Genomic DNA, 56,024 nt, shown 5'->3' on the forward strand with positions numbered 1-56,024 from the left:
ACAGTGTGGCACCGGGGTACGACAACAAACCAGCCACCGGGAAGCACCTGGTCCCGAAAGCCATGCAAGACCATCGCGTTCAGGGCACGCTCGGCCCTGACGGGCCCCGTGTGGGCCTTCACCACCGCCCTGAAGCGCGGCACACTGGCCCACACCCGGTAGCTCCCGCGACTGGTCTGTTCGTGGGCGTGGGGACCCGGAGCAGGCCCGCGATCAGCATTTCGTACGTTCGGCGCGGTCCGTGCTGGTCGTCGGCGTGCGCGTGCCGGTGATTGTCGTACCCCGGTGCCAGACTCTGGCAGGTGCGATGGGCGATAGCGGAGACGGGCGAGGGCGGCGCTCGGTTGTGTCCGCTCGATCAGGACGGGCATCCGGCGGGACCGGTGCTCGACGAGCCCTCGCTCGTCGAGGCGGTGCGCGCCCGCCCCGAGGTCGAGCGGTGGGTATGGCGATCCACGGCCGAGATCTACCGTGCGTTGTCGGCGGCGGGTGTGTGGGTCGAACGTTGCTACGACGTGCAGGCGGCGGAGTCTCTGCTGATCGGGTACGAGGAAGGGCAGTCGGGGCAGGCGCGCTCGCTGGCGGCGGGCTGGGCACGGCTACACAACCTGGCCGTCCCGCCGGATGCTCCGGTGCGGGCCGCCGAGACGCAGCCGTCGCTGTTCGAGTCGGCCCCGGTGCCGCTGCCGCCAGGGATCGACGAGTTCACCGCCTTGCTCGCGGTCTATGCCGGGCAGGTCGCCCGCACTGCTCGGACCGAGCATCCCGAGCGCATGCGACTGCTGCTCGCCGCCGAATCGGCAGGCATGCTCGTCGCGGTCGAGATGGGCCAGCTCGGCATCCCGTGGCGCGCCGATGTGCACCGCGAACTCTTGGATTCGATGCTGGGCGAGCGCTTTCCGGGTGGATCGGAACCGCGGCGGATGGCGGAGTTGGCCGAGCAGGTGTCGCGGGCGTTCGGAACAGGGGTGCGGGTCCGGCCCGACCTGCCCGCCGACATCGTCAAAGCCTTCGGCCGCGCCGGAATCCTGCTGTCCTCCACCAGGAAATGGGAGCTCCAGCAGATCGACCACCCCGCCGTCGCCCCGCTGCTGGCCTACAAATCGCTGTACCGCCTCTACACGGCGCATGGTTGGTCCTGGCTCGAACAGTGGGTGCACGGCGGCCGCTTCCGTCCCGAATACCTACCGGGCGGCACAGTGTCTGGGCGCTGGACCACCAACGGTGGTGGCGCACTACAGATTCCGAAGATCATCCGGCAAGCGATCCGGGCCGACCCCGGATGGTCGCTGGTGGTCGCCGACGCCGACCAGATGGAGCCGAGGGTCCTCGCGGCGATCTCGCGTGACCCGGGACTGATGGACGTGGCAGGTCGTGGCGAAGACCTCTACGCGGACCTGGCCGCCCGCGGATTCGGCGGCGATCGCGATCAGGCCAAGATCGCGCTGCTCGGCGCCATCTACGGCCAGACCTCCGGCGACGCCCTCACCCACCTCGCCGGCCTGCGTCGGCGCTATCCGGCTGCCGTGGCCTACGTCGACGACGCGGCGCACGCCGGCGAGGAAGGCCGCCTCGTGCGCACCTGGTTGGGGCGCACCTGCACGCCGTTGTCGGTCGCGCTCGACGACACGGACGCGCCCCAGGACACGCGCACCGAGTTCGGCGCCAATTCCGCCGCCCGTGCCCGCGGCCGCTTCACCCGGAACTTCGTGGTGCAGGGCAGCGCCGCCGACTGGGCCCTGTTGGTGCTGGCCGGCATCCGGCACGCGATCCGCGACCTGCGCGCGGAACTGGTCTTCTTCCAGCACGACGAAGTGATCGTGCACTGCCCGACCGAGGAAGCCCCAGCGGTGGCCGCGGCGATCGCCACCGCCGCCGACACCGCGGGCCGGATCGCCTTCGGTCAGACCCCGGTCCGGTTCCCGTTCACCACCGCGGTGGTCGGGTGCTACGGCGACGCCAAGTAGGACAGCCACCCTCGGCGGCCCCGCGCGCGTAGACCACCTAGGCGGGAGCGTTTCGCATGTGAAATGTCCTGGTCACAGTGCGTCGGCGAGCGGCCGCGTCCGCATGAGCGTTTCGGTCGGCCGCGGAGCGTGCCAGATGCGCTAGTTGTCGGTGGGTGTCGGTAGCGTCTTGTCTGTGGAAACAGGGGAACGCATCCAAGAACTCGCCGCCCGGATGGTCGCGCTGCGCGACGCCTACTACCAGGGAGAGCCGCTGGTCGCGGACGCGGAATTCGACGCGATCGAAGACGAGCTGCGCGCGCTGATCACCGCGCATCCCGACCTCGCGCCGGACCCGAATCCGCTCGATCAGGTCGGTGCGCCCGCGGTGCTACACGCCCCGGTACGGCATTCGCGGCCGATGCTGTCGCTGGAGAAGGCGACCAAGCCGGAGCAGGTCGAGGCGTTCTTCGGTCGTTTCCCCGGTCAGTCGGTAGTCGTGATGCCCAAGCTCGACGGCTTGTCGCTGGCACTCGTCTTCGAGAACGGAAGACTGGCGCGTGCTGTGACACGCGGTGACGGCACCACCGGTGACGATGTGACCCCGCTGGTCCGTGCCCTCGTCGACGGGGTTCCCGAGCGGATCGACATTCCCGGCCGCGTCGAGGTGCGTGGCGAGGCGGTGATGTTGCGATCGACCTTCCTCGCCTACAACGCCGCGCACCCGGACAAGCCGCTGATCAATCCGCGCAACGCCGCGGCGGGCACCCTGCGGGCGAAGGACCCGGCCACTGTGTCCGAGCGGCGCCTACAGTTCTTCGGCTTCGACTTGGATACTCCCGCCGACGATGCCGCGCACGACCTGGGGGAAGGGCTGCGTGCGCTCGGAGTCGCGGGCGCGCAGATGCGGTTGTGTGCCGATGCCGCGCAGGCGCAGGCGGCGATCACCGAGATCGAGCAGGGCCGCAACGATCTGGACTACGACATCGACGGTGCCGTCCTACGGCTGGCCGACCGTGATGCCTACGCGGCGGCCGGAACCCGGTCCAACTCCCCGCGGGGTGCGCTGGCGTTCAAGTTCGCCGCCGAGGAGAAGACCACACTGCTGCGCGAGGTGATCTGGGACGTCGGCAAGACGGGCAAGATCGTCCCCGTCGCGTGGCTGGAGCCGGTGTTCGTCGGCGGCACCACGGTCACGAAGGCGACCCTGGCGAACCAAGAGGTGATCCGCGCCCGCGACATCAAAATCGGTGACACGGTGCTGGTGCGCCGCGCGGGTGATGTGATCCCGTTCGTGGCAGGCGTGCTCGATGCCGCCAAGCGCACCGGCGAGGAAATCGACATCGTGTCACCCACCGTCTGCCCCTCGTGCGGGCAGCCGGTCACCGAGCAGGGCAACAGTCGAGAACTGTTCTGCACCAACGTTTCCTGTCCGGCGCAGACCGTGCGCAGGCTGATCCACTGGGCCTCGCGCGCGGCCGCCGACATCGACGCCATCGGGGGCGTGTGGATCGAACGCCTCGCCGAGGCAGGCATTCTCGAAAGCCCGTCGGACTTCTACACCCTTACCAAGGAGCGACTGCTCGAATTCGACCGCGTCGGCGAGATTTCCGCCGCGCGCATGATCGATTCGATCGACGCCAGCCGCCAGGTCGGCCTACGCCGCGCCCTGATCGGCCTTGCCATCCCGATGGCCTCCGACGGCACCGCCGCTCGGCTGGCCCGCGCGGGATTCGGCTCCCTGGAAGAAGTCGCCGACGCGGGTGAGGAACGACTCGTCGCGGTGGAAGACATCGGACCGAAGGTCGCCGCCTCCTTGGTCGCACACCTGACACGACTGCGTCCTGAACTGGACCGCCTCCGCGAGCTCGGCGTCAGTCTGGACGTGCGTGAGGAAGACCTGCCGCCCGTCATCGCGGCAGGTGCGCCCCTCGAGGGAAAAACGGTCGTGATCACCGGCGCGATCAGCGACCCACGCTCCGGCGAGAAGGTGGCCCGCCCGACGTTCCAGCGCCTGTGTGAGCAGGCGGGGGCGACGGCGGCCTCCTCCGTCTCGGCGAACACCGACATGCTCATCACCGGCGCGGGAGTCGGTGACAGCAAGCTGGCCAAGGCGGGCAAGCTCGGCGTCGAGGTCGTCGACCAGGGCGAGATCTGGAAGCTGCTGATCGACGCCAAGGTCATCTGACATCGGCGCGATACGCCTCTCTCAATCAGTCCGATGGTCGGGGGAGCGGCCTGCGACGTAGTCCTTGGCCCAGCGGTAGTCGGGTTTGCCGCTGGGTGACCGGGAGATGGTCTCGGCGATCCAGATCTGTTTGGGCACTTTGTAACCGGCGAGATGGGGGCGCAGGTGGGTGCGGACGGCATCGAAGTCCAGGGTGCGGTCGGGGGCGATCGAGATGATCGCGGCGACCTGCTGGCCCCACCGTTCGTGGTCGACGCCGATGACGACCGCGTCGTAGATCGCCTCGTGGGATTTCACCACCGACTCGACCTCCTCGGGGAATACCTTCTCCCCACCGGTGTTGATCACCATGTTGCCGCGCCCGATCAGGGTGATGGAGCCGTCGGGCTCGGCGCGGGCCCGGTCGTCGGTGACCACGATGCGGGCTCCGTCGACCGTCTTGAACAGCCGGGCGGTGCGGTCGGGATCGTTGTAATAGCCGATCGGTACCGCGCCGGTCTTGGCCAGCCAGCCCTCCTCGCCGGGGTCGACGGGCCGTCCGTCTTCGCCGACCACCACCGCGCCGCGCCCGGTCTGCACCCGTGGCCCGCGCGCCGGATCGTCGTCCTTCTGCGCGAAACCGATACCGCCGAAACCGGTTTCGGACGACCCGATCGAGTCCGACACCATCGTCGTCGGAAACTTCTCCAGCAGCGCGTTCTTCACCGGTTGGGACAGCAGCGCGGCCCCCGAAGCGATGACCAGCAGCGACGAGGCGTCCACCGGTTCCTCGTCGAAGGCATCGATGAGCGGGCGTGCCATCGCGTCACCGGTGATGACCATGACGTGCGGATGATGCGTGGCAACCGACTGCCACACCTGCGCCGGATCGAAGCGCGGCTCGAACAGCACGGAATTGCCCGACCAGAGCGCGTTGAACGTCGGCATCATCGCCGCGGCGTGGATCAGCGGCGGGAGCACGAACCAGATGCTCGGCACCGCCTGCACACCGTTCGCGGACTGCTGATATTCGTCGCGCACCGGTTCGCCGCTGTAGAAGTCGACGCCGCCGCCGAGCACGCGCCACATGTCCTCCTGCCGCCACATGACGCCCTTCGGCATGCCGGTTGTCCCACCGGTGTACATCATGAACAGGTCGTCCGCGGTGCGGGTTACCTTGGGGCGGAACGGTTTTCCCGCCTCGATGAGCTGCTCGTAGAGGAGCGAGCCCGCACCGGGCACCCCGATATCGCGGTCGTCGTCGACGCAGATCGACTGACGCACAGTCGGCGTGAGCTCGAGGGCCGCGCGGACGGTGTCGCCGTAACAGGCGTGGTACACCAGCACTTCGAGGTCGGCGTTGCCGTAGACGTAGGCCAGCTCGGTCGGGCCGTACCGGTAGTTGATATTGATCGGGACGGCGGCCAGCTTGAAGCAGGCGATCAACGTCTCCATGGTTTCGATGCTGTTGTGCATCTGGAAGCCCACGTGCGTGCCGTGACCGACGCCCGACTCGGCCAACTGGTCGGCGAGCCGGTTGGCACGAATATCGAGCTCCCGGAAGGTCACTCGACGATCGCGCTGAATGAGGGCGATCCGATCGGGCATGGCGTCGACGGAATGTTCGAACAGGTCGGCGAAGTTGTTGGCCATCTCAGTCCATCTCTTGACGATCTCTCACACGACGGTGAGTGGCAGGGGTTTTCCGCGGTCGGTGAAGGCGAAACCCGCACCGGTGCTGAATCGGGTCACCGCGACCTCGGAAGCTTCTCGGAACGGTTGCTCGGCCAGGTCGATGTCGACGGTCCAGCCGTGCTGGTCCGTCCCGGCGACACGGGCGACGAAGCGCGGGTTGACCCCGCGGACAAGGGCATCGAGGGGCCGCAGATCTTCGGGAGACAGCATCGAAGACCAGGCCCCGTCGGTTCGAGCCCCACTGGCGTGCGGAAAACGCAGGCGCACACCGGATGGCAGCATCGAGATATCGATATCGGTGTAGCTTGCCGGGTTCAGCGCCGGATGTAGGCGAAGGACCGTGGCGAGCGCGTGCGGGTCGTCATCGAGGGCCAGGCATTTGCGGATGCGCTCGGAGGTCAGTCCGGCGATCCCGGCGAACTGTTTGCGCCCGATCCCGAGGGCGGTCGCCGCATCGGTGCGTTCCCTGATGGCGACCATGAACCCGAGGGTCAGTAGATGCTGCTGCAGGCAGATCTCATCGGCCATCCGCCGCAATGCCGCGTGCGAGAAATCGGCGAACCGCAGATCGCTCAGCAGCGGCCCGGTGTAGTCGGCCAGACCTTCCGCACGCGAATCGATCTCCGCCAATTCCAGCCCCGCGGCAACGGAATTCGCGACGAGCGCCGCGTTGCGTGGCACGGCGGGCGGGACGTGCGCGGGATCGATGACGACCGTCCACGCGCACACCGGGGTCCGGTCGGCGGGCCGGCGCGGCGGACGGTGCACCGGTCGGACCTGGGCGTGCGGGTTGGTGGCGAGGGCCGTCGCGTCGAAGGTCGGGTCCTCGATGTCGTGGCACATCGCCACCACGAACTCCTCGCCCATCGGCTCGACATCGGCCAGCGCACCGCAGTGATCGAGCCAGAACTCACCGTGATCGTGGTCGTCGACCCGGAACCGGAAGTCCATGAACTGCGGTGGCGCGCCGATATCGAGTTGCAGCCCTTTGAAGATGGTCTCGACGCTGTCCCCGGCGAACCCGAGTGCTCGCTGCATGCGGCGGGTGTAGATCGGGCTGGCCAGCTGCCACTCCTCGATCGCCACCGCTGTCATTCCCTCGCGACCGAAAGCGGCGATGGTGTGCGCCATCCCGGACCGGTCGATGAGGTGACCACACAGCAGCAACTCGGGGACCAGCGCGGCCAGCTGGTCCCTGGACAGCATGGTGAAGCCGCTCATCGGTGTCACCACAGGGAGGCGGGTGATTCGCCGACGCGGAACCAGCCGGGCAGTGGATCACGCGATACCGAGCGCTCGATGCGCTTGTGCATACCCGGCGACAACGCGTTGTCGGTGATCATGTCGAGGAACATCGCCGAGACATTGCCGAAGTCGAAGAAGTCGCGCTGCCAGGACCATTGGAAGTTACCGCCGTAGCGGAACCAGCTGCCGCCGATGCCCTCGGGAGAGTAGTGGCGGCCGTCGGCGCGCTTGCCCTCGTTGATCTGCTTCCAGAAGCCGATCACGGTGCCGCTGCGCTCGTCGATGACGAACTCCTGATACGGATAGGTCCAGCCTTCGAGGCCGAGCATCTCCTGACCGAGAGCGTAGTCGCGGATCTCCTCGCGGCCGACCGACATGAACTCCTGCTTGGGGCCGTAGTTCCAGCCGTAGGTCGCATCCACCGTGTACATCTCGGCGAGGGGCTTCCAGTCGCCCTTCTCCTCGCACCGCTGGTTCTCCACGACCCAGCGCCGAACCATCTCGTCGAGTTCGGACCGCTCGAAACTTGCCATCAGACTGTGCCTTTCGCAGAGGAGTCGGATTCGCCACCGGCGGCGATCGACAGAGCTTGGGTGGGGCAGTAGCGGATCGCGGCCTCGACGGCCTTGCGTTCCGCATCGCCCGGGGTGGCGTTCACGATCTCGACCAGGCCGCGTTTGGGCACGGTGAAGACGGCGGGCGCCTCGTCCTGGCAGACTCCGTGTCCCTGACACAGGTCCAGATCGACCACGATTCTCATCACGCGCCCCCGTCCGGCACCGGCCGCAGCGGCGCCTCGGGCTGCACCTCGACCAGCACCATGTGGGCGCCGCGAGGGACGGAGACCACCGTCGCGACCGCATCGGCGAGGTGTTCGGGACGCAACATGTAGGGGTGGCGGGCCATGCCCCAGTCCTTCCAGTCCTGCAGCACCGGTCCGACGATCTCGGGGGTCGTGTCCATCCCCATCCCGGTCAGTGTCGGGCCCGGCCGGACCAGTGAGGCGCGAATGCCGCTGCCTTCCAGCTCCATGCGCAACTGGCCGACCATCGCTTCGAGGCCGTTCTTCGCGGCACTGTAGGCGCCCGAGCGCGGCCGTGGGTTGTCGGCGCAGTCGGAGCTGATCACGACGAGATCGCCGCGTCGCCGCGCTGTCATCCCCGGTAGTACCCGGTGGATGAGGCGTTGCGCGCCGACGAGGTGGACCTGCACCTGGAACAGGAATCGCTCCGGGTCCATCTCGCCGACCAGCGAGAATTCGATGTCGCCCGCACCGGAGACGAGAATCTCGGTCGGGCCGAGCGTGCGCTCGGCGGCCGTCACGAACTCGTCGACGGAGGCGGCATCGGTGACGTCGAGCCGGTGGGCGTAGGCCTCGCCGCCGCCGGCGCGGATCTTGGCGGCGAGCTCCTCGCACAGCTCGACCCGGCGCGCGCCCAGCGTCACCGGATGGCCGAGCTGGGCCAGGGCGACGGCGGTCGCGGCGCCGATGCCGGAGGAGGCACCTGCCACCAGCACGGGCCTGCGGTCGGGATGGGGTTCGAATCGGGGCACTAGCTGACCTCTACTGTGATGGGGAGTTTGGCGAAGCCACGGACGTTCGTGGAGTGCACCCGGGCGATGCCGTCGGCGGCCACCTCGAAAGTCGCGACCCGCGAGGCGAATTCGCCGAGCACGATGGTGGCCTCCAGCCGGGCCAGGTGCGCGCCGAGGCAGAAGTGCACGCCCGCACCGAAACTGGCGAGCGCCGAGCTGCTACTGCGATCGATGACGTAGCTGTCACCGTCGTCGAAGGCCGCCGGATCGCGGTTGGCCGAGCCGATCAGCAACAGCACCTTCGCGCCCGCCGGGATGGTGCCGCCGTGATAGTCGAGGTCGACCGCCGCGGTGCGGGCCACGATCTGGCTGGAGGTGTCGTAGCGCAGGGTCTCCTCCACCCAGTCGCTGACCAGCTCCGGCTCGGCGACGACCTTGGCGTACTCCGCGGGGTTGGCGCCGGCCCAGTACAGCGCGTTGCCCAAAAGCTTTGTGGTGGTCTCGTTTCCGGCGACAACCATCAGGAACATGAAGCCGATGATCTCCTCGTCGGTGAGGGTGTCGTCATCGATCTCGGCATCGAGCAGCGCCGAGGTGAGATCGTCGGCGGGCGCGGCGCGGCGCTGGGCGACCATGTCGGCGTAGTAGCCGAACAGTCGGATCGAGGCGTCGATCGCGTCGACAGGTACGTCGAGCACGCCCTCTTCGCGGTGCACCACCAGGTCGGCCAAGCGGCGGATCTCGGCGCGATCGGGCTCGGGCACGCCCATCAGTTCGGAGATGACGTCCATCGGCAGCTTGCCCGCGACCTCGTCGATCCAGTCGAAGCTGCCGCGCGCGAGCGCCGGCTCGAGATGCTCCAGGGTGATCTCCCGGATCCGGACTTCCATCTCGGCGACACGTTTCGGTGTGAAACCCTTGAAAACGAGTCTGCGCATGCGCATATGCCGCGGATCGTCCATCGCCAGGAATGACATCACCCGATGTGCGTGCGGACCCCAGGCCGCCGGATCGAGGGAGACACCATTCGCGCTCGATAGCCGATTGCTGTCCCGAAATGCCGCGACCACATCGGAATGCCGGGAAAGCGCCCAGAAATCGAGCTCCGGATTGTGGTAAAGCGGCGCCTCGGTGCGCAATCGGTGGTAAGTCGGGTATGGGTCTTCATGGAATCCGTAGTCGTACGGGTCGAAAGTCACGGGTTCCACAGTGGCGCTGGTCATCGCGAATACCCCGGTTTCGATAGGTCGTCCCCTTCGGTGGCGGGGGCCGATAACCCCGAAGGAGACACGTAGCTGGACATGTGTCTGGACGGTACCACCGACACCAGTTCAGCACAACGGTTTCGGCGTCCCGCGAAGGTCTTCCGGCCGGTGAGGGCCGGGTTTTGGATCGGTCAGAGAAATGGACCAGTGTCTAGAATGTGGTCCAAATCATATGGTACGGTCGCCGACATGGCACGGGGAGACGGCGGAGTTGCACCGGCTGACGGTGGTGTGACGGGCGCTGGTAACCCGGCATCGCCGGAGGGGGAACAGGTCAGCGCTGGACAGATAGTTCGTCGGAACTTCTCCGACACGGTCCTTTCGAGTGTGGCAACTTTGGGCCGCGCATTGCGTATCGGTGCCGCGGCGATCTACATCGGTACGATCGACGCCATTCGAGGGCGATTCCAGGTGCACGAAACCCTCACGCAAGCCTGGTTTCTGATCAGAGTCACCGCGGTGCCGAGCATTTTGATGGCCATTCCGTTCGGTGTCATCGTTTCCGCGCAAGTCGGCAATATCGTGTCCGAACTCGGCGCCGATTCGATGATCGGTGCGGCAGGCGGACTCGGCGTCATCAAACAGGGTGCGCCGATGGCCACCGCGATGCTGCTCGGCGGAGCGGGCGCCGCCGCCATCGCGGCCGACCTGGGTGCGAGGACCGTCCGCGAAGAGGTCGACGCACTGCGGGTGATGGGCATCGACCCGGTGCAACGCCTGGTCGTGCCGCGCATCGCGGCCATGATGCTGGTCGCGCCGCTGCTCAATGTCCTGATCATCTTCATCGGGGTCGGTTCGGGCTTCGTGGTCGCGGTGGCGGCGTTGAACGTCACCCCGGGCAGCTACTGGCAGTCCTTCGGCGCCTTCACCACCTCGATCGACGTGTGGGTCTCGCTGGTCAAGGCGCTGATCTTCGGTTTCCTGGTCGTCGTCATCGCCTGTCAACGCGGGTTGGAGGCCAAGGGCGGACCGCGCGGTGTCGCCGACGGGGTCAATGCGGCCGTGGTGATGTCGATCGCCGCGGCCGTCGTCCTGAACACCGTGATCACCCAGGTCGTCACCATGTTCTTCCCGGTGAGGATGGCCTGATGAGCGCTCCCTACTATCCCGCCGCGCTGCGGTGGGTGGGCTGGCTACGCCGCCGTGGCATTCGTCCGTTCGGCCCGATCGAGTCGATCGGGTTCGTGCTCGGCTTCTGCTGGCAGGTGCTGTCGTCGGTGCCCTACACGCTCGTGCGCTACCGCCGTCAGACGATCACGATGGTGACGGACATGACCTGGGGTCGCGGTTCGGTGATCATCGGCGGCGGCGTGGTGCCGCTGATGCTGTTGCTCGGTGCCGCGATGGGCGCGTCCATCGGCATCGAGGCGTTCAGCGCGCTCGACCTGTTGTCGCTGGGGCAACTCAGCGGTCTCATCTCGGCCTTCGGCGTGACCCGCGAACTCGCGCCCATCGCGGCCGGGATCGGATTCGCGGCGCAAGCCGGGTGCCGGATGACCGCGGAGATCGGCTCCATGCGCATCTCCGAGGAGATCGACGCACTCGAGTCGCTCGGCATCCGGTCGGTGCCGTTCGTCGTGACGACCCGGGTGATCGCCGGGATCTTCGCCGTCGCACCGGCATTCGTGGTCGCGTTGATCCTGAGCTATTTCTCCTGTGCCTTCATCGTCACGACCATCCACGGGACACCGACCGGAACCTACAACCACTACTTCGATCAGTTCGTCGTCGGCTGGGATGTCTTCGCCGCGACCGTCAAGGTGATGGTGTTCGCGGTCGCTGTCGTGCTGATCCATTGCTATCAGGGCTATTTCGCCACGGGCGGTCCCGAGGGCGTCGGCATCGGTTCCGGGCGCGCCATTCGGGCGAGCCTGGTGGCGATCATCGCGCTCGACATGGTCGCCACCATTCTGCTGTGGGGATTCCAATCTCCCGTCACGTTCACCGGGTGATGCCATGCCTGCTTATGCCCTGCCGGGAACCGAAGTCGGGCCACTGCGCGCCCGCGTACTCGGCACCATCGCTGTCGTGCTCACGCTGCTCGGCGTGCTCGTCTGGCGAGTGGTGCCCGACAGTGAGCCCGCCGACCAGATCCAGGTCGCGCTGCTGGTCGGCGAGGTCGGCGAGGGCGTCGGGGAGGGGACCGACGTCCGGCTCGACGGCGTGCGCGTCGGCTCGGTCGCCGCGATCGACTTCGCGGGCCGGAGCAAGCAGCGAATCGAGCTGACGCTGAGCGGGTCTCAGCTGTTCGGCCTGACGAACGCGCTGACCGTCGACTACGCGCCGGGAAACCTCTTCGGCATCAGCGCCATCGAGCTGCACTCGACGGCGGGCGGCGCCGAACTGGTCGACGGTTCGACCGTCGACCTGACCGATCGCGAAGCCGATCGAGTCCACGACGCCACACTCTCGGCCCTGCTGAAATCGACGGGACAGCTCACCGACGAGGTGCTGACACCGAAACTCGTCGAACTGCTCAGTACGATCTCGCGCGACCTCACGGCCTTCACCCCACTGATGCAGGCGATCGGCACGACCGCCCGCTCCTATGCCGAGACCAGAGTGCTGCCGCCGTCGATGCTGTTCGAACAGTTCGGTTCGGCGCTGACCGGGTTGCCGCCGATGCTCACCGGCGGGCTGACGCTGCTGCACGCGGAGTACGCGAACAAGTACCTGGCGGTGCCCGACCAGCTCCAGCGCTTCGGCCAGATGTTCGACGGCATCCAGTACCAACTGCTGCCGACGGTCACCCAACTGCTCGGCACATCCCAACAGTATTTCGGTGGAATCCTGCCCATGATCAGCCTTGTCCTCGACCGCCTTTCCGCGTCGGTCAGCACCCCGGAACGCTCGGCGCAGCAGCTGAGCGAACTGCTCGCTCGCCTCGACACCGCCTTCCGTGACACACCCAACGGTCCGGTGCTCACCGCCGGGGTCGAACTGGATGTGGTGCCCGGCCTGGCGGCACCCCTGTCGTCGATACTCGGGGGCGTCCGCTGATGACGACACGTTCCCTGCTGCTGCGCGTCGCCACTGCGGTCCTGCTGATGGGTGTGATCCTGGTGGGCGTCCTGCGCGTGATCGAGCGACCCGTCGACGGCGAAACAGACACCTACACAGCGCTGTTCACCGACGCGAACGGCCTGCGTGATGGCGACGACGTGCGCCTCTACGGCGTTCAGGTCGGCAAGGTGCGTGCGGTCGAACTCGACGGCGCACTCGCCCGCGTGACTTTCACCGTCAGCCGGGATCGGGCGCTGTTCACCAACAGTGTCATCGCCATTCGATACCAGAACCTCACCGGTTTCCGGTATCTGGACATCGAGCAGCCCGAACAGCCTGCGGGCCGACGTGATCCGAAATCGGTCTTCGGCACCGCGGAAACGGTGCCCGACTTCGACATCACCCGACTGTTCAAAGGCTTGCAGCCGGTGCTGGCCGAACTCTCGCCCGATGATCTCAATCAATTCGCGACCAGCATTCTCGCGGTGATCCAGGGGGACGGAACGGGTCTCGGGCAGGCGCTGGGCGCGATCGACAAGCTCAGCCGCTACGCCTCCGATCGGCAGGCGGTGCTGGCGACCCTGGCGGGCAACCTCGCCCAGGTGGCCGATCATCTCGGCGGAAAGTCGGGCAACGCGATGACCCTGCTCACCAATCTGACCAACCTGTTCATCACCATCACCGAGAAACTGCCCGGACTCGTCGACTTCTCGAACGGGATTCCCGGTGTACTGCAACCACTTCGGAGCATGCTCACCGTCATCGGGGCCACCGGCGAACCCGGCGGAGACCTCGAGGTAGCGCTGCGAAGGGCATTCCCCGACCCGTACGACGCGGTGGCCGCGTTCGAGAGCCTGCCCGGTCTCATTCAGGCGATGACACAGGCGATTCCACCCACCGGACCCGACCTCACTTGCTCGCACGGGGATGCCACGGCGCCCCAACCTCTGCAAGTGCTCATCGCCGGACAGGGGATCGTGCTGTGTCACCGATAGGGCGCGGACGCGCCGCCGATCCGCGGGCAGGCGAATTGCGGTGGGGGATAGCGGGAATGTGTGCGGCTGTCCTGTTGCTGGTCGCGATCGGCGCGGTCTATGTCACCGGAACAACCGCGGAGCGTACGTATTCCGCCGAGATGACCCAGGCGGGCTCGGTTCGCACGGGCGACGACGTGCGGCTGGCGGGGATACCCGTCGGGAAGGTGACCTCGCTGACCCTGCTGCCCGATCGGGTCAGGATGGAATTCACCGTCACCGAGGACGCGTTCCTCGGTGATCAGACCACCCTCGACATCCGGATGCTGACCTTCGTCGGTGGCTACTACGTGGCTGTCCTGCCCGCCGGGACGAAACCGCTCGGCGCCGCGGTGATCCCCGTGGAGCGAGTCATCGTGCCCTACAACCTGACCAAGGCGTTCCAGGACGCGGTGGAGCCGGTGCGCCGGATCGACGGGAATGTCTTCCGGCAAGACCTCGCCGCACTGTCCACCGCGATCGACAAGAGCCCGGATGCCGTGCGGTCGACGGTGCGCGCGGCCGGCGACGTGGTCGCGATCCTGGACGAGCAGAACGCCGACATCTCCCGCGCCCTGTCCATCGCCGACGAATACCTGACCGCACTCAACGCGAACGCCGATGTGCTGGCGGATCTACTCATCACCCTCGGCACGCTCGAACAGATCATCCAGACCAACAAGGTGCAGGTCGCCGAATCCCTGCGTGACCTCGCGGTAATCCTGCAAGACCTGACTCCGCTCGGTCGGGCGTGGGACGCGTCGATCAGGCAGCGCGCCCAGCCGCTCGCCGATGCCATCCCCGCGCTGGAGGAGCTCGGCGGGCGTCTGGGCACCCTGCTCGATTCCGTGCGGGCACTCGGGCAACGGTTGCTGCCGTTGATGCCGGCGGGCGGTGGGGTGAGTGTCGACCAGTCCGGCGCGACGATCCAGCTGCCCGCCGTGTGCGTGCCACTGCCGGGAGGGGGCTGTTGATGCTGCAGAAGATCCTGGGATCGCGCGGGCTGATGTCGGCCGTGGTCGTCGTGACGCTCGTCCTCGCCGGTGCGATCGGCCTGCGGCTGAGCTCGCCGAATCCGCCGATGCGTAGCTACTGCGCCGAAATGCCGGACAGCATCGGACTTTACGAGGGCAGCGCGGTCACGGTGATGGGGGTGCAGGTCGGGCGGGTCACCGAGATCAGCATCGCCGGTGCGGTGGCGCGCGTCGAATTCGCCATCCGGGCCGACCGCAAGCTGCCGACCGACGTCGGGGCGGTGACCGTCAGCGACACCTTGATCGCCGACCGGCGGCTGGCCCTGATCGGCGCCGAACCCGCTGGGCCAGGCTGGAATTCGAGCGAGTGCATCACCAAGACGCTGACCCCCAAGAGCCTGACGCAGACCTTCGACGCCCTGGCCGGGCTCGCCGACCAGCTCAACGGTGCGCGAGATGCCGTGCAGCGCACCGCTATCGGGGCCGGAGTCGATGCGCTCGATCGCGCGACGGCGGGGACAGGCGATCAGATCAACGACATCATCGCCGCGCTGAGCCGGGCACTGGCCGCACCCGACGCCGCGATCGGCCACATCGGGCAACTGCTCGACGCGCTCACCGAACTCGCGCACCGGGCCCGCGGCGGCTGGTCCCAGGTGGAGACCACGGTGAGCGGGCTGCCGCAGACGTTCAACGACATCGTCACCATCGCGTTCCCGCCGGTTATCGAGCTCGTCGCCGCGCTCGCCGACCTGCTGCCCCAGCTCAACGACGTGATCGTGATGTTCGGGTCGCCCGCGCTGCGAGCGTTGGATTCCGTACCGGATCTTTCGCGCATGATCGCGGCGGGCGTCGGCTCGCTCGCCGACATCATCGCCATGGCGCCGGCCGTCGCTAGCGGCTTCGCCGGTGCCGTCGACCCGGTCAGCGGAGCGCTGAACATCGGCTACGCACCACCGAAACTCGTACTCGCCCAGCACGACACGGCCCAGGTCTGTGCGGCCGTGCAGATCATCACCGGGCAGCTCTGCCCGACGGCCGAAAGCGGTGCGATGACGATTCCTGCCCTGCCCGTCCTGCTCGGGGCGGTGAGCGCACGATGAGACGCGCCGCGCTGCTGCTGTTCACGGTGCTGCTCGCCGCCACCGGCTGCGGTTTCCAGCCCGCTGACCTACCGGTACCGGGATCGGGCGTCGACGGTCCCACGTATCAGCTGCGCATCGAGTTCGCCGATGTGCTCAATCTCCCGCAGGGCGCCAAAGTGATCGCGGCGGGCGTCCGGGTCGGCATGCTCACCGGCGTCACCCTCGTCGATCCTGTCGCCGCCACACCGGACCGGGCGGCCGAACCCGGCTATGCCGTCGCCGATGTCGCCATCGGGCAGTCGGTCCGGCTCTCGGTCGGCACCACCGCCGAACTTCGCCAGGAGACCCCGCTCGGCGACGTCCACATCGCGCTGAGCGAACCGGTGGAAGCGACGGCGGGCGAGCTGACACCGGGCGCGACCATCCCGCTCGCGGACACCACCCAGTCGCCCCCGATCGAGGACATCCTGGCCGGTCTGTCCACCTTCATCGGCAGTGGCGCGGTGACCGATTTCCAGAGCATCGTCCGCACGATGAACGGTGTGTTCCCCGACGATCCGCGCGACACCGCCCGCCTCGCGGACATTCTCGGCGCCGACATCACCGACCTCGGCGACCACCTGCATTCGGTCGACGCCCTGCTCGACGGGTTGGAGGCCACGGTCGAAGAGGGCATGCAGCAGAACCTGCCGATTCTCGACGTACTGCTCACGCCCTACGGCGTCCAACACACCACCGATGCGGTGAACGCGCAGATCCGGGTCATCTTCGTGCTCACTGCGCTCGGCCCGGTCGCGCCGAGCGCGCAGTGGCTCGGCCCGCTGCTGTCCTCCCTGGACGACACCACGCGCGCCCTGGTCCCCATGCTGCTGGGCAGCCGCCCGCTCGACGCCGATTCACCGTCGAACATGAAGGCGCTCATCGACCTGATCAATACCGATCTCGTCCCGTTCGCCACCCACGGCCCGAAGGTCGACCTGGTCGACGTCACCCTCGGGCCATCGAACCCTGGTATCACGCAGGACGAGCACACCGCCCGCATCGTCGACACCCTGCGAATGATCGGACTCGTGCGATGAATCTCCGTGCGGCAGTATCGCTTTCCGCGATCGCGGCGGTCCTGGTCTTCGGTGTCGGGTACATGTCGCTCGGCGTGCTGCGGCTGGACCCGCGATTGAGCTACATCACCGCCGACATGCGCCTCGACAACTCGGGCGGACTCGCCCCGAATTCGCCTGTCCTGCTCGCCGGTGTCCAGGTCGGCCGCACCGAGTCGGTGCGCAAGCAGGCGGGCGGGGTGCTCGTTCGGCTGCGGATCGACAGCCGCTACCGAATCCCGGTGTCCAGCGATGTCCGGATCGAGCAGCTGTCGGCCCTCGGCGAGCCCTACATCGCCTTCGCGCCGGAATCCGGTGCCGGCCCGTATCTCGAGGACGGCCAGGTCGTCGCGGCGGACCGGATCCACCTGCCGATGACCATCACGGCACTGTCGGCCCGACTGGTCGAGTTGCTCGACCAGATCCATCCCGAGGCGATCGCGAACCTGGTCGATACCTTCGACCGCGCGCTGGCCGGAACGGACACGGCGATGCAGACCCTGCAGCGGTCGTCGACCCTGCTCGCGGCCACCTTGCTCAGCCGCACCGAAGCCGTTCGGCAACTGTTCGCCGACATGCAAGCTCTCGGCGGCGACATGGCCTGGCTCGGGCCATCACTCGGTACGGCGGGCCCGCTGTTCGGCGAGTTCGGCGTGACGCTGAACGCGATCGTCGAGTCGGGATCCGAGCTCGTCGAGGCCCGTCCGGTGCCCGCCTACTTCACCGGTGACGGCCTCGTGCCGTTCCTGGCCGACCTGACCACCCTGATCGACGAGATCGGGCCGAGCATCGCCCCGCTGGGACAGATTCTCGGTCCGGTCGTCACCGATGCGGTGAACCGGACACCCGCCATCGACATCAGCACCCTGATCGACCAAGCCCTACAGAGCGTGGACGCCGACGGCACAGTGCACTTCCGGATCGGCGTCAAATAGCGGACAAAGGACAGCCCATGAGTACAGCGACCGAAGAAGCCACCACCACCGAGGCAGGCGAACAGTCGCCGCGCACCGTGTCCCTCCGACTGTCGACCGTGCTGGCCACCGCCACGATCGGCGTCCTCGTCGCCGCGGTCGTCACCTTCGCGGCGCTGTACTTCTCGGCCGAGGCGACGATCGCCGACCGGGACGCACGCGACGCCGACGCCCGGCACGTCGAACAGATCGCGTCGGACTACGGGGTCGGCGCGTCCACTATCGACTACCGCGACGTGCAGGCGTGGTTCACCCGGTTGCGGACCGGCACTACCCCGCAACTCGCCGCGAAATTCGACGCCACCGCACCGCAATTGGAGCAGATCCTGCTCCCACTGCAGTGGACGTCGAAGGCGACGCCGCTCTCGGCGACCGTGACCTCGGAAAGCGGTGGCATCTACAAGGTCAACGCCTACCTCGACGTGGTCTCCACCAGCGCCCAGACGCCAGAGGGCACCCGGACCACCGTCACCTATTCGCTCACCGTCGATCGCAATGCCGACTGGCAGATCACCGAGGTGGGTGGCCTGCAGAACGCGCTGCCGACCAAATAGCCGACTCAGTAGGCGATGAAGAGGATCTCGTCGGGGGTGTAGTCGTGTCCGGGGTGGTTCTCGGCCAGGTGCGCCTGGGTCTGCTTGATCAGGTCGTCTTCGTCGGTGCCCCGAATGCTGACGCCGCAGGGGCAGTTCAGTCGAGTCTTCATCGGTGATCTCCTTTGGTTCCGACTATCCGAGCAGGTTTCCGGACAGTAGTCCGGATTGTATTCCAGTTCGTATGTTAGCGTGGCCCGCATGGGAGCTGTAGACGAAATCTCCGCCGGTACCAGCGACCTGTTCGCACTCGCCGAACAGACCATCGGATTCATGCCGCCGGACGAGGGACACGCACTCTACGCTGCCGCTCGCGCGTACGCGGGCGACGGAACCATCATGGAGATCGGCACCTACTGCGGCAAGTCGACGGTCTATCTGGGCGCCGCCGCCCGCGAAACCGGCGCTGCTGTTTTCACCGTCGACCACCACCGTGGTTCCGAGGAACACCAGCCGGGCTGGGAGTACCACGACACCACGCTGGTCGACCCGGAGACCGGCGTCTTCGACACCGTGACCACGTTCCGGCGCACCATGATTCGCGCGGGCCTCACCGACACGGTGACCGCGATCATCGGCTCTTCCACCGCCGCCGCACACATCTGGCGGGTCCCGCTGCGCATGCTGTTCATCGACGGCGGCCACACCGAGGAAGCCGCCCAGCGCGACTACGACAACTGGGTGCACTGGGTGGCAGGCGGCGGGCTGCTCGCCATCCACGATGTCTTCCCCGACCCCGCCGATGGTGGCCGCGCACCGTTCAACATCTACCGCCGCGCACTCGACAGCGGCAAGTTCACCGAGCTCTCGGTCACCGGTTCGCTGCGCATCCTGCAGCGCACCGCCGCGTGCGGCTGAGCCCCACCGCCGCGTGCGGGTGAGCCACACCATCGCGTCCGGGTGCGGAGCACCGCTGTCTGCGGCTGAGGCGACTCAGCGGGGGAGCGCGTCGCGGAAGATGCCATTGCCCGCGGTGGTGCGGGTGAGGGCGTCGGCGGCGAGCACGACGGCCGCCGCGGTCCAGGTGGTGCGTTCTTCCGGCCAGCGCTTGCCGTCGGTGAAAACCAGTCCGGTCCAATAGGAACCGTCGAGTTCGCGCAGATGCTGCATATTGCCGAACAGCGTGGTGGCGGCCGCGGTGTCGCCGATGGCGTCCAGCGCGAGCACCAGTTCACAGGTCTCGGCGCCGGTGACCCACGGTGCGTCGGAGACGCAGCGGATACCGAGGTCGGCGACCACGAATTCGTCCCAGCGCCGAGCTATCAGCTCCGTGGCCGCCGCGCCGCGCACCGCACCGCCGAGGACGGGGTAGTACCAGTCCATGGAGTAGCGGCTCTTGTCCAGGAAGGCTTCCGGATGGTGGCGCAGCGCGTTGCCGAGCCGGTCGCGGGCCGCCGCCCAGTCCGGGCGTGGATCGCCCACCCGCTCGGCGAGCGTCACCGCGCAGCCGAGGCTGTGGAAGATGCTGGAACAGCCGGTCAGCAGCGCTTCCCCGGAGGACCCGGATTCGTTTGCCGACCAGTGGATCTCGCCGTTGACACCCAGTTGGAGGCCGAGGACGAAGTCGATGCCCGCGCGGACCGTCGGCCACAGCTCGGCGGCGAAGCCGGTATCGCCGGTGATCGAAAGGGCGTGCAGGACACCGGTGGCCAGGTAGGCGCAGAAGTTGGTGTCCGCGTCGTGGTTCTCGATTGCGCCCCGGCGCAGCTGCATCGGCCACGAGCCGTCGTCGCGCTGCGACTTCGCCGACCAGATGTAGGCCTCGCGGGCCTCGTCCCACAGGCCTGCCACGGTCAGTGCCATCGCGGACTCGATGTGGTCCCACGGATCGGTGTGCCCGCCGGTGAACCACGGGATCGCGCCATCGGGTTCCTGTGCGGCGGCGATGGATTCGGCGGTCAGCCGAATGTCACGCGCGGAGACGACCCCGGGAACAGCCGGTAGCTCAACGGGCATCGCCGCGCACCGCCGGCTTCGTGAAGTAGAGCGCGACGGACTTGCCGACCAACGGGTTCAACACGCGTTCGGCCGTGCGCGTCACCGCGGGCGCCGACATCATGTCCCACACCAGCATGCGGTGATAGGCACTCACCAGCGGGTGCTTGTCATTGCGCACGCCGACAGCGCATTTCAGCCACCAGAAGGGTGCGTGCAGTGCGTGGGCGAAGTCCTGGTGGTGGTAGCGCAGACCGCGTGCGGTGATCTTGTCGCGCAGCTCGTCGGCGCGATAGATGCGGACGTGACCGCCCTCGTTGGCGTGGTACTCGTCCGAGAGCGCCCAGCAGATACGTTCGGGTAGCCAGCGCGGCACCGTGACCGCCAACGCGCCACCGGGTTTGACCACCCGCGCCAGTTCGGCGATCGCCTGTGTGTCCTGCGGGACGTGTTCGAGAATCTCCGAGGCGATGACCACGTCGAATTCGTCGTTGCCGTAGGGCAGATCGAGCGCGTCGCCGCGCACGGTCTCGGCCTTGGCGTATTCCGGCGCCTCGCCCGCCGCCGCCATGGCCTCGAACATGACGTCGACGTCGGCCAGGTCGGCGGCGTTCTGGTCGAAGGCGACGACGTCGGCTCCGCGGCGGTAGGCCTCGAAGGCGTGTCTGCCCGCGCCGCAGCCGATGTCGATCACCCGTGACCCGGGGCCGACGCCCAAGCGGTCGAAATCGACGGTCAACATGGGGCCTCCTGGCAAGGATCGGAAGGGGTCGTCATCGGGCGGTGCCCGGCGGGGTGGAGCAGCGGCGGGCGATCGCCTGGTCATAGATCGCGACCGTCTGCGCGGCGACGGCCGACCAGCTGAACAGCTCGAGAACGCGAACACGGCCCGCCGCGCCCATGCTCTCGCGTCGGCCGGGGTCGTCGAGCAGTTCGCCGAGCACCCGGGTCAGCGCGTCCACGTCGCCCGGCTCGACCAGCTCGGCGCACTCGCCGACGACCTCGGGCAGCGCGCCTGCCCGGCTGGCGACCAGCGGTGTCCCGCTGGCCATCGCCTCGACGGCGGGCAGCGAAAACCCTTCGTACATCGAGGGAATGCAGGCGATCTCGGCCGAGGCGAGCAGCTCGGCCAACTGCTCGTCGCTCACTCCGCTGACCGGGGTGACGATATCGGCGATGCCGAGTTCGGCGATCAGCTTCTCGGTGGGGCCGTTCGGCTCCAGCTTCGCGACGAGCCGGAGCTCGACATCGCAGGTATGCCGCAGCCGCGCAACCGCTTTCAGCAGGTGCGCGATGCCCTTGAGCGGTTTGTCGGCGCTGGCGACCGCGACGATCCGCCCACGCACCCGCGGTGTCTCGCGCGGCCGGAACAGTTCGGTGTCCACGCCGAGGGGAACGGTACGCAACTGTCCCGGCGTCACTCCGAAGTCCGCCGCGATATCCGCGGCCGAAGAAGACGACACCGTGATGAGGTCCGGAATCCGCTGTGCGACTCGCTGTTGCATGCCGAGAAAGCCGTACCAGCGCCGCACGAACAGCTTGCGCCGCCACGGCGTCGCGGCCAGATCGACCGCGCGGTCGCGCGTGATCGGATGGTGGACCGTCGCCACCAGCGGCAGCTGCTCGGCGATGTCGAGCAGGCCGTAGCCGAGGCACTGATTATCGTGCACCACATCGAAATCCCCTGCGCGCGAAGCCAACAGCTTGGCCGCGCGCAGGCTGAACGTGCGCGGTTCGGGGAACCCGGCCGTCCACATGGTGGCGAGCTCGAGCAAGTCGACGCGATCGCGGATCTCGCGGGGATGTGGTGTGCGAAAGGGATCTTCGTCGCGGTAGAGGTCCAGACTCGGTACCTCGGTGAGCCGCACCCGCGGATCGAGATCCTCGGGATAGGGCTGGCCCGAGAACACCTCGACCTCGTGGCCGAGCTCGACGAGCCCCTGACTCAGATACCGGACATATACACCCTGCCCGCCACAGTGCGGCTTGCTCCGGTAGGACAACAGCGCGATCCGCATCAGTCCCGTGCTCCTGACTCGTAGCTGACCTGCCAGTGTTTGATCCCGTTGATCCACCCCGACCGTAGCCGCTGTGGCTGCGACACCTCGGACAGGTCGGGCAGCACATCGGCGATGGCGTTGAAGATCAGATCGATTTCGAGCCGGGCCAGGTTGGCCCCGACACAGAAGTGCGTGCCGGTGCCGCCGAAGGCCAGGTGCGGATTGGGGTCGCGCAGGATGTCGAAGCTGAACGGGCGTTCGAAGGCATCCTCATCGAAATTGGCCGAGCTGTAGAACAATCCGAGGCGCTCACCCGCACGGATGCGTTGTCCGCCGAGCTCCGTGTCGGCGGTCGCGGTGCGCTGGAACACCGTCACCGGGGTCGCCCAGCGCACGATCTCGTCGGTCGCGGTGCGGGGGCGCTGCTGTTTGAAGAGCTCCCACTGTTCCGGATTGTCGATGAACGCCTTCATTCCGTGGGTGATCGCATTGCGGGTGGTCTCGTTGCCCGCCACCGCGAGCAGGATCACGAAGAACCCGAACTCGTCGGAGCCCAGCGCCTCCCCGTCGAGATCGGCGTGCACCAGCGTGCTGACGATGTCGTCGGCCGGTTCGGTACGCCGCTGTTCGGCCATGTTCCAGGCGTAGCCGAGGATCTCCATCGCCGCGGTCGAGGAGGCGTCGGTAGTGGTGGCGTCGCCGTATTCCGGGTCGTCGTAGTTGAGCATCTGGTTCGACCAGTCGAACAGCTTGCGGCGGTCCTGCTGGGGGACGCCGACGAGTTCGGCAATGGCTTGCAGCGGAAGTTCGCTCGCCACCTGCTCGACGAAATCGCCGCCGCCCGCCGCCCGTGCCGCGTGCACGATCGCGGTGGCCCGTTCGGCCAACGCCGCGCGCAACCCCTCGACTGCGCGCGGCGTGAACCCTTTGGAGATGATCCGCCGGATCTTGGTGTGCTTGGGCGGATCCATGTTCAACAACAGGGCGCCGGTGAGTTCGATCTGCTCGGGTGTCACCTCGCCGGGTAGGCGGATGACCGAACCCTTCTGCTGGGAAGAGAACAGCTCAGGATTGCGCGAGATCTCCTTGATGTCAGCATGTGTGGAGATCACCCAGTAGCCGCCATCGCGGAAGCCACCCGACTGCGCGTCGGTCTGGGCGTTCCACCAGACCGGGGCGGTCCGGCGCAACTGGGCGAATTCCTGGACGGGGTTACGGGATTCCCACAGTGCCGGATCGGTGAAATCGAATCCGCTGGGGAGCGACGACGCTGTCACAGTGACCTCCGCCCGCGCTCAGCGCTGCCTGCGGCGGTAACGCACGCGGCAGGGTTGCTCGAGCTGCACCACCATCTTCGAATGATCGTTGCGGTAGGTGTCGGACGGCTGCGCGAGTTCGAACTCCCAGTCCCGCAGCAGAATCGAGAAGATCGCCTTGAGCTGCATGAGCGCGAACGGAGCTCCGACGCAGCGATGCTTGCCCGCGCCGAACGGAATCCAGTTCCAGCGGTTGAGGATGTCCTCCTGGCGCGGATCGAGGTAGCGGCCGGGATCGAAGGCGTCCGGGTCGGGGAAGTCCTCCGGAATCCGGTTGGAGACGGCGGGCGTGGCCGCGACCATGTCGCCCGGCGCGATCTGATGTCCGCACACCTCGAACTCCGCGCGCGCCACCCGCATGAGCACGATCAGTGGCGGATGCAACCGCAGCGTCTCTTTGAGCGAGGCCTCCAGATTCGGAATCTGGCGCAGCGCATGGTGGCTGACGTCGGCGCCGTCCGCGTAGAGCTCGTCGAGCTCGGTGACGACACCTGCCATCGTCTCGGGGTGACGCAGCAGCTCGATGATCGTCCAGGCCGCGGTGCCCGAGGTGGTGTGATGACCTGCGAACATCATCGAGATGAAGATGCCGGTGATCTCGCTGGCCGAGAACCGCAGCGCCCCGTTCTCGTCCTTCACCGAGATGAGGACATCGAGCATGTCGCGGTCTTCTTTGCCCGCGGGCGGATTCGCCTCCCGTTGATCCATGATCGCCTGCACCAGCTCGACCAGGGCGACCCGAGCGGCGTCGCGGCGGGCGAAGCTCTCGATCGGCGCGTACGGATCGACGTAGGCCAGGGCGTCGGTGCCCTGTTCGAGCTCGTGATAGAGGTGCGCGAAGCGCCCGTCGAGCTGATTGCGGAACTTCACCCCGATCAGACAGGCCGATGAGGTGTAGATGGTCAGCTCGGCGAAGAACTCGAGCAGGTCGATCTCGCCCTCGTCGTCCCACTGGGCGACCATCTGATCCACTTCGTGGGCGATGGTGCCCGCGTGCCCGCGCATATGGTCCGCGCGCAGCGCCGAATTGTGCAGCATCTCTTTGCGGCGCTCGGGTGGTGCGTCGAAGACGACGCCCTCGCCGAAGATCGGCTTCATGAACGGATAGGCCGCGCCCTGGTCGAGATCCTCGTCGCCGGCGCGGAAGAAGAATTCATTGGCCTCGGCGCCGGAAAGCAGGACGACGTCGCGTCCCGCGAGTTCGAAGGTACCGACATCGCCGCACTCGGCGCGAACACGCCGCATCAGTGCGATCGGATCGGTGCGGAACTCGGCCAGGTGCCCGTGTTCGTCTTCGCCTCCGGATACGCGCTGCGGTTTGACCAGCGTCATTGGAAAGTCCTTCCCGGAATAATGTCCAGACACTATATGGACATGTGTCTGGACAGTACTACGGTTTCCTGATGCGCAACAGGGTTCAGTCCGAATCCAGTGGTCGAGCGCGCTAGTCGGTGGTGGGCTCGACCATCAACCGGCGCGCGCACATTTCGAGCAGATCGGCGACCTGTGCGTACGACAGCAGGCCCATGCCACCCTGGAGGAGCGCGCCGGCGTACAGCAGTTCGAGGGCGGCCAGGCGTTCGGGATCTTTCGTGCCGAGAGCTTCGCCGAGTCGATGGCGGATCTGCATGCCGATGCGCACCCGCAGGTGCTGTACGTCGGGATCGTCGCCGAGCAGCGCGCTGCTGACCGCGCCCGCCAACGCGGGTTCGTCGGCCACCAGCATCGAGACCTGGCGCAGGACGGCGACCACGCGGGTGGTCGCGTCGGCATCGCCAACCTCCAGTGGGGGCATGGCGACCAGTCGTCGCCAGAACACCTCGGAGATCAGGTGCTCCTTGGAGGAGAAGTACGTGTAGGCGGTGGCCGTTCCGACACCTGCCGACGCGGCGACGAGCCGAATCGTCGTCCCCGAGTAGCCCTCTCGCGACAGCACCTCGACGGCGGCGACCGTCAGGCGGTCCACGGTATCGGCCTGCTTTTCGGTCAAGCGTCGTCGAGTTGCTTCGATGCCGGTAGGCGCGGTTTCGGACATGTGTCTGGATACTACTACAGTCGGGTGTACGGGCCAATCGGCTCGTATGGTCTTGCGTCCGATCGATAAACCGAACTATATTCCGTACACCTGTCCAGACACGTATCGGAGCCTCGCTATGAACGGCCTCGTCCCCGCCGAAGGCACACCACTGTTGATCGGCGGCAAGTTGATCCCGGGTGGCTCCGGTGTCTTCGCGACCATCAATCCCGCCACCGAGGAGGTGCTCGGATACGCCGCCGACGCCTCGGGTGCCGACATGGACGCGGCCATCGCCGCGGCGCGCACCGCCTTCGACGAGACGCAGTGGTCGCGCGATCCGGCGTTCCGCGCGCACTGCCTGCGCCAATTACGTGACGTGCTCGGCGAACACCTCGAGGAACTGCGGGCGATTACGATCGCCGAGGTCGGCGCACCGGTCATGCTGACCAGCGGACCGCAGCTGGAAGGGCCGATCGCCGATTTGTCCTTCGCCGCCGACCTGGCCGAGAATTACACCTGGGAAACCGATCTCGGCACCAGGGACCTGATGGGCATCGCCAGCCGCCGGGTGATCCGCCGCGAGGCCGTCGGTGTCGTCGGCGCGATCACGCCGTGGAACTTCCCGCACCAGATCAACCTGGCCAAGCTCGGGCCCGCACTGGCCGCGGGCAACACCGTGGTGCTCAAGCCCGCCCCCGATACTCCCTGGTGTGCCGCGATCCTCGGCCCGCTCATCGCCGAGCACACCGATTTCCCCGCGGGCGTGATCAATATCGTCACCTCCTCCGATCACGGACTCGGCGCCCAGCTGGTCCTCGATCCGCGGGTCGACATGATCACCTTCACCGGCTCGACCCAGACCGGGCGCTCGGTGATGGTCGGCGCGTCGGCCACGCTCAAGCGGACCTTCCTCGAACTGGGCGGCAAGTCCGCCGCCATCGTGCTCGACGACGCCGACATCGCCACGGCGGCCAGCTACACCGCGTTCACGGTCGCCGTGCACGCCGGCCAGGGCTGCGCACTCACCACCCGGCTGCTGGTGCCGCGCGAATCCTACGACGCGGCGGTCACCGCGGCGGCCGGTGCCCTGCGCGGGCTCGCGGCCGGTGATCCGACGAATCCCGGAACCGTCTGCGGGCCACTGATTTCCGAGCGGCAGCGGGCGCGGGTCGAACGTTATCTCCAGATCGCGCGCGACGAGGGCGGGCGCATCGAGGTCGGTGGCGGCAGGCCCGCGGACTCCGAGCGCGGGTACTTCATCGAGCCGACCCTGATCAGCGGGCTCGACAACACCGCGACCGTCGCGCAGGAGGAGATCTTCGGGCCGGTGCTCGTCGTGATCGCCCACGACGGCGACGACGACGCGATCCGGCTGGCCAACGAATCGCCCTATGGTCTGTCGGGTTCGGTCTGGGGCACCGATCCCGATCGGATCGAGCGAGTGGTCTCGGGGGTGCGGACCGGGACCCTCAGCGTCAACGGCGGGCTCTGGTACCACGCCGACGCGCCGTTCGGTGGCTACAAGCAGTCCGGCATCGGCCGTGAGATGGGCGTCGCCGGTTTCGAGGAATACCTCGAGACCAAGTTGATCGCCACCCCCGCCTGACCTCACCGACATCGACCACACCCAGGAGCTGAACACCATGGCACGTTTTACCGGTCGCACCGCGATCGTCACCGGCGCCGCGCAGGGCATCGGCGCGGTCTACGCCGCCGCGCTGGCCGCCGAAGGCGCCAATGTCGTTGTCGCCGATCTCAATGTCGAGCGCGGCGAGGAGGTGGTCAAGCAGATTGTCGCCGACGGCGGATCGGCGGCCTTCCGGCGCGTCGACGTCGCCGATCCCGACTCCGCTGCCGCACTGGCGGAATTCACCGTCGCCGAGTTCGGCGCGATCAATCACCTGGTCAACAACGCGGCCATCTACGGCGAGATGAAGCTCGACCTGCTGCTCACCGTGCCGTGGGACTACTACAAGAAGTTCATGGGCGTGAACTTCGACGGCGCGCTCAATGTGACGCGTGCGGTCTGGCAGCCGATGATCGCGGCGGGCGGCGGCTCGATCGTCAACCAGTCCTCCACCGCCGCGTGGCTGTACTCGGGGTTCTACGGGCTGGCCAAGGTCGGCATCAACGGACTCACCCAGCAGCTCGCCACCGAACTCGGTGGTTCCCGGATCAGGGTGAACGCCATCGCGCCGGGCCCGATCGACACCGAGGCCACCCAGACCGTCACGCCGGGAAACATGGTCAAGGACATGGTGAAGCGCATTCCGATCAAGCGGATGGGCACCCCGCAGGATCTGGTCGGCGCCTGCCTGTACCTGCTCTCCGACGAGGCGAGCTGGGTCACCGGCCAGATCCTCAATGTCGACGGCGGGCAGATCATCCGATGACCACCGAATCCGCGAGCGCCCCGGTCGGATTCATCGGACTGGGCAATATGGGCGCGCCGATCGCGCGACGGCTGCTGGAATGGCCGGGCGGGCTGACGGTCTGTGATGTGCGCGCCGAGGTCACCGAACCGTTCGTCGCGGCGGGCGCGCGTTCGGTCGCCGATCCGGCGCAGGTCGCGGCGCACGCGCGGATCATCTGCGTGACCGTCATCGACGACGCGCAGGTGACCGAGGTCCTCACCGGCCCGGCGGGCATTCTCAGCACCGCGGCACCGGGCACGGTCGTCGCGGTGCACTCCACCATCAGTGACCGGACCGCGCAGGAGTTGGCCACCCGCTGCGCCGAGCACGAGGTCGAATTCGTCGACGCGCCCGTCAGCGGCGGCGCGCCCGGCGCCACCCAGGGCAGGCTGGCGGTGATGGTCGGCGGCAGTGCCGAGGCGGTGGACCAGATCAGGGCGCCGTTCGGGTGCTTCGCCGACCTCATCGTGCACGCCGGTCCGGTGGGTGCGGGCACGCGAATGAAGCTGGCGCGCAACCTGCTCCACTTCATCTCGTTCACCGCCGCCACCGAGGCGCAGCGGCTCGCCGACGCCGCCGGACTCAGTCTCACCGCGCTCGGCAAGGTGGTCCGGCACTCCGACGCGGTAACCGGCGGGCCGGGCGCGATCATGCTGCGCGACACCACCGCGCCGATCGAGGAGGACGACTTCTGGTTCCCCATCCTCGGTCACGTCCGCGATCTCGGCGAGAAGGACCTGTCCCTCGCGCTCGAACTCGGTGATCGGCTCGAGGTCGACCTGCCCCTGGCACAACTCGCCTTCGCGCGCCTGGCCGAGGGGCTCGGCGTCGCCCACCCTGTGCTCGACAAGGAGACATCATGACCACCAACGGAGAAACTCCCGCCGACGTACGGCAGCGCGGCCTGGCCAAGATGAGCGAGGTCTACGGCTGGGAATTCGCCGACGGCCCCGGCGAGCATTTCGCCGTCACCGCCGACCACCTGTTCGCCGACATCTGGTCGCGTCCCGAGCTGACGGTCCGGGAGCGCCGCCTGTTGCTGATCGGTGCGCTCACCGCGCAGGGCAATCTCGACGTCGCCGAGATCCAGATCGGCGCGGCCTTGCGCAACGGTGAATTGTCCGAGGAACAGCTGCGCGAGATCGCACTGTTCCTGTGCCACTATGTCGGCTGGCCCGCGGGCACGAAGCTCGACGGCACTGTCGGCAAGGTGATCGCGCAGGAGCGGCGCAAGAAATGAGGCACTCCGAACCCGGCCGTCCGCGACCGCTGTAGCGTGCGGTCGATGGGTATGCCGAAGAATCAGCCGAAAGGGCTGAACGCGCCGATGACGACGCAGATCATCCGATACGGATCACGGATGCAAGCGTGGGTCTATCGCCGCACCAACGGCCGCGTCGGCGGCACCTGGCGGATCGGCGCCGGGTTCCGCCGCCCGGTGCCGACCCTGCTGCTCGAACATCGAGGTCGTAAGTCCGGCAAGATCTTCGCCGCGCCGCTGCTCTACCTCGTCGACGGCCAGGATCTCGTCATCGTCGGCTCCCAGGGCGGTCTCGCGAATCACCCGCAGTGGTACCTGAACCTGCGCGCGGACCCGAACGCGCACGTGCGGATCCGCGCCGAGCACTATCCGGTCCTGGCCCGCGTCGCCGAGGTCGACGAGCGGAAACGGCTGTGGCCGAAGCTGGTCGAGCTCTACGCCGATTTCGATGCCTATCAGTCGTGGACGGAGCGGGAGATCCCGGTGATGATCCTCTCCCGCACCGGCGTCTGAGCGGTCAGTCGGTCGAGAGCCGGTCGTCGTAGGCGCGGCGGGCGTCGCGGTCGACGTCGATGAAGGTGCGGTGCACGCCCAACTGCCGTGCCATGAATTCACCGACCGGGCGCGGGGTCAGCTTGTTGAAGGCGGCGAGGACGCCCGCGAGACGGGTCACCGAGACGCGTCGTCGTGGCCGGGCGATCAGTGCGGCGACCGCGGCGGCGACGTCGGCCGGGTCGGCGAGCAAGGCGCGCGGTGCGCGGGTTCCGGCGATCATCTCGGTGCGGGTGAACGTCGGGAGCACCGCCGAGAACCGCACACCGGTGCCGCGGTGCTCCAGGCGCATGGTCTCGGTGAAGCTGAGCACGGCCTGTTTGCTCGCGCAGTAGGTGGCCATCCCCGGTGTCGGGTTCTCGCCCGCCATCGAGGCCATGTTCACGATGTGGCCGCGGCCGCGGGCCAGCATCTTCGGCAGCACGAGTTTGGTGCCGAGGGCGACGCCGTAGACATTGATGTCGAGAATCCTGCGGGTGATCTCGTCGGACTCCTCGGTGAACCTCCCGACCGGCATGATGCCCGCATTATTGATCAGCACATCGATAGGGCCGCAGGTCTTTTCGACCTCGGCGAGGAACGTCGCGAACGACGCGGGGTCGGTGACGTCGAGATGCAGCGCCACCGTCGCGGCGATCTCTGTTCCGGTGCGGGTGACCGTGGTGGCGTCGATGTCGCCGATGGCAACGACCGATCCGCCTTCGACGAGCGCGCTCGCGACCGCCCGTCCGATGCCGCGGGCGCCGCCGGTGACAACGACCACCTTGCCGACGGTGGACCTGACGTCTTGTTCATCAGACATGTGTCCAGATTCTATTCTGGACATTCTTCTGAATCAACCCCCGCGGTGCGGTTGACCGAGGCATCGGAACTGGCGAGTAACATCCGGACGCATGTCTGAAAGCGATTCCATCGGCCTCGAAGCGACCCGGCGTCGATTGACCGGCAAACAGGCCGACACCGTCGATCGGCTGACCAGGGCCGCGCTGGTAGTACTGGCCCGAGATGGCTTTTCCGGCATGACGATTCGGCTGGTCGCCGCCGAGGCGGGCGTCGCCACCGCGACCGCGTACACCTACTTCTCCTCCAAGGAGCACTTGGTCGCCGAGATCTTCTGGCGTCGCCTGCTGGCCTCGCGCTCACCCGCGAGCGATGATCCCGACTCGACGGTGCGGGTACTCGCCGAGCTGCGCAACATCGCGCTGCTGGTGGCCGAAGAGCAGGAGCTGTCCGGGGCGGTCACCGGCGCACTGCTCGGTTCGGACCCGGACGTCGAGCACCTGCGTACCCGCATCGGGATCGAGATCCGCGGCCGGATCGCCCGGGCGCTCGGCCCCGACGCCGACAACGAGGTCATCGAATGGCTCGAGATCATCTACGCCGGTGCGCTGGTGCGGGCCGGGATGGGCTACGAGTCGTACTCCCAGATCGCGGACCGCATCGAGCGGGCCGCGCTGCGGATTCTGCGATCCGCCTGATGCTCACGGCTGGGGTTCGAAGCTCGCCAGCATCTGCTCCAGCGCAGCCTGATCGGGACCGACGAACGGCGCGGCATGCGGCGCCTCGGCAAGCATGTCCAGATATTCCGACGTCCGTCCTCGGGCGGGCGGAAGGTGTGTACTGAGGATCCGTCGCGGATCGAACGCACGCAATTCCGACACGGTGGCAAGGTATCTACTCTCGTCCACGACGTGCACCCACGGGCTGTCCACCGCCGCCCAGAGGTGTTGCGCCGCACGAATCTCGGTCGGCGGCGCGTAACCCACGTCGTCGGCGGTCGCGAGTTCGGCGCTCGGCATCGGGGCACCGAAACAGTCCGAGGTGAAACATGATTCGCTGCTTTCGTCGTAGAACCCGACGGTGCTCGGGTTGTCGAACAGGGGTGGGCGAAACGCGGTGAGACGTCGGTCGCCGACGTCGAGGGACTGTCCCGGATTCAGCAGATACACGCGATCCATCGGGACCGGTCGAGCGCACGACATGATGCCGACGCCGAGGAATGTCGTGACCAGCCGGGCGTTAGGTGCGGCGTCGAGCAGGTCGAACAGCGATCCGGTGTGGTCGCGATCAGGATGGGTGAGCCAGATCCATTCCACGTCGACAGGATCCACCACCGAACTCAGCGCGGCCATGAATCCACGGTCGGGAAGGCTGAGCCCGGTGTCGATGACGACGGGTTCCGTCGCGTGCAGAACGTAGGCATTGACCGGTAGATGGCCGATACCCGGAACCTCCAGTTCGTCGGCGAGAACGGTGATGTCGTGCTGGATTCGATTGATACGCATGGCGTTTTCCTCAGTCCTCGAAATCGACTCGGATGATCGAGCGCGCGATGGCAGCGAGATCGTCGGCGGTCGGGTCGTATCCGCGCGTGATCTTCAGGCCGAGCTCGAACGGGCGGGCACCGTCATCCATCGCTGCTCGGATCGCGGCGCCGACTTGCGACGGCGTGGCATCGACGAGCACGGCGCGGCCGTGGCGGATATGCCCGCGATGGGTGACGGTGACCGGTGCCCCGCCGGCCAGATTGTGGCGCCACGGTCGCTCGGTGAAGATCAGCGTCTCGTCACCGACGCGGTGCAGACAAACCGGGATCCGCAGGTTGCGGCCCGTGCGGCGGCCGGTGAATTCGACCATTCCCTGCCGCCGGATGCGGCTGCCGAGCGATCGGGTCGCCAGCACGCGCCGCACGACAGGATTGATCAGTCGCATCAATTCCGGCGGCGGCGGACTGAGGCGCACCTTCGCGGTTCCGGTATTCGTCATATATCCAGGCTAGGAATCTCCCCGCCACCGCGGCATCCCACAAACCTGGTATTTCCCCTGGTCCGACTGCGGCCTACCGTTGATCTGGTGAGCACGGATTCGATGCAACGCGCCGCCGACAAGATCGGACGGCTGTGCCGGGAGCCGCACGATCTGGTGTCGCTGTGGCAGGAGACGACGGAGGTGCTGGCCACCGTCGTCCCGCACTACTGGACGCCGTGCTGGTACACCCTCGACCCGGCGTCGCTGCTGATGACGAGCCACTTCCACCTCGGTCTCGCCGAGTTTCCGCCGCAGTGGCTGGCCGCGGAGTACGGCGAGGACCGCCACGGCATCGTCAATGTCGTCCGGTCGGTGACCGGACTGTCGACCTTGCACGAAGCCCTTGGCGGTGACCCCTCGAAAAGTGAACGCTGGCAACGCAATATGACGATGGGTGGGGACCAGGAACTGATCGCGCGCCTGCGCACCCGCTCCGGTGAGGTGTGGGGAGCGCTAGCGCTCTATCGCGAACCCGGTGCCGCGATGTTCGACTCCACCGAGAAGGAATTCGTGGCGACCGTCGCGCCGACCCTGGCCGACGGCGTACGCCGGGCCCTGCTGATCGGGCAGGCAGGCGAACCCGAATACGCGGACTCGCCCGGTCTGCTGGTGCTCAACTCGGCATGCGAGATCGAATCGGCCAGCGCCGGTGTGCAGCGCTGGATATCCGACCTGCCGGACGGCGACTGGGATCGCGAGAAGCTGCCCAGCGCCGTGGTCGCCCTCGCCGCTCGCGCGTTTCGCAACGCGGCTGACGATCGGCCCGACGAGGTGCTGGTGTCACGAGCGCTGTCCAAATCGGGAACCTGGGTGGTGTTGCACGGCGCCCGCCTGACCTCGACGGCCCACACAAGGGTCGCGGTGATCATCGAACCCGCCCACCCCAGCCGCATCTACCCGCTGCTGATGTCGGCCTACGGGCTCACCGAGCGCGAGCGCGACGTCACCCGGTTGGTGCTACAGGGCGCCTCGACCTCGCAGATCGCCCACGACATGACCGTCTCGGCACACACCGTGCAGCAGCATCTGAAGAGCATCTTCGACAAAACCGGCGTCCACAGCCGCCGCGACCTGGTCGCCAAGGTGTTCTTCACCCACTACGAACCCCGCTTCCGGGATAACGAGCACCGCGTCACCGCCACCAAGCCGGTCCGGGGTGGACCCTGGCCGACGTACTGACCGACGGCGGTGCGGCTATCGATCCGCGCACTGGATCACGGCAACGGCCCGTCCGAAGATCTTCCTGTCGTCCTGTTTGGCGGTGATCGCGACCGTCGCCGTTTTGCGGTCCGGATCGACAGCCTTCACTTTGCCGGTGTACTCGACCGTGGCTCCGCCGGTGGGGACGTAGACCGGGCTGGTCAGCCGTACCGCGTATTCGGTCACCACGCCGGGATCGCCGGCCCATGAGGTGACATATCCGGCGCCTATGCCGATCATCAGCATGCCCTGTGCGACCGGCGATTCCAGGCCTACCGATGCCGCCGCTTCGTTGTTCCAGTGAATGGGGTTCGGGTCGCCGGCCACGCCTGCGTAATTGACCAGGTCGCCGAGCCGCACGGTCACGCTTCTCGGCGGAAGTTCGTCGCCGACCGCTATCGCGCTGAACGGCAACATATTCCGGCCCAGGTCTGCGGCTGTGGCCCGACGTGGCCGAGCGGGTTGCTCGGGCGTGTGGCGTTGTCGTGGAATCGAGGTGCCATGGCGGAAGTTCTGCATCAGCAGTCCGTCGCAGATGGTCGTCGCGGCGATGTTCACCTCCGGCCTGCCGACGAAGGACGTGCGTACGGTGATGACTTCGTCGCCGTTCTGGTCGGTGACCGAACACTTGAATCCGAAGAGGTCGCCTCCGAACGCTTTTCGGAACGACTCGAATTCGACCTCGAAGCGCAAAGCGTCGCCCGCCAGGATCGGCCGGTGGACAGTGAGGCACTGGTCGGTCTGCATGATCTGGCTGAGGTCATAGCCCTGGACGACTCGATCGAACATCCCGATCTGCGCCAGAAAGGCTGGTATCGAGATGAACGTCAAGGGCGCCACGAGGCCGGCGTAACCGTAGTCGGCGGCCGCCTCCTCGGTCTGGTGCACAGGGTGACCATCCTGAACCGCACGGGCGAACTCGCGGATCTTCTCGCGCCCGACGACATAGCAGTCGCTGGTTCGATAGGACTGCCCGACCAGCGACGAGGATGTGTCTGAATCGCCGGATGAATCGAGCAACCTGGAGTCGTCTGGAGTCGGGCGCACATCCCGCAAGCTAGCTAATGATCAACTATTCGGGCGATATTTGCTGTTCCTGGAGTGTCGCAAGGATACGGGCGGCCGGCCAGCCGTCGAACCATCGTTTCCCGTCCGCGATTGTCGAGGTGAGGGCTGCTCGATCTGTTCGCGGAGGATGTCGCCGTGGCCTGCGTGGCGCGCGAACTCCTCGATCATGGCGAGCAGCGTCCATCGCATGCTGACCGTCCCTTCGCGGGGATTGTCCTTGGTCTCGTCGAGGTCGAAACGGGCGGCGATCACCCGAGCTCGCCCACTCGCACGCTCGAATTCGGCGATCACCTCGGCCAGCGACTCGTGGTCCGCGACGACAAATGTGCCCTCGTCCCGGTTCGAGTATCCGTCGCATTCGGATTCGTCGAGTCCGGCCCAGAACCGCTGGAACCAGATCCGTTCCGCCGCGGCGGCATGTTTGATCAACGAGATCGGTGTCGTCAGCGACGCGACGAGTCGTCGGCGGGCATCGACATCGGACAGGCCGCGCGCGGTCGCGATGAGTGCTTCGCGGTTGCGATCGAGCGTGTTCTCGATGATCGCTCGCTCAGCACCGGTGGTAATCGGGTTGGTAACCATAGACTTTCACTCCATTCTCTTGCTGATCGAAGTCATCGGCGAGGCTGGACAATCGGCAGGGGGCCGCTTCAGCAACTGATCTCGGGTCGGGCACCACGCGTCCAGGTACGGGGGTGAACCAGGGGAGGGGAGAACCTGATGTGCTCGTCGCGGAATGCGCGCTGAGGGACGTGACGCGGGTCGATCTACACCGCATCAAACTGGTCGATCACCGAAGACTCGATGTCGCCTGGAGCCAGTATGGCACAGGCTGATCCACCCTGGACTCCCCGCGCTTCGAAGCCGCGCAACGTCACGGAACCAAGTGGGACCCCGACGAACTCAGCACCCTCACCGACCCCACCGCATCCCGGGCGAGGCTCCTTCGGATCGGCAAAAAGGTGCATCTACCAGCCGATTAGTACCTTCGCCAACAGGTGAGGTAATCTTTTCGAGCACCCGGCGACGGGGGCAAGAACGGGCTGTGGCGCAGCTTGGTAGCGCACCTGACTGGGGGTCAGGTGGTCGCAGGTTCAAATCCTGTCAGCCCGACAGTGAAAACCCCCTCTGACCTCGGTCGGAGGGGGTTTCGCTTTTTCGGAGATTTGACGTTTTTTGGCCAATTCCCACAGAAACCCCACGTTTTTGAATCCGAACGCCTGTCCAGTGTCTCGTGGTGCCGCTCAATCGGGTCGCGGAGAGACGGTCGATGCGGTCGGTTAGGTGTGGCTGTCGCGGCTCTATCCAAGGACCGACCGCGCGCCGAGCCTTCGGCGGCTCGCTTTCCCTCCGGATGATGGAACGGACCACTGGATCGAGGGGGAGTTGCGCCACCACGGCGCGGACCTCTTCGAGGATCAGCAGTGCGTGCGACGAGCGAATCACGCCTCCCATGGTCCATTGCACTCTCTCGGGCCTAAGCCAGGCTCGGCAGAAACGATCGCTGCCCCCTGCAGCGAATCAGGCAGTTCGATGCAATCGCCAGCGGCGTATTTCCGGGCAGGCCATCCAGGAGCGGACGATGCGGAGTCCGTCGTCGCCACAGTGATAATCGTTGGGTAGATGAAGAAACATCCCAGTCCGCGGTCCAACACGCCAGTCTGGCGGAGGAGCTCACGCGACAGCCACCGTTTCACTCCGGTGTGAGGTCCTCCGCCCAGCGGCGACACTCCTCCAGTGAGAACCCTGCACGGCGTCCCGCAAGGTCAACACCTTCGCGGTCTTGGGTCAGCCACCAGAACCCTTTCCGGAAGGTCGCGAGCATCTCGTTGCCCACGGGGTGCGGTCCGACTGTGATGGCCCACCGGCGGCACTCGTCGAGAGTTGTGGCCAGGCGTCGGCCTATCGGTTCGTTACCCTCGCGGTCCGAGGTCACCCGCCACCATCCGTGATATCGGTTCGCCCACATGCCGTTTGCGAGGACGATCGGCCCAACCATGTCGACGAGTTCGGCCGCCGCCAAGGCCGCGACAACATCCGCGTCCAGCGCCGCCAACTCCCGTACTGTGCGCTCGTCGGTCACATCGACCCGTTCGCCGGTCGCGGGACGATACGACCCGCCGCGACAAGCACGTCCCACGCCGAGGCCTTCCGCGCGCATTGCCACCGCTCGCACGTCCGATGATTCTGCATCACCGTGTGCGCCTGATCGTCCGTCAGCTGCCCGGCTGGTGCGGCGTGATCGAGCACCGGCGACGGTCTGCCTTGCTGTTCGGCCTCTTGCGCCAGGCGAGCGATGATGTCCCACACCGTCGGCTGTTTCGGCACGGTCGTTGTCTGCCCCCACATGGCGGCCCTCTCTCTCAAGGGTTGGTGTGCCTCCGCCGCCGGGGGATATAGGGTCACCCGGCGGCGCGGCTGAACTCAGCGTCCGCTGATCGCCGGGACGACGGAACCTCCTACGTTTCCCACTTGAGGACGTCCCGATGGGTGTACAACGTCCCTATGTCGAACGAGCGGTTGCGCGCCGCAATAGCCGCGCGAGGATGGACACACGCGAGACTGGCCGAGGCCACGAATGTGGATCCGAAATCGGTTGAACGCTGGGTGAACCTCGGTCGAGTTCCGCGGCGGCGCACCGCAATCCAGGCTGCCGAGTGTTTAGGCGAGGATGTCCATGCCCTGTGGCCTGCCCTGCAGCAGGCGCGCACGGCGCGTGCCGTCAGCCCCGAACTCGTTGCCCTCTACGACCAGCGAGCAGATGTCTCGGCGTCGATGTTCGTCAACCTGCTCGCGCCGGCGCGAGACCACATCGACATCCTGGTCTACGCGGCGGTCTTCCTCCACGAGGCATACCCGCGGCTCAACGATCTATTGACCGAACGCGCCGAAGAGGGCTGCGCGATACGAATAGCCGTGGGCGACGCCGACAGCGCCAACGTCCAACAACGAGGCATGGAAGAGAGATTCGGTCACGGCATCGAATCGCGCTGCCGCCTGGCCTTGATGCACTACCGTGAATTGGCAGCAACGCCGGGCATCGAGCTGCGGACCCACGCAACGACGCTCTACAACAGCATCTTTCGCGCCGACGACGAAATGTATGTCAATGCCCACGTGTGGGGCGTGAACGCATACGGTGCGCCAGTATGGCATCTGCGCCGTACCGTCGACGGTGGTCTGTTCGACACATACACCGACAGTTTCAACGCGGTCTGGCAAACCGGCCGACCGGTGAAAGGCTGAGCCGATGGCGCGTACCGAGTTCTATGACGACCCAACCGCACCGGAGCCGAATAGCCTTGTGGTTGCGGCGTCCGCCGTGGTGTGCGACGACATCGGCCGAATCTTGCTCCAGCGGCGCACCGACAGCGGCCTATGGGCACTGCCTGGCGGCGGTATGGAGATGACCGACAGTCTCCCCGGCTGCGCGGTGCGGGAGGTCAAGGAAGAGACCGGACTCGACATCGAAATCACCGGGCTCGTCGGTACTTACACCGATCCGCGGCACGTGATCGCGTATAGCGATGGCGAGGTTCGGCGCCAGTTCAACGTGTGCTTCCTGGCTCGTGTCATAGGGGGTGACCTCGCCATCTCCGATGAGTCCACAGAGTTGCGGTTCGTAGCCCCCTCCGAACTGGACAGCCTCGACATCCACCACACGCAGCGACTCAGACTGACCCACTACCTCGAGGGGCGAAGCGCGCCCTATCTCGGCTGACGATTCGGCGACAGCCACGCGTCAGTGCGCCAGGTAACCGGGCGCATTGCTCACGACAGTAGAAGCCTGCGCGTGTCAGGAGCCCGACCTTGCCAGAGCGTAAATGGCCGGTGCGCGACAGTTCGTCCGGCCCTCGGACGTGACGCGCGCCCGTTCGACACATTCTCAACGTGGTCTATCGCTGTGTCCAGTGGCCGATTTCTAACCACCGATAAGTACTCCCTATTGGCGGTCAGACGAGCATACCAGTTTACGGTTCGCATCCTTGGCGGCTTGCGACTGGCCGGGGGAAAGCCTTGGACTCGCAGCTGAGCCCTTCCTATTCCCGGCAGATGCTCATCCAGGCGGGAATCTACGGGTCGGTGATACTGAGTCACCGATAGTCTGCAGCGCAGTCTTCCGCCGCTCAAGTAGTGGGCCGCCCACTGTTTCGACGATCCGGTATCGAAAGTGAGGTGAGGGGTATCGATCGATCCCGCAGCACTCTTCCATTGAGCTCAATCCGATTTCCCTCGCGTCCGGTGGCCGAACCCTGGCGGGGTTCGGCCACCGGCTCCGTCTGACAGCGATTTCGAGGAGGACCCGATGACCCGTTTTACCGACCGCCTCGCAGGCCGACCGTGCAGACCAGGAGGCCTTCGTTTTCGACGCCGACCGCGAGGTGGGCCTCGACGTCACTGCGGTACTCGCCGATGCCTGTGAACACAGCATCGACACCGCTGACATGTCCGACCGCATCGACCAAGCATGGAGCGTGCCCTGTGCGGACGACGGCATCTCATGCCTCGCCTACTGACCCGCACATCGATTTCGACCCGCACCGGCACACCGCCCACCGGTTCTGAATCCTGGCGGCCCGGCCGGGTCGATTGGTTCGACGCCAAGAAGGGTTCGGATTCCTGACTTGGACCGGGGTGGGCCCGCGGTGTTCTGCGACTACACCGCCATCGCGGCGCCCGGCTACAAGACGCTGCACGCCGGACAACGCGTGGTGTTCGCCGCGACCGACACCGGCAGCGGGCACGAAGCCCGCCGGGTCCTGACCTACGGCCAACCCTCCACTGACATCGACGCTGCCACGCGGACCCCGCTGCCGCGGAGCAGCGCACGGTCGCAGTCCTGGTCGCGCCGAACATGCTGCCGGCGAGCGCTGGCCGGCTGACCTCGATTACGAGGTGTTTCAGCCGCCTGTGGACGGATGGGCTGGCTATCGTTGATCGGCCGCCAGACGCGGTGTTAGGTGATCGAACCCGTGACGATACGAGGGGTTACCGATGGGCTCCGTTGCGTTCGACCTGTTGTGGCAGTTGTTGACATCGCTTCTCACTGGCCAATCCTCGGGACATCCGCCTTTCCCGTGGCCATTCAGCTGACTTGTTCGGGCGGTACCGATTCCGTATTGGCCTCGGGCCCGAGTTCAGTGGAGGCGGGACCAGTCCTGCCAAGTGGCCAGCGCCTTGCTCGTCTCGAGGTCCGGTCGGGCCCAGGCGGCATGGCAGAGTGTGCGAGCAGCGTCCAGTAGCTGCGTTCGGGTCGGCATGGTGCTGCTTGGTGGTCGCAGAGTCAGGTCATGATTGGATGCGGATACCGTCCACCCGGCGCAGATCCATCGATACCCGTCGTGGGTCACAGATTCTCTGGTGTGAAATAGCTCCTGCAGGTCGAGCCCGAGGTAGGTGGGGCGATGAGGGGGCGGGGCGATCAGCAGGTCACGTAGTGTCGTGATTCCCGTCAGGACGAGCAGGCTGGGCAGCCCCATTCGATTGCCGCCGGCGATATCGGTATCCAGGGAGTCACCGATTACCAGGTGGGGGCCGCTGGTGCGTGACAAGGCTTCCTGGTAGATCGGCTCGTAGGGCTTGCCTGCAAATTCAGGAGTTGCGCCGGTGGCCAACCGGACCGCTTCGGCCAATGCGCCGTTGCCGGGCGCGATTCCGCCTTCACGGGGAACCGCGATATCGCTGTTGGTGACGATCCACGGAACGCCACGCCCGACCGCGTACGCCGCTTCGGCCAATTGGCGCCAATCGACATCGGGTGCGAAGCCCTGGACGACGAGATCGGGGTCGTCGTCGGCCTTGTGGACCGGTGTCAGGCCGTGTTCCCACAGCGCAGTCTTCATGGCTACGCCGCCTACCATCAGTGCTCGTGCCCCGGGAATCCGCCGGGCGGCCAACGCTGCTGCGGCGTGGGCGGACGTCACGACGTCGCGCTCAGTGGTGGGCAGGCCGAGTTCGGTGACCAGTGCGGCGACCTCGTGCGGGGTGCGGGAGGCGTTGTTGGTCAGGAACAACGTTCGGAGCCCGGCCGAGCGCGCTGAGGTCAACGCATCCACGGCGCCGGCCACGGGCGTTGTGCCGTGATAGACAACTCCGTCGAGATCGATCAGCGCGCTCGCGAAGCGCTGCGCCAACGGCAGTCTCGTCCAGGCTGGCTGCTGCTCTTGCGGCATGGATCCCCCAATCAAAAGCCTTGTACCTCAACACATTACGTGGTGTCCGCAGCTGCCTTCGCTTGCTTGGTTGCATCCGCTCGGGTGGAGCGACCCTGCCGATAACCGTTGACGACCTCTTTCAGGATGGCCAACTTCGCCGGCACCGGATTGCCCGGGTGCCAGGCGATGCCGAAGGTGCATTCGGTGAGGTCTTCGACGTCGAGGTAGCACAGGTCGGGTCGGGGGTAGAGATCGGCGGCGACTGCTGGAACGAAGGCGACTGTGCCGCCGAGCGAGACGGTGGACAGCACCGACTCGAAGCTCGAGCCCGGGTGTGCGGCATAGCGGACCTGGGAGCCGTCCGGGCGCGGATTCACCGACCAGAAGTCGTGGCCTGCTCGGAACGTCGGTGATACCAGGCTGATCACCCGATGCTCGGCGAGATCGGTCAGCTCCAGCGACGAACGCACGGTCAGCGGATCGGAGCTCGCGATGCACGCCAGACGTGGTTCGACAGCGAGTGGTTCGCAGTGCAGGTCGTTGGGCACCGGAAAATGAGCGAAGGCCGCGTCGATCTCACCCGATTGCAAGGCCAGGAGTTGATCGCTGAATCGATCCAGCACTCGAACGTCCGGACCGAGATCGGGGTGCAGTTCAGTCAGCGCCGCGATGATGCTGCGGGTCGAATCCAGCGCGGTGAAACTCTCGCACACCCCGAGCCGAAGACGTTCGGAGCCAGAGGTCATGCGACGTGCGATATTGCGCAGCTCATCGGCGGCATCCACCACGCTGCGGGCTGTGGGCAACACAGCGCGCCCCGCGGCGGTCAGTTCGACCCGGCGGCTGGAACGATGGAACAGTGCGACGCCGAGGCGCTCCTCGAGGGAGCGGATCTGCTGGCTGAGGGCGGGTTGGGTCAGATACAGCCGACGCGCGGCGCGACCGAAGTGAAGTTCCTCGGCGAGGGTCAGCAGCAGTCGCAGCTGATGAGCGGTCGGATCGTCGATGCTGGCCAGACGGAGCTCGGATTGATCAATAATCGACACATTATCAAATTACACCGATTCTAATCGTTGCGCCATTGCTGGTCGGTGTGCCCGCCTGGCAGGCTGTTGATACGGAAGGTCGGACATCATGAGATGCCGACCGACCGCCGGATCGAACGCAGGCTGTGCGGTAAGCGGTTCGAATCGGGTCAACGGGGACCGAGAATCACAGGTATCTCCCGGCGTACTGGGGGGGGATTTTGAGTTTGGAGAGTGGCTGCTGCCATGTCTGTGGAGACCGACATTTCGCGCAAAGTTCTGGAATTTTTACACCGATATCAACGTGTCCATCAGTCTGGCGAGGGGGTTCCCACAACGACGGATCGAATCGGTGAAGCCTACGAGAATCGTAAATCGAAGATTGATTCTTTCGTCCGTCGCAACGAGCCCATTCATTTTGTGATACCAGCGTTTCCAGCGAAGTCGCCGAATCGTAGTAAGGTGCTGGGGTCGACTCCGGATCTGGGGGAGAATATAGCACTCGGATTCTTGCAGTCGCTGTGTGACTACGTCGGCCACTTCTATTCGCCGGGAGCACGTATCACTATTTGTTCGGACGGTCATGTATTCGGCGACGTGGTCGGTGTATCCGACATTCTTGTGACCGAATATCGCGATGAAATCGAGAAGCTTGTCGCCACCGCGGGGTGGATGTCGCTGGACATTTTCGGATTAGACGATGCTTTTGGTAGCCGGGACTACCCGAAGCTGCGCGACGTGCTCGAGTGTGACTACTCCGACTCGCTCGAAGAATTGAAGGAAAGCATTCGCACCGACGCTGCTACGCGCGCGCTCTTCGATGGTATTCATCGCTTCATGTTCGAGGATGCGATGAGTGCGTGCGAGGGCGATTTCTCGAAAACGAAGATTCGCAATAAATCGAAGGCAAGTGCCTATCAGACCATTCGGCGTAGTAATGCATGGAGTCGCGTGGTATCGGAACATTTCCCCGATGCGCTCCGGTTGTCGATTCACCCGCAGCCGCCGCATTCGGAGAAGTTCGGGCTGCATCTGGTGGGAACAAGCGACAGTTGGCTCACCCCGTGGCACGGTGTCGTGCTCGACGACGGCGTCCACCGCCGACTCGTAAAGCGTTGGAAAGCAGAAGAACTCGGGGCGACCATGGTCTCGCGGCACAACCGCCCGAGTCATTTCGTCGCACCACAGATCGCTGCGGATCCTAAGGAGGAACTTTCGGCATGAAGGTCTCACATAACCCTCTGCGACCATTCGGTCGCGTGGTCGAGGCATACGGTGACGCGCAGATCTCCGATATTCCGGTCGAGACCTTGGCCCGATGGGCCGTGGAGTCGCGTGTGCTGGTGCTACGCGGCTTCTCGTTGCTGGAAACACAGGAATTCGCCGACTACTGCCGACGTTGGGGCGATGTGCTCGAATGGGAGGTCGGCGAAGTCGTCGACCTCGTCGTTCAGGACGACCCGAAGAACTATCTCTTCGCAAGCGGCGATGTGCCGTTCCATTGGGACGGCGCCTTCGTAGAATCGGATCCACGATGGTTTTTCTTCCAGTGTCTAGATGCGACTCCAGATGCCGGTGGTGAAACCGTATTCTGCGACACCACTGCCGTGTATCGAGATGTCGACGATGCGACTCGAAACGTGTGGTCGAAGATCAGCCTGACCTACTCGACAGAAAAGCTGGCACATTACGGGGGCGAGGTCACCGAGCAACTTGTCTCGCAGCATCCGGCGACCGGCCTTCCGGTGCTTCGTTTCGCTGAACCGCTGGATCCGAACGTCTATAAGAACCCAGTCTCGGTCACCGTGGACGGTGTCGAGAATGATGCGCAGGAGCTATTCGTGAAGGGGCTGTCCGAGCGCTTGCACCGCCGCGAATACTGCTACGACCATGCCTGGCAGAAAGGCGATATCCTCATCGCCGACAACTTCTCGCTCGTGCACGGACGAAACGCGTTCAGTGGGCCGACGAATCGGCACCTGCAACGTGTCGAAGTGATCTGATATGGGTAGGTCTATCGGAATTGTCGGGGCAGGCATATCCGGTCTGCATCTCATACTCAGGCTGCAACAACTCGGAATCGAAGCGACCCTTTATACACGCCAGAATCCGGACGAGATCCGAAGCGGCCCGCCGCTGAATTTCGTCACCCGTTTCGGATCCACCAGGGAACGGGAAAATTCGCTCGGCATCACTGATTGGTCGTCGAGCGAATTCGACAACGCGTGGATGCACATGCGAATCGACGGTAAACAATCACTTGCCCTTCGGGGCGCGTTGCCGCGACCGGCCAGCTCCGTCGACTTCCGGATGTATCTGGCCGGGCTGCTCGAATCGGTGATCGGGCGCGGCGGGACCGTGGTGCAGAGCCGACCGGCCGACGGCCGCGATCTCGCCGACCTCGCCGCGAACCACGACCTGCTGATCGTCGCGGCGGGGCGCGGTGAGCTGCAGCAGGTGTTTCCCCGTGATCCGGCGCGTTCGCCGTTCCGGGTGGCGCCCAGAGTTCTTGCGGGCGGACTGTTCCAGGGCATTGCGCCGCCGGAACCGCCTGGCATGAGCATGAACATGGTCCCGGGGGTCGGGGAGATCCACGCGCCGACCTTCCATTCCTTCGACGGGCGAGTAACAGCTGTGCTGATCGAGGCGGTACCTGGTGGGGTATTCCAGCCCGTGACTGGGCCTGAGCATCGCGACGATCCCGAACTGTTCGCAAAGCGGGTACTCGACCTCATCACTACCTATGCGCCCTCACTACGCGAGCGCGTCGATTACACCGAGTTCGGTCTGACCAGGCCGATCGATGTCATGCAGGGCGCGTTGGTGCCCACGGTCCGGCGCGGGTGGGCCGAAATGGGCGAAGGCCGGCATGCCCTGGCGATCGGCGACGCGTGGATCGTGAACGACCCGCTCACCGCTCAGGGAGCCAATCTCGGTTCGGCGCAGGCCTTTCAGGTCGCGCAAGCACTGGCATCGCACCGCGGTGCCTTCGACGCGAACTTCTGTATGGCGCTGTCCGAAAAGTTGTGGGCGACGGCGCAACCGGTCGTCGACTGGACCAACATGTTTCTCGGTGCTCCGGCGCCACAGGTCCTCTCACTTCTCACCGCCGCGTCCGGTGACCAGCGCATCGCCGACGCGTTCATCGCGAATATGGATGATCCACCAGCGATGTGGCACAGCATCAGCATGCCCGAGCACACCGCGGCATTCATCGAAGCGGCTCAGTCGACGAGGAGCAAGCAGTGACAGTGAACGTCGGATTGGTGTGGGACGCCGTCGGATCCGTCGACGGCGGGCGTGGCTTGCTCGACCTGGCTCGCACGCACGGGCTGGATGCCTTCCTGGTCTTCGACCACTTGATCAACGCCTTCCCCAGCCAGGCATGGGATATCGACTTCACCTACCTGGCGTCGCAGGCGCCGAGCCCGGACCAATGCCTCGACTTCGCCACAGTGCTGGGCAACTTCGCACCACAAGCGGGGCCGGTCCAGCTTGTAATCGGTGTCACCGACGCGAATCGACGCCACCCCGCGGTTCTGGCGCAGACGGCATTGACGCTGGCGCAGTTCACCGAGCGCCCGCCGGTGCTCGGCATCGGAGCAGGCGCGTTGGAGAACCTCCAACCCTACGGACTACCGCACGATCGCCGAGTCGACCGGGTGGAGGAGGCGCTGCAGATCCTGCGAATGCTGCTCGGAGGACCCGGCCCGCACGATTTCCGAGGCAAACACTTCACCCTGGATCAAGCATTGATGGGTCTGCGGGCTCCGGCAGGTTGCGAGCCACGGCTCTGGGTCGGCGGCAGTCGTCACCGGATGCTCGCCCTGACCGGCAGATACGCGGATGGGTGGCTGCCGGCGGAACTCATGGTGCCAGACGAGTACACGCGCCGATTGCGGGTCGTCCGGCAGGCAGCCGAGACCGCAGGCCGGGATCCGGCGACGATCGTCGCCTCCGGCGGGGTGCCTATCGTGGTCGCCGAAACCGATGAAGCAGCCCATGCGCTGTTGGACTCTACCGCCATCCGGTTTCTCGCTCTGCACGCCGGAGCCGACGCGTGGGCCGCGCACGGTGCCGAGCACCCCTTCGGCACTGGCTACCAGGGGCTCAAGGATCTGTTGCCGCACATGCTGACGCGCGAGGACGTCCAGCAGGCAATGTCCGTGATCCCGGACGGGGTCGTGGCAGATCAGGTACTCGTCGGGAGCAGACAGACCGTGCTCGACCGAATAGGCGAGCTGGTCGAGGCGGGTCTGCAACACCCGATGCTGATCCCGGTGTCGGCCATGGCTTCGCCGGAGGCAGCAGCGTTCACCCTCGAGTCGGTGGCATGGCTGACTCGCGAACTGCGTGCTCCCGTACAGATCGGAGAGATCACCGTATGACCACCATCGGCATTGTCGGCACGGGAATTTCCGGGCTGCAGCTCGCCCTGCGGCTACAGCAACTCGGGATCGAGGTCGTGGTCTACTCCGCTCAGGAACTCGACCAGCTCGCCACCGGGCGACCTCGCAACTTCCCCGCCCGATTCGGCCCCACCCAGCAACGAGAACGCCAGCTCGGAGTCTTCGACTGGGACACCGCCGACGCCCAGGTATGCCGCTGGGATGTCACCGTCGGCGCAGGTGATCACACACTGGCATTCCACGGGGAGCTGCTGCCCCCGTCGAGCGTCGTGGACTTTCGGCTCTACCTGCCGCACCTGTGCGCCAGGTTCGCCGAGCGGGGCGGAAAAGTCATCGTCGGAGAACGACCGATCACCGAAGTGGCCGAGCAGCACGACCTGGTCGTGGTGGCCAACGGCGATCGCTCGATGCGAGAGTTGTTCCCGCGTGACGCATCGCGCTCGGTGTTCGATGCTCCCCAGCGGATCCTCTGCAGCGGCTTGTACCGCGGAATCAGCGAGGACACACCACAATCGCTGGACCTGTGCCTGATCCCCGGTATCGGGGAGATCTTCCGTATCCCGTTCCTGACACCACAGGGCCGCGCTGATGTGCTCGCGTTCGAAGCTGTTCCCGGCGGACCGCTCGAACCGATCTCCCGGGTCGATCCCGCCGTCGAACCCGTGAGGTTCTACCGCGACGTCCTCGCACTGCTCGGCGAATTCGCGCCCGGACTGCGAGAACGTGTCGATGGCCAGGATTTCACGCTCATCGGACCCGGCGAGCTGGCGCAGGGCAGTGTGACACCGATGGTCCGCCACGGCTGGGCAACCTTGCCGAACGGCAAGTGCGCCATCGCGATCGGCGACGCGTGGATTACCAATGACCCATTGACGGCGCAGGGTGCGAATCTCGGTTCACACACAGCGTTCGCACTCGCCGACCTGCTTGTGGCGCAGGCAGGCGGATACGACGAGACGTTCTGCCGGGCCGCCTCAGAGCAGCTGTGGACGCATGCCCGCAACGTTGTCGACTGGAGTGCCGCGTTTCTCGGGCCTGCGCCGGCGCACACCACCGCACTGTTCGCGAGGGCTGCCGAGGACAAACGGATCGCCGAAGCGTTCATCAACAACTTCAACGACCCGGTCGCGATGTGGCAGAGCTTGGCCGGGCCCCGGGGAACCGAGTCGTTCCTCGCCGAATACATCGAGGAGTGACATGACCAACTTGGACATCGAGATCGACGACAAAGGGATTCTGATTCCGGAAGCCGACCAGACCGCAGTCACCCTGCTCGACGGACTCGCACATATCCGCGTCCCGGGTAAGGCGACCCGGGACTCCTTCACAGTGGTGGAGCACATCGGTCAGCGCGGATACAACACCCCGCTGCACTACCACCACATCGAGGACGAGGTGTTCATGGTGCTCGACGGTGCGCTGCGCATGGTCTGTGACGGCCAGGAGCAGCTCGCCGAGGCAGGGACGACGATGGTCATCCCACGGATGGTCGCCCACGGATTCGTCGCGATCTCGAACGAGGTCAGGTTCCTCACCATTCACTCGACGCCGGACTTGGGCAACAAACCCCAGTTCGACCTGTTCCTCGCAGCCGAGATGCCTCCGGCGCAGGCGACCCGGATGCCGACCGAGGAAATCGGCCCCGATCTCGACCACATCATTTCGCTCGGTACCACCTACGGGTATAGCTACGCCGGTCCTGCGCCGACGCCCTAGCGCCGGGCCCTTGCCCATCAACCAATTCCTACTCGGACAGAGAAGAGAACCATGCGGTTGAGTCTCGCATCACTTGTATTGTGCGTCTTCGGCATCACCACCGGTGAGTTCGTCATCGCGGGGATCCTGCCCGATGTCGCCTCCGATCTGGACGTGTCCATCCCGGCCGCGGGACTCCTTGTCACGGCCTACGCCATCGGAATGATCATCGGTGGGCCGACACTGACCGCGCTCACCACGCGGTTTCCCCGCAAGCCCCTGATGGTGACGCTGCTGGTGGTCGCCGTCGTGGGCAATATCGCATCGGCGCTCGCACCCGCGTACGAGGCCCTGTTCGCAGCCCGGATCCTCACCGCGCTGGTGACATCGACCTTCTTCGCCAACGCGATCGTCACCGCGGTGTCGACAGCACCGGAAGGAAAGCAGGCCTCGACGGTGTCGAAGCTGGTCTTCGGCATGAACATGGCGATGATCCTGGGCGCGCCACTGGGCACGTTCATCGGCTCCCAGTACGGATGGCGTGCCACCTTCGCCGCGGTCGCCGCGGTCTGCGCGCTCGGGTCGCTGCTGGTGATCCGGCTGGTCCCCGCGGTGGCGAACGCAGGCGGGTCCGCGATGGCCGAGATGCGGGTATTCCGCAGTCGTGATGTGCAATTGGCGATCGCGATCACCGCGATCGCCAATGCCGGAGTGCTGATGGTGTTCACCTACTTCTCGCCGCTGCTGACCGATGTCAGCGGCTTCACCAGTGGTTCGGTCGCCGGCTGGCTGCTGGTCTACGGTGTCGGCGCGACCGTGGGCAATCTCATCGGCGGCCGCCTGTCGGACCGTGCCCTGATGCCTTCGCAGATCGGGTTGCTGACCCTGTTGACCGCAGCGCTCGCGCTCATGTGGCTGGTCAGCACCAACGTTGTGCTCATCGCGGTGATGGTGTTCGCCCTCGGCGCACTGGGCTTCTCGGTGATCCCCGGAATGCAGTCACGGGTGCTGAGCACCGCGGCGGCGGCGCCGACACTGGCCATGGCGGTGAACGCGTCGGCCTACCAGCTCGCGGCCGCCTTCGCGGGCTGGCTCGGCGGGCGGGTCATCGACAGCAGCGGTCTTCGATCGGTGTATCTGGTCGCAGCGGCCGTCACCGTCGCCGGAATCGCCCTGAGCGGAGTGGCGTGGTACCGCGATCGCCTGGCCACCGACGTCGACGACTCGAAAGTGGCTGTGGCATGAGCGGATCATCGAAGGTCAGTGGGCGCGCAACCGTGCTGGTGAGTGGCACCTGGGCCGAGGACAATCTCGGCACACCCGGTCTGGTGTTCATCGAAACTGGCAACGAGCAGGCTGACTATCTGCACGGCCACGTGCCGGGGGCGGTATGGATCGGTTGGTCAGAGTTTCAGGATGATCTGACGCTGGGCCTGATCGGGCCGCACAAATTCGCTGACTTGCTGTCCGCGAAAGGGATCAGCAACGACGACACCGTTGTCATCTATTCCGTGGCCTCCAATCTGCTGGCGGCACTGGTCTATTGGTACTTCACCCACTACCGACACCGGTCGGTGAAGCTCCTCGACGGCGGTCGCCGCAAGTGGGAGTTGGAGAAGCGCCCGCTGGCCACGGACACGTTCGCACCTCACCCAGCGGTCTATCAGGTGCCGACGCCGGACTCGTCGGTGCGTGCCGGACGCGACGACGTCCTCGCCGCGATCGGTGCGACGAGCATCGTCGACGTCCGAACACCGGACGAGTACAGCGGCCTGCTGTTCGCGCCCGCCTTCGCCGGACCTGCCTTCGCCCCCAGGCAACAGCCCGCACGAGGTCGCCCAACGGTCGGGACATATTCCGGGAGCAATCAATCTGCCATGGGACATGGTCGTGAATCCCGACGACACCTTCAAATCCGACGACGAACTGGCGGCGCAGTTCGCCGGGCTCGACGTCGAGGCCGGCGTGATCACCTACTGCTGGGTCGGTGCTCGCTCAGCCCACACCTGGTTCGTACTCCGGGAATTGCTCGGCCACGACGACATCAAGAACTACGACGGATCGTGGGCCGAGTACGGATCGTTGCTCGGTGTTCCGGTCGAGCGCCCTATACAGAAAGGAAGCCAATGACCGTAGGCAATCTCCACGGCAAGGTCGCTCTGGTGACCGGAGCCAACTCAGGTATCGGTGAAGCCGCGGCGAAGATCCTCGCCGCGCGCGGAGCCAGTGTCGTGCTGGCGGCCCGGCGAATCGACCAGCTGGACAGGGTTTGTGCCGAAATCGCCGAACTCGGCGGTAAGGCTGCCAGCATCGCTACCGACGTCACAGTGGACAGCGATCTGGAAAATGCTGTCGCCACTGCGGTAGACCAGTTCGGCGGGCTGGATATCGCGTTCAACAACGCGGGGGCACTCGGCACGATGGGATTTGTCGCCGAGCAGAACCCCAGCACATGGACTGCCGACGTCAACACCGTGCTGACCAGCACCTTCCTGTCGATGCGCCACGAGATCATCGCCATGCAGCGGCGCGGCGGCGGCGTCATCATCAATAACGCCTCACAGTTGGGCGTCGTGGGATTCGGCGCAGGTATCAGCGCATACGTCGCGGGCAAACACGGCGTGATCGGGCTGACGAAGGCCGCGGCTCTCGAATATGCCACGCAGAACATCCGGATCAACGCGGTGGCGTTCGCGTCGGTGGATACGCCGATGTACCGGTCCTCGGTCGGAGCGGACGAGGACACTGCGGCGATGTTCCGTTCACTACATCCACTGGGCCGTATCGCCACTGCTGACGAAGCGGCCTCCTCGGTCGCCTACCTCGCGACAGAGGAAGCGGGATTCTTCACTGGCTCGGTGCTGGTGATGGACGGCGGCTGGACTGCCCAGTGACAGTCGGCCCGTTCCAGCACGAGTCCCGGTTCGGAGTAATGCTGTATCCGGACGAGATTTTTCCAGTTCTGCTCGAACGGATCCGCTGGCTCGAAGAGTTGGGATTCGATCAGGTCTTCCTGCCCGACCACAGCGGCGATCTACGGGATCGACGGGGACGGTGGTTCGACAGCTGGGCGGTGCTGGCCGCCGCAGCGGTGAGCACCCGGCGAATCCGCCTCGGGATGCTTGTCGCGAACCAGATCCTGCGCCCACCGTCACAACTGGCCCAACAAGCCATCACGATCGACCACGCCTCCCACGGTCGCTTCGAACTAGGGGTCGGCGCTGGGCTGTTCGCGTGGGACCACCACAGCGTGGGCGAACATCCTTGGCCGCCCAGGCAGCGGATGCGCCGGTTCACCGACTATGTGGCGATCGTCGACGGCCTGCTGTACGCGCGCGAGGAGACGTTCAGCTACACCGGAGACGAGCTCTGGGTAAAAGAGGTCCCCACAGCTCCTGGTTCGTGGCAGTCACCCCGGTTGCCGCTCATCGTGGGAGGTCAGTCACCCACGGTGCTCCGGGTGGCAGCAGCGACCGCGGACGTGTGGAACACCCATGGTCCGCCCGGCGCCTCCGATATCCAGACCCTGCAGGCTACGGCGGAGCAGACCCACAGAATCGACCACCTCGCCGAAGCAGCCGACCGCGATCCGGCGATGATCCGCCGGTCATACACGATTTTCGGGCCGTGGGATCCGCGCTGGGGTCGACACACTTACGAGGAGATCTTCGACCGTTTCGGTGCGGTAGGGATGACAGATTTCGTCCTGGACTGGCCGGTCCGTTCACAACTCGACGAGTTCGAACGCATCGCGCGGGAGGTGCTGCCCGACCGCCGAACTCGTGGCTGACGCCGACCACCATAGTTCACAGCACTAGGAATTTCGGCATCTCCGCACCTGCGGGGGAGTGTCTTCCCCCGCAGGCGCTCTCAGCGCCCCTGGGACCTGTCGGCCTCGCACCCCCCAAAAAAAGGGTTCCGCTCGGCGGCACAGAGAGTCCGGTCGATCGGCGGTAGCCGGTGGTGACGACGTGGCATACCGGCGACGACTGCATTCGCCACTGCTCGGCCCGGACCTATCGTTTGTCGAGGTCCTGCCAGCCTCGCGCAGCGCCCGCCGATCCATCGAATGGTTGCTTTCCACCATAGTGCCGACGGTGCCGCGGCGGGGGTATGCCCCCGGATCGTCCGATTCCTAAACCTGCCCGTCACGTCTACACTGTGAAACGCCAACCATTAGTTTGCATCAAGCCTGTGCGCGGCCGATTACCCAGTCACGAACGCCCTGAACTCGTTACCAGCGAGCTCGGGGCGTCGTTGCGCGGCTGGAAGGGCCGGACCGGGAAAAGGGGTCAGCGGATCGAATACACACGGCGGGGGATAGGCAGCCTGAGCGCCGATAAGCACACCCACGTCTTCGGGATGCGTCGGGCATCTTCGGGAACCTGCGGAAACGCTGTGCCGACTTCATGACCTCTCAAGCGTTGTCGTGCCCAGCGACGCCCGAACCCCATCGACTCCCTCGCTGGCCTCCCCTAAGGGCAGCCGAGGATCCGACCGGCGAACGCGTCGATGACGAACGCGGTATATACCCACCCTGAGCTGGTGCGCACGTAGGTGAAATCCGCGACATGCAGAAGATCCGGTGCCTCGACTCCGAACCCGCGCTCGACCAGATCCGGTGGCCGCAACGCCGTAGGGTCCGCGATGGTGGTGCGGATCTTCTTGCGTCGGGTCGCGCCGGCCCAGCCGTTCACGCACATCAACCGCTCGACAGCGCAGCGAGCGACTTCGATGCCCTCGCGACGCAGGTGAGCCCACATTTTCAATGACCCGTACAACGCTTCGGGTTTGCGGCGGCCTCGCTCGTCGCGCTCGACGTGGTAGGACGTGAGGACACCGCTGATCGTGGCGCCCCACACCGCCCGCGCCGAAAGCGGTCGTGTGCGCCAGGCGTAGAAGGTTCTCGGGGCGATCTTGACACCATGGCCGGTCAGGACACGACAGATCGGTGCGACCCCGTACTCGTCGCGGTGCGCGAGGATGAACCGGCAGATCACTTCTGTGGCGGGTCGCACTCCCGCGCGAAGAAAGACGTCGCGGCTTTGAGGATCTCGATGGTCTTCTCCAGCTCACGGTTCTTACGCCGCAACGCGTTCAGCTCCGCAGCTGTATCCTCCGAGATAGATTGCGGAGCAACGGGATTCGTTGTTGTTGGTTGTGTTTTGCGGACCCAGTTCCGGACGGTTTCGGGGTTCGCGCCGATCCGTTCGGCGACGGTCTTGATCGCGGCCCATTCCGAGGGGTAATCGCCGCGGTGGTCGACGACCAGGCGGACGGCCTTCTCGCGGACCTCGTCGGGGTAGAACTTCGGCATGGAACTCACCTTCCCAAGGAAGAAGGTGCGCATCAAACCCGGGACGATTCAGTTCGAGAAGGTGTGATGACCCTGTGCACACGGCTGCAGCGATTCGAACAGTTATCGACTCGTTGTGTGTTCCTGCGCGTGGAACGACCTGCGTCAATGCGAAGGTTCGTGGTGCTGGATGGTTCGGAAATGCCGTGCTCGTTCACGCCTACAGGGGGTTGAGTGGTGTCGTTCCGCGTCAATTGGTTTCGCGCAACGTGGCGGTGCCAGAAGCGATCGCCCATCGCGATAGTGATCGTAGCGTCCATCACTGTTAGTGCTGTCGGGATCCTTCCCGGAGCAGCCCAGTCTGCGTACCCTGTCCAGGGCGCAATCCTGCAGGAATACAACGAAGTCGGAGGGTTCGCGTTCTTCGGTGAAGCGACCACCGACGAACGCACAGCGCCGGACGGAGTAGGTAAATATCAGTTCTTCTCCAACACGCACAGGTCAAGTCCAAATGCGTGGTGTATCGGGATGATCTCCGCGTGACCCGATTCGGTCAGGCGGTCAGGGCTGCAGGGTCCTCCTGTTCGTCGGTGGGTTCGGTCAGGCCGCGGGAGCGGGCCAGGACGTCGAGGCCGAGGTAACGGCGGCCTTCGATCCATTCGTCGTGTTGTTCGGCCAGGACAGCGCCGACCAGGCGGATGATCGCGGTCCGGTCGGGGAAGATCCCGACGACGTCGGTGCGACGCCGGATTTCCTTGTTCAACCGTTCCTGTGGGTTGTTCGACCAGATCTGGCGCCAGATCTGTTTCGGGAAGCCGGTGAACGCGAGCAGATCAGCGCGGGCCGCATCCAGGTGCGCGGCGACCTTCGGCAGTTTCTCCGCCAGTGCGTCGAGCATCCGATCATATTGCGCAGCAACCGATTCCGGGTCGGCTTGGTCGAAGACCGAGTGCAGCAGGGTCCGGACCCAGGGCCACGATGTTTTCGGGGTGATCGACATCAAATTGACGGTGTAGTGGGTCCTGCAGCGCTGCCAGGACGCGCCGGGCAGGGTCGCGCCGATCGCGGCAACCAACCCGGCATGCGCATCACTGGTGACCAGCTCGACCCCGGAAAGACCGCGGGCGACGAGGTCGCGGAAGAACGCCAGCCAGCCGGCGCCGTCTTCGCCGGAGGTGACCTGCAAGCCGAGGATTTCGCGGTAACCATCGGCGTTGACGCCGGTCGCGACGAGGGCGTGGACGTTGACCACCCGCCCGTTCTCCCGCACTTTCAACACCAGCGCGTCCGCGGCGACGAACGTGTAGGGGCCTTGGTCGAGGGGTCGGGTGCGGAACGCTTCGACCTGAGCGTCGAGGTCGGCGGCCATGATCGATACCTGCGATTTCGACAACTGGGTGACGCCGAGGGATTCGACGAGTTTCTCCATTCGCCGGGTCGATACGCCGAGCAAGTAGCAGGTCGCGACCACTGAGGTCAGGGCGCGTTCGGCACGTTTACGCCGTTCGAGCAGCCAGTCGGGGAAGTAGCTGCCCTGACGCAGTTTCGGGATCGCGACATCCATGGTCCCGACGCGGGTGTCGAAGTCGCGGTGCCGGTAGCCGTTTCGACTGTTCACCCGGTCTTCGCTGCGTTGCCCGTAGTCGGCGCCGCACATCGTGTCGGCTTCGGCGTTCATGATCGTGTGGACGAAGCTCGACAGCATTTCCCGCAGCAGATCGGGGCTGGCTGCGGCGAGTTGGGTGTCGAAGGGCTTGCTGGGGTCGATACGCTGGATCGAGGTCATCGCGTGAGGTCTCCTTCAAGTGACTTTGGACGGTCTCTTCAAGGGTCACGCGGTGACCTCCCTATTCTCGGCTACGACACGCTCGGAGCTGGGCTGCTCCGATAGTCGGGCCGTACACCACGCTATTGGACGCAACCCACGCACAATGCGATCTATTGGCATCCCAACATCAGCAATGGGCACGCCAACCAGATCGGCGGCGCGATATTGGACAAGTGGGCCGAAACAGGCTATGAGGGTGGCGATCTCGGATACCCGGAGTCGCGCGAGTTCGGTGGTGGCCACGACAGTCGCGGAAACCACTTCCAGCGAGGCGAAATCTATTGGTCGGGCGCGACGGGTGCGCATTCGGTCAAGGGGGAGATCTGGCAGACCTGGGCAGCGACCGACTATGAGAACGGCACCTACGGACTACCGACAACGGACGAATACGACTTCGAAGATGGGAAGAAGCAAGACTTTCAAAGCGGTTCGATCGTCTGGAAACCGTACGG

Annotated in this window: 54 protein-coding genes, 1 tRNA gene, 3 pseudogenes and 1 other annotated feature (1 of these 59 running past the window's edge); of the genes and pseudogenes, 34 read left to right on the forward strand and 24 right to left on the reverse strand. The window is 65.9% G+C overall.

Going from position 1 to position 56,024, the window contains the following annotated elements; all coding sequences use genetic code 11:
• The first annotated feature begins 302 nt into the window (after positions 1-302).
• Together ACFXKN_RS28930 and ligA are read left to right on the forward strand one after the other, a co-directional pair.
• Positions 303-1,967, forward strand: a complete 1,665-nt coding sequence (locus tag ACFXKN_RS28930) for a bifunctional 3'-5' exonuclease/DNA polymerase (protein ID WP_378968362.1) — start codon at positions 303-305, stop codon at positions 1,965-1,967.
• A 175-nt stretch (positions 1,968-2,142) separates the two neighbouring features.
• Positions 2,143-4,134, forward strand: coding sequence for an NAD-dependent DNA ligase LigA (ligA, locus tag ACFXKN_RS28935; protein ID WP_378968382.1), 1,992 nt, complete (start codon positions 2,143-2,145; stop codon positions 4,132-4,134).
• A 21-nt stretch (positions 4,135-4,155) separates the two neighbouring features.
• On the opposite strand, the gene ACFXKN_RS28940 is transcribed toward ligA, so the two are convergent.
• Genes ACFXKN_RS28940 through ACFXKN_RS28965 form a run of 6 tightly spaced genes read right to left on the reverse strand, consistent with a single transcriptional unit; the run spans position 4,156 to position 9,812 of the window.
• Complete coding sequence (locus ACFXKN_RS28940; RefSeq protein ID WP_378968390.1) at positions 4,156-5,766, reverse strand: acyl-CoA synthetase; 1,611 nt, start codon at positions 5,764-5,766, stop codon at positions 4,156-4,158.
• Positions 5,767-5,790: 24 nt separating this feature from the next.
• Complete coding sequence (locus ACFXKN_RS28945) at positions 5,791-7,029, reverse strand: hypothetical protein (RefSeq protein WP_378968400.1); 1,239 nt, start codon at positions 7,027-7,029, stop codon at positions 5,791-5,793.
• Positions 7,030-7,034: 5 nt separating this feature from the next.
• Positions 7,035-7,586, reverse strand: a complete 552-nt coding sequence (locus ACFXKN_RS28950; protein ID WP_378968415.1) for a nuclear transport factor 2 family protein — start codon at positions 7,584-7,586, stop codon at positions 7,035-7,037.
• Complete coding sequence (locus ACFXKN_RS28955; RefSeq protein WP_378968434.1) at positions 7,586-7,813, reverse strand: ferredoxin; 228 nt, start codon at positions 7,811-7,813, stop codon at positions 7,586-7,588. The genes ACFXKN_RS28950 and ACFXKN_RS28955 overlap by 1 nt, the downstream gene beginning before the upstream one ends.
• The gene (locus tag ACFXKN_RS28960; RefSeq protein ID WP_378968443.1) at positions 7,813-8,607 is read right to left on the reverse strand and encodes an SDR family oxidoreductase; all 795 of its coding nucleotides are present in this window, start codon (positions 8,605-8,607) and stop codon (positions 7,813-7,815) included. Before ACFXKN_RS28960 ends, ACFXKN_RS28955 begins: the two co-directional genes overlap by 1 nt.
• Positions 8,607-9,812: a cytochrome P450 gene (locus ACFXKN_RS28965; protein WP_378968449.1), complete on the reverse strand. Its 1,206-nt coding sequence runs from the start codon at positions 9,810-9,812 to the stop codon at positions 8,607-8,609. Before ACFXKN_RS28965 ends, ACFXKN_RS28960 begins: the two co-directional genes overlap by 1 nt.
• 231 nt (positions 9,813-10,043) lie before the next feature.
• Here ACFXKN_RS28965 and ACFXKN_RS28970 point away from each other — a divergent pair, with 231 nt between their 5' ends.
• Genes ACFXKN_RS28970 through ACFXKN_RS29010 form a run of 9 tightly spaced genes read left to right on the forward strand, consistent with a single transcriptional unit; the run spans position 10,044 to position 18,554 of the window.
• Positions 10,044-10,943 (forward strand): MlaE family ABC transporter permease, encoded by a 900-nt coding sequence (locus ACFXKN_RS28970; protein ID WP_378968469.1) that lies wholly within the window; start codon positions 10,044-10,046, stop codon positions 10,941-10,943.
• Entirely contained in the window at positions 10,943-11,806 is an 864-nt protein-coding gene (locus ACFXKN_RS28975; protein ID WP_378968481.1) for an ABC transporter permease, read from the forward strand. The genes ACFXKN_RS28970 and ACFXKN_RS28975 overlap by 1 nt, the downstream gene beginning before the upstream one ends.
• 4 nt (positions 11,807-11,810) lie before the next feature.
• Positions 11,811-12,854, forward strand: a complete 1,044-nt coding sequence (locus ACFXKN_RS28980; RefSeq protein ID WP_378968495.1) for an MlaD family protein — start codon at positions 11,811-11,813, stop codon at positions 12,852-12,854.
• On the forward strand, positions 12,854-13,852 hold the full coding sequence (locus ACFXKN_RS28985) for an MlaD family protein (RefSeq protein WP_378968500.1): 999 nt from the start codon (positions 12,854-12,856) through the stop codon (positions 13,850-13,852). The genes ACFXKN_RS28980 and ACFXKN_RS28985 overlap by 1 nt, the downstream gene beginning before the upstream one ends.
• Entirely contained in the window at positions 13,840-14,844 is a 1,005-nt protein-coding gene (locus ACFXKN_RS28990; RefSeq protein WP_378968510.1) for an MlaD family protein, read from the forward strand. Before ACFXKN_RS28985 ends, ACFXKN_RS28990 begins: the two co-directional genes overlap by 13 nt.
• Positions 14,844-15,947 carry an MlaD family protein gene (locus tag ACFXKN_RS28995; protein WP_379434196.1) on the forward strand — a complete coding sequence of 368 codons (1,104 nt, stop codon included), beginning with the start codon at positions 14,844-14,846 and terminating at the stop codon, positions 15,945-15,947. Before ACFXKN_RS28990 ends, ACFXKN_RS28995 begins: the two co-directional genes overlap by 1 nt.
• Positions 15,944-17,008 carry an MlaD family protein gene (locus tag ACFXKN_RS29000; RefSeq protein WP_378968524.1) on the forward strand — a complete coding sequence of 355 codons (1,065 nt, stop codon included), beginning with the start codon at positions 15,944-15,946 and terminating at the stop codon, positions 17,006-17,008. Before ACFXKN_RS28995 ends, ACFXKN_RS29000 begins: the two co-directional genes overlap by 4 nt.
• Entirely contained in the window at positions 17,005-17,961 is a 957-nt protein-coding gene (locus ACFXKN_RS29005; RefSeq protein WP_378968534.1) for an MlaD family protein, read from the forward strand. The genes ACFXKN_RS29000 and ACFXKN_RS29005 overlap by 4 nt, the downstream gene beginning before the upstream one ends.
• 17 nt (positions 17,962-17,978) lie before the next feature.
• On the forward strand, positions 17,979-18,554 hold the full coding sequence (locus tag ACFXKN_RS29010) for a hypothetical protein (RefSeq protein WP_378968540.1): 576 nt from the start codon (positions 17,979-17,981) through the stop codon (positions 18,552-18,554).
• 5 nt (positions 18,555-18,559) lie between these two features.
• Here ACFXKN_RS29010 and ACFXKN_RS29015 read toward each other — a convergent pair whose 3' ends face one another.
• Positions 18,560-18,706, reverse strand: coding sequence for a DUF1059 domain-containing protein (locus tag ACFXKN_RS29015; RefSeq protein ID WP_378968549.1), 147 nt, complete (start codon positions 18,704-18,706; stop codon positions 18,560-18,562).
• Between the two features lie 88 nt (positions 18,707-18,794).
• Here ACFXKN_RS29015 and ACFXKN_RS29020 point away from each other — a divergent pair, with 88 nt between their 5' ends.
• Entirely contained in the window at positions 18,795-19,451 is a 657-nt protein-coding gene (locus ACFXKN_RS29020; RefSeq protein ID WP_379434197.1) for a class I SAM-dependent methyltransferase, read from the forward strand.
• Positions 19,452-19,526: 75 nt separating this feature from the next.
• Here ACFXKN_RS29020 and ACFXKN_RS29025 read toward each other — a convergent pair whose 3' ends face one another.
• From ACFXKN_RS29025 to ACFXKN_RS29050, 6 genes are all read right to left on the reverse strand, one after another.
• Positions 19,527-20,549, reverse strand: coding sequence for a prenyltransferase (locus ACFXKN_RS29025; RefSeq protein ID WP_379434198.1), 1,023 nt, complete (start codon positions 20,547-20,549; stop codon positions 19,527-19,529).
• Positions 20,539-21,270 (reverse strand): class I SAM-dependent methyltransferase, encoded by a 732-nt coding sequence (locus ACFXKN_RS29030; protein ID WP_379434199.1) that lies wholly within the window; start codon positions 21,268-21,270, stop codon positions 20,539-20,541. Before ACFXKN_RS29030 ends, ACFXKN_RS29025 begins: the two co-directional genes overlap by 11 nt.
• A gap of 31 nt (positions 21,271-21,301) precedes the next feature.
• Entirely contained in the window at positions 21,302-22,546 is a 1,245-nt protein-coding gene (locus tag ACFXKN_RS29035; protein ID WP_379434200.1) for a glycosyltransferase family 4 protein, read from the reverse strand.
• The gene (locus ACFXKN_RS29040; protein ID WP_378968618.1) at positions 22,546-23,805 is read right to left on the reverse strand and encodes a cytochrome P450; all 1,260 of its coding nucleotides are present in this window, start codon (positions 23,803-23,805) and stop codon (positions 22,546-22,548) included. The genes ACFXKN_RS29035 and ACFXKN_RS29040 overlap by 1 nt, the downstream gene beginning before the upstream one ends.
• A gap of 18 nt (positions 23,806-23,823) precedes the next feature.
• On the reverse strand, positions 23,824-25,176 hold the full coding sequence (locus tag ACFXKN_RS29045; protein ID WP_379434201.1) for a cytochrome P450: 1,353 nt from the start codon (positions 25,174-25,176) through the stop codon (positions 23,824-23,826).
• A gap of 112 nt (positions 25,177-25,288) precedes the next feature.
• Positions 25,289-25,879 (reverse strand): TetR family transcriptional regulator, encoded by a 591-nt coding sequence (locus ACFXKN_RS29050; RefSeq protein ID WP_379434202.1) that lies wholly within the window; start codon positions 25,877-25,879, stop codon positions 25,289-25,291.
• Between the two features lie 118 nt (positions 25,880-25,997).
• Here ACFXKN_RS29050 and ACFXKN_RS29055 point away from each other — a divergent pair, with 118 nt between their 5' ends.
• The 5 genes from ACFXKN_RS29055 to ACFXKN_RS29075 are packed head-to-tail and all read left to right on the forward strand — an operon-like array spanning position 25,998 to position 30,049.
• Entirely contained in the window at positions 25,998-27,467 is a 1,470-nt protein-coding gene (locus tag ACFXKN_RS29055) for an aldehyde dehydrogenase (protein ID WP_379434203.1), read from the forward strand.
• A 37-nt stretch (positions 27,468-27,504) separates the two neighbouring features.
• Positions 27,505-28,254, forward strand: a complete 750-nt coding sequence (locus tag ACFXKN_RS29060) for an SDR family oxidoreductase (RefSeq protein WP_379434204.1) — start codon at positions 27,505-27,507, stop codon at positions 28,252-28,254.
• Positions 28,251-29,138: an NAD(P)-dependent oxidoreductase gene (locus ACFXKN_RS29065; RefSeq protein ID WP_379434205.1), complete on the forward strand. Its 888-nt coding sequence runs from the start codon at positions 28,251-28,253 to the stop codon at positions 29,136-29,138. Before ACFXKN_RS29060 ends, ACFXKN_RS29065 begins: the two co-directional genes overlap by 4 nt.
• Positions 29,135-29,515: a carboxymuconolactone decarboxylase family protein gene (locus ACFXKN_RS29070; RefSeq protein ID WP_378917104.1), complete on the forward strand. Its 381-nt coding sequence runs from the start codon at positions 29,135-29,137 to the stop codon at positions 29,513-29,515. Before ACFXKN_RS29065 ends, ACFXKN_RS29070 begins: the two co-directional genes overlap by 4 nt.
• A 51-nt stretch (positions 29,516-29,566) precedes the next feature.
• Positions 29,567-30,049 carry a nitroreductase family deazaflavin-dependent oxidoreductase gene (locus ACFXKN_RS29075; RefSeq protein ID WP_379434214.1) on the forward strand — a complete coding sequence of 161 codons (483 nt, stop codon included), beginning with the start codon at positions 29,567-29,569 and terminating at the stop codon, positions 30,047-30,049.
• Between the two features lie 4 nt (positions 30,050-30,053).
• Here ACFXKN_RS29075 and ACFXKN_RS29080 read toward each other — a convergent pair whose 3' ends face one another.
• Positions 30,054-30,890 (reverse strand): SDR family oxidoreductase, encoded by an 837-nt coding sequence (locus ACFXKN_RS29080; RefSeq protein ID WP_379434206.1) that lies wholly within the window; start codon positions 30,888-30,890, stop codon positions 30,054-30,056.
• A gap of 91 nt (positions 30,891-30,981) precedes the next feature.
• On the opposite strand from ACFXKN_RS29080, the gene ACFXKN_RS29085 reads away from it, so the two are divergent.
• Positions 30,982-31,566 (forward strand): TetR/AcrR family transcriptional regulator, encoded by a 585-nt coding sequence (locus tag ACFXKN_RS29085; RefSeq protein ID WP_378968689.1) that lies wholly within the window; start codon positions 30,982-30,984, stop codon positions 31,564-31,566.
• Positions 31,567-31,569: 3 nt separating this feature from the next.
• Here ACFXKN_RS29085 and ACFXKN_RS29090 read toward each other — a convergent pair whose 3' ends face one another.
• Positions 31,570-32,373: an MBL fold metallo-hydrolase gene (locus ACFXKN_RS29090; protein ID WP_379434207.1), complete on the reverse strand. Its 804-nt coding sequence runs from the start codon at positions 32,371-32,373 to the stop codon at positions 31,570-31,572.
• A gap of 10 nt (positions 32,374-32,383) precedes the next feature.
• On the reverse strand, positions 32,384-32,854 hold the full coding sequence (locus tag ACFXKN_RS29095) for a grhN (RefSeq protein ID WP_379434208.1): 471 nt from the start codon (positions 32,852-32,854) through the stop codon (positions 32,384-32,386).
• 87 nt (positions 32,855-32,941) lie between these two features.
• Here ACFXKN_RS29095 and ACFXKN_RS29100 point away from each other — a divergent pair, with 87 nt between their 5' ends.
• Complete coding sequence (locus tag ACFXKN_RS29100) at positions 32,942-34,075, forward strand: LuxR C-terminal-related transcriptional regulator (RefSeq protein ID WP_379434209.1); 1,134 nt, start codon at positions 32,942-32,944, stop codon at positions 34,073-34,075.
• Between the two features lie 15 nt (positions 34,076-34,090).
• Here the strand turns inward: ACFXKN_RS29100 and ACFXKN_RS29105 are convergent, their stop codons facing one another.
• Together ACFXKN_RS29105 and ACFXKN_RS29110 are read right to left on the reverse strand one after the other, a co-directional pair.
• Positions 34,091-35,143: a fused (3R)-hydroxyacyl-ACP dehydratase subunits HadA/HadB gene (locus ACFXKN_RS29105; protein ID WP_379434210.1), complete on the reverse strand. Its 1,053-nt coding sequence runs from the start codon at positions 35,141-35,143 to the stop codon at positions 34,091-34,093.
• Positions 35,144-35,164: 21 nt separating this feature from the next.
• Complete coding sequence (locus ACFXKN_RS29110) at positions 35,165-35,746, reverse strand: DinB family protein (protein ID WP_379434211.1); 582 nt, start codon at positions 35,744-35,746, stop codon at positions 35,165-35,167.
• A 457-nt stretch (positions 35,747-36,203) separates the two neighbouring features.
• Between ACFXKN_RS29110 and ACFXKN_RS29115 the strand changes: the two genes are divergently transcribed.
• Positions 36,204-36,277, forward strand: a tRNA-Pro gene (locus tag ACFXKN_RS29115).
• Positions 36,278-36,857: 580 nt separating this feature from the next.
• Here the strand turns inward: ACFXKN_RS29115 and ACFXKN_RS29120 are convergent.
• Both ACFXKN_RS29120 and ACFXKN_RS29125 read right to left on the reverse strand, forming a co-directional pair.
• Complete coding sequence (locus tag ACFXKN_RS29120) at positions 36,858-37,247, reverse strand: hypothetical protein (RefSeq protein WP_378968730.1); 390 nt, start codon at positions 37,245-37,247, stop codon at positions 36,858-36,860.
• On the reverse strand, positions 37,244-37,492 hold the full coding sequence (locus ACFXKN_RS29125) for a hypothetical protein (protein ID WP_378968734.1): 249 nt from the start codon (positions 37,490-37,492) through the stop codon (positions 37,244-37,246). The genes ACFXKN_RS29120 and ACFXKN_RS29125 overlap by 4 nt, the downstream gene beginning before the upstream one ends.
• 177 nt (positions 37,493-37,669) lie before the next feature.
• Between ACFXKN_RS29125 and ACFXKN_RS29130 the strand changes: the two genes are divergently transcribed.
• From ACFXKN_RS29130 to ACFXKN_RS29140, 3 genes are all read left to right on the forward strand, one after another.
• Positions 37,670-38,410, forward strand: a complete 741-nt coding sequence (locus ACFXKN_RS29130; RefSeq protein WP_378968741.1) for a helix-turn-helix domain-containing protein — start codon at positions 37,670-37,672, stop codon at positions 38,408-38,410.
• A 4-nt stretch (positions 38,411-38,414) separates the two neighbouring features.
• Positions 38,415-38,885, forward strand: a complete 471-nt coding sequence (locus tag ACFXKN_RS29135) for an NUDIX hydrolase (RefSeq protein ID WP_378968747.1) — start codon at positions 38,415-38,417, stop codon at positions 38,883-38,885.
• A 904-nt stretch (positions 38,886-39,789) separates the two neighbouring features.
• Positions 39,790-40,047, forward strand: a complete 258-nt coding sequence (locus ACFXKN_RS29140) for a hypothetical protein (protein ID WP_378968752.1) — start codon at positions 39,790-39,792, stop codon at positions 40,045-40,047.
• A gap of 255 nt (positions 40,048-40,302) precedes the next feature.
• On the opposite strand, the gene ACFXKN_RS29145 is transcribed toward ACFXKN_RS29140, so the two are convergent.
• Positions 40,303-41,337 (reverse strand): HAD-IIA family hydrolase, encoded by a 1,035-nt coding sequence (locus ACFXKN_RS29145; protein WP_378968756.1) that lies wholly within the window; start codon positions 41,335-41,337, stop codon positions 40,303-40,305.
• Positions 41,338-41,372: 35 nt separating this feature from the next.
• Positions 41,373-42,365, reverse strand: a complete 993-nt coding sequence (locus ACFXKN_RS29150; RefSeq protein WP_378968765.1) for a LysR family transcriptional regulator — start codon at positions 42,363-42,365, stop codon at positions 41,373-41,375.
• A 213-nt stretch (positions 42,366-42,578) separates the two neighbouring features.
• Between ACFXKN_RS29150 and ACFXKN_RS29155 the strand changes: the two genes are divergently transcribed.
• The 10 genes and pseudogenes from ACFXKN_RS29155 to ACFXKN_RS29200 all read left to right on the forward strand — a co-directional run bounded on the left by ACFXKN_RS29155 (position 42,579) and on the right by ACFXKN_RS29200 (position 52,238).
• A complete protein-coding gene (locus tag ACFXKN_RS29155; RefSeq protein WP_379434212.1) occupies positions 42,579-43,568 on the forward strand; it encodes an L-tyrosine/L-tryptophan isonitrile synthase family protein in 990 nt (329 codons plus the stop codon).
• Positions 43,565-44,347, forward strand: coding sequence for a TauD/TfdA dioxygenase family protein (locus tag ACFXKN_RS29160; RefSeq protein ID WP_378968783.1), 783 nt, complete (start codon positions 43,565-43,567; stop codon positions 44,345-44,347). The genes ACFXKN_RS29155 and ACFXKN_RS29160 overlap by 4 nt, the downstream gene beginning before the upstream one ends.
• Positions 44,348-44,579: 232 nt before the next feature.
• A complete protein-coding gene (locus ACFXKN_RS29165; protein WP_378968790.1) occupies positions 44,580-45,593 on the forward strand; it encodes a styrene monooxygenase/indole monooxygenase family protein in 1,014 nt (337 codons plus the stop codon).
• Positions 45,590-46,732, forward strand: coding sequence for an LLM class flavin-dependent oxidoreductase (locus ACFXKN_RS29170; protein ID WP_378968797.1), 1,143 nt, complete (start codon positions 45,590-45,592; stop codon positions 46,730-46,732). Before ACFXKN_RS29165 ends, ACFXKN_RS29170 begins: the two co-directional genes overlap by 4 nt.
• Positions 46,729-47,949, forward strand: a complete 1,221-nt coding sequence (locus ACFXKN_RS29175; protein WP_378968804.1) for a styrene monooxygenase/indole monooxygenase family protein — start codon at positions 46,729-46,731, stop codon at positions 47,947-47,949. Before ACFXKN_RS29170 ends, ACFXKN_RS29175 begins: the two co-directional genes overlap by 4 nt.
• Position 47,950: 1 nt before the next feature.
• Positions 47,951-48,469, forward strand: a complete 519-nt coding sequence (locus tag ACFXKN_RS29180; protein ID WP_378968811.1) for a cupin domain-containing protein — start codon at positions 47,951-47,953, stop codon at positions 48,467-48,469.
• A gap of 51 nt (positions 48,470-48,520) precedes the next feature.
• Positions 48,521-49,693 (forward strand): MFS transporter, encoded by a 1,173-nt coding sequence (locus tag ACFXKN_RS29185; protein WP_378968816.1) that lies wholly within the window; start codon positions 48,521-48,523, stop codon positions 49,691-49,693.
• Positions 49,690-50,578 (forward strand): annotated as a pseudogene (locus ACFXKN_RS29190) (sulfurtransferase). The gene ACFXKN_RS29185 and the pseudogene ACFXKN_RS29190 overlap by 4 nt, the downstream one beginning before the upstream one ends.
• Before the next feature lie 32 nt (positions 50,579-50,610).
• Positions 50,611-51,342: pseudogene (locus ACFXKN_RS29195) on the forward strand (SDR family NAD(P)-dependent oxidoreductase); the annotation flags it as partial.
• A 38-nt stretch (positions 51,343-51,380) separates the two neighbouring features.
• Positions 51,381-52,238, forward strand: coding sequence for an LLM class flavin-dependent oxidoreductase (locus ACFXKN_RS29200; protein WP_378968819.1), 858 nt, complete (start codon positions 51,381-51,383; stop codon positions 52,236-52,238).
• Positions 52,239-52,932: 694 nt separating this feature from the next.
• Here the strand turns inward: ACFXKN_RS29200 and ACFXKN_RS29205 are convergent.
• Positions 52,933-53,765 (reverse strand): annotated as a pseudogene (locus ACFXKN_RS29205) (IS3 family transposase); the annotation flags it as partial.
• Positions 53,356-53,487: a sequence feature (AL1L pseudoknot), on the reverse strand. (Overlaps the previous pseudogene by 132 nt.)
• 532 nt (positions 53,766-54,297) lie before the next feature.
• The gene (locus tag ACFXKN_RS29210) at positions 54,298-55,530 is read right to left on the reverse strand and encodes an IS256 family transposase (protein WP_378968823.1); all 1,233 of its coding nucleotides are present in this window, start codon (positions 55,528-55,530) and stop codon (positions 54,298-54,300) included.
• A 150-nt stretch (positions 55,531-55,680) separates the two neighbouring features.
• Between ACFXKN_RS29210 and ACFXKN_RS29215 the strand changes: the two genes are divergently transcribed.
• A protein-coding gene (locus ACFXKN_RS29215) for a hypothetical protein (protein ID WP_378969182.1) crosses the window boundary here: on the forward strand, positions 55,681-56,024 show its 5' portion. Its footprint extends 1,537 nt past the window's final position; only the first 344 of its 1,881 coding nucleotides appear in the window; it begins with the start codon at positions 55,681-55,683; its stop codon lies off the right edge, out of view.

It is taken from the genome of Nocardia sp. NPDC059195 (assembly GCF_042754695.1).
Lineage (GTDB): Bacteria > Actinomycetota > Actinomycetes > Mycobacteriales > Mycobacteriaceae > Nocardia.

Excerpts from the sequence above, each read along its gene's own strand:
- ACFXKN_RS29185 (WP_378968816.1), top strand. The coding sequence starts at position 48,521 with ATGCGGTTGAGTCTCGCATCACTTGTATTGTGCGTCTTCGGCATCACC.
- ACFXKN_RS29135 (WP_378968747.1), top strand. The coding sequence starts at position 38,415 with ATGGCGCGTACCGAGTTCTATGACGACCCAACCGCACCGGAGCCGAAT.
- ACFXKN_RS28980 (WP_378968495.1), top strand. The coding sequence starts at position 11,811 with ATGCCTGCTTATGCCCTGCCGGGAACCGAAGTCGGGCCACTGCGCGCC.
- ACFXKN_RS29045 (WP_379434201.1), bottom strand. The coding sequence starts at position 25,176 with ATGACGCTGGTCAAACCGCAGCGCGTATCCGGAGGCGAAGACGAACAC.
- ACFXKN_RS29085 (WP_378968689.1), top strand. The coding sequence starts at position 30,982 with ATGTCTGAAAGCGATTCCATCGGCCTCGAAGCGACCCGGCGTCGATTG.
- ACFXKN_RS28955 (WP_378968434.1), bottom strand. The coding sequence starts at position 7,813 with ATGAGAATCGTGGTCGATCTGGACCTGTGTCAGGGACACGGAGTCTGC.
- ACFXKN_RS28945 (WP_378968400.1), bottom strand. The coding sequence starts at position 7,029 with ATGAGCGGCTTCACCATGCTGTCCAGGGACCAGCTGGCCGCGCTGGTC.
- ACFXKN_RS29175 (WP_378968804.1), top strand. The coding sequence starts at position 46,729 with ATGACCACCATCGGCATTGTCGGCACGGGAATTTCCGGGCTGCAGCTC.
- ACFXKN_RS29035 (WP_379434200.1), bottom strand. The coding sequence starts at position 22,546 with ATGCGGATCGCGCTGTTGTCCTACCGGAGCAAGCCGCACTGTGGCGGG.
- ACFXKN_RS29070 (WP_378917104.1), top strand. The coding sequence starts at position 29,135 with ATGACCACCAACGGAGAAACTCCCGCCGACGTACGGCAGCGCGGCCTG.
- ACFXKN_RS28975 (WP_378968481.1), top strand. The coding sequence starts at position 10,943 with ATGAGCGCTCCCTACTATCCCGCCGCGCTGCGGTGGGTGGGCTGGCTA.
- ACFXKN_RS28965 (WP_378968449.1), bottom strand. The coding sequence starts at position 9,812 with ATGACCAGCGCCACTGTGGAACCCGTGACTTTCGACCCGTACGACTAC.
- ACFXKN_RS29210 (WP_378968823.1), bottom strand. The coding sequence starts at position 55,530 with ATGACCTCGATCCAGCGTATCGACCCCAGCAAGCCCTTCGACACCCAA.
- ACFXKN_RS29165 (WP_378968790.1), top strand. The coding sequence starts at position 44,580 with ATGCGAATCGACGGTAAACAATCACTTGCCCTTCGGGGCGCGTTGCCG.
- ACFXKN_RS28940 (WP_378968390.1), bottom strand. The coding sequence starts at position 5,766 with ATGGCCAACAACTTCGCCGACCTGTTCGAACATTCCGTCGACGCCATG.
- ACFXKN_RS29000 (WP_378968524.1), top strand. The coding sequence starts at position 15,944 with ATGAGACGCGCCGCGCTGCTGCTGTTCACGGTGCTGCTCGCCGCCACC.
- ACFXKN_RS28950 (WP_378968415.1), bottom strand. The coding sequence starts at position 7,586 with ATGGCAAGTTTCGAGCGGTCCGAACTCGACGAGATGGTTCGGCGCTGG.
- ACFXKN_RS29090 (WP_379434207.1), bottom strand. The coding sequence starts at position 32,373 with ATGCGTATCAATCGAATCCAGCACGACATCACCGTTCTCGCCGACGAA.
- ACFXKN_RS29015 (WP_378968549.1), bottom strand. The coding sequence starts at position 18,706 with ATGAAGACTCGACTGAACTGCCCCTGCGGCGTCAGCATTCGGGGCACC.
- ACFXKN_RS29050 (WP_379434202.1), bottom strand. The coding sequence starts at position 25,879 with ATGTCCGAAACCGCGCCTACCGGCATCGAAGCAACTCGACGACGCTTG.
- ACFXKN_RS29030 (WP_379434199.1), bottom strand. The coding sequence starts at position 21,270 with ATGTTGACCGTCGATTTCGACCGCTTGGGCGTCGGCCCCGGGTCACGG.
- ACFXKN_RS29180 (WP_378968811.1), top strand. The coding sequence starts at position 47,951 with ATGACCAACTTGGACATCGAGATCGACGACAAAGGGATTCTGATTCCG.
- ACFXKN_RS28970 (WP_378968469.1), top strand. The coding sequence starts at position 10,044 with ATGGCACGGGGAGACGGCGGAGTTGCACCGGCTGACGGTGGTGTGACG.
- ACFXKN_RS29110 (WP_379434211.1), bottom strand. The coding sequence starts at position 35,746 with ATGGTTACCAACCCGATTACCACCGGTGCTGAGCGAGCGATCATCGAG.
- ACFXKN_RS28995 (WP_379434196.1), top strand. The coding sequence starts at position 14,844 with ATGCTGCAGAAGATCCTGGGATCGCGCGGGCTGATGTCGGCCGTGGTC.
- ACFXKN_RS29080 (WP_379434206.1), bottom strand. The coding sequence starts at position 30,890 with ATGTCTGATGAACAAGACGTCAGGTCCACCGTCGGCAAGGTGGTCGTT.
- ACFXKN_RS28985 (WP_378968500.1), top strand. The coding sequence starts at position 12,854 with ATGACGACACGTTCCCTGCTGCTGCGCGTCGCCACTGCGGTCCTGCTG.
- ACFXKN_RS29055 (WP_379434203.1), top strand. The coding sequence starts at position 25,998 with ATGAACGGCCTCGTCCCCGCCGAAGGCACACCACTGTTGATCGGCGGC.
- ACFXKN_RS29010 (WP_378968540.1), top strand. The coding sequence starts at position 17,979 with ATGAGTACAGCGACCGAAGAAGCCACCACCACCGAGGCAGGCGAACAG.
- ACFXKN_RS29200 (WP_378968819.1), top strand. The coding sequence starts at position 51,381 with ATGCTGTATCCGGACGAGATTTTTCCAGTTCTGCTCGAACGGATCCGC.
- ACFXKN_RS29025 (WP_379434198.1), bottom strand. The coding sequence starts at position 20,549 with ATGCCCGTTGAGCTACCGGCTGTTCCCGGGGTCGTCTCCGCGCGTGAC.
- ACFXKN_RS29060 (WP_379434204.1), top strand. The coding sequence starts at position 27,505 with ATGGCACGTTTTACCGGTCGCACCGCGATCGTCACCGGCGCCGCGCAG.
- ACFXKN_RS29095 (WP_379434208.1), bottom strand. The coding sequence starts at position 32,854 with ATGACGAATACCGGAACCGCGAAGGTGCGCCTCAGTCCGCCGCCGCCG.
- ACFXKN_RS29075 (WP_379434214.1), top strand. The coding sequence starts at position 29,567 with ATGCCGAAGAATCAGCCGAAAGGGCTGAACGCGCCGATGACGACGCAG.
- ACFXKN_RS29145 (WP_378968756.1), bottom strand. The coding sequence starts at position 41,337 with ATGCCGCAAGAGCAGCAGCCAGCCTGGACGAGACTGCCGTTGGCGCAG.
- ACFXKN_RS29005 (WP_378968534.1), top strand. The coding sequence starts at position 17,005 with ATGAATCTCCGTGCGGCAGTATCGCTTTCCGCGATCGCGGCGGTCCTG.
- ACFXKN_RS29020 (WP_379434197.1), top strand. The coding sequence starts at position 18,795 with ATGGGAGCTGTAGACGAAATCTCCGCCGGTACCAGCGACCTGTTCGCA.
- ACFXKN_RS29130 (WP_378968741.1), top strand. The coding sequence starts at position 37,670 with ATGTCGAACGAGCGGTTGCGCGCCGCAATAGCCGCGCGAGGATGGACA.
- ACFXKN_RS29065 (WP_379434205.1), top strand. The coding sequence starts at position 28,251 with ATGACCACCGAATCCGCGAGCGCCCCGGTCGGATTCATCGGACTGGGC.
- ACFXKN_RS29160 (WP_378968783.1), top strand. The coding sequence starts at position 43,565 with ATGAAGGTCTCACATAACCCTCTGCGACCATTCGGTCGCGTGGTCGAG.